A 57,351-nucleotide genomic window follows, 5' to 3' on the forward strand; every position below is an offset into this window, starting at 1 on the left:
CGAAGGTCGTGTTCGAGGCGGCTCAGGCGGATCCGACCGTGCTCGACGCCGCGTTCCTGCGCGAGTACACCAACGGGCTCGAGGACTACCGCGCGCTCGTCGAAGCGACGCCCTGGGCCGAGCTCGTGCGCCAGTCCGGCCTCAGCGAGGAGCGGATCCGCGAGGCGGCCGCCGTCTACCTCGGCTCGGAGCGCGCGATCATCAGCTGGTGCCTGGGTGTGAGCCAGCACGAGCACGGCGTGGACACGGTGCGCGAGATCGTGAACCTGCTGCTGCTGCGCGGCAACATCGGGCGCCCTGGCACAGGTCCGTCGCCCGTGCGCGGGCACAGCAACGTGCAGGGCAATCGCACCTGCGGCATCGACCACCGCCCGCCCGCGTGGACCGATCGGCTCGCCGAGGTCTGCCGCATCGACCCGCCGCGCCACCAGGGCCTGGACACCGTCAAGACGATCCGCGGCATGCACGACGGCACGGTCAAGGTGTTCGTCGGCATGGGCGGCAACTTCGTGCTCGCGGCGCCCGACACGTCGTACACGGCCGAGGGGCTGAGCCGCTGCGCGCTGACGGTGCAGGTGAGCACCAAGCTCAACCGCAGCCATCTCGTGCACGGGGAGAAGGCGCTGATCCTGCCCTGCCTCGGACGCACCGAGCGCGACCAGCAGGAAGGCGGCCCGCAGGGCGTCACCGTCGAGGACGCCATGAGCATGGTGCACCTCTCGGTGGGGCGCAAGCGCCCCGCGTCCGCGTATCTGCGCTCGGAGCCCGCGATCATCGCGGGGATCGCAAAGGCCACGCTCCCTGAGTCGCAGACGCCCTGGGATGCCTACGTCGCCGACTACGACCGGATCCGCGACGTCATGGCTCAGGTGCTGCCTGGCTTCGAGGGCTTCAACCAGAGGATCCAGAGCCGGCACGGCTTCCGGATCCCGCAGCCCGCCCGGGAGCGCGTGTTCGACACGGAATCCGGACTGGCGGAGTTCTCGCATGCTCCGCTGCCCGACGTGATCCCGGCCTCCGCGGAGACGCTGGTGCTGCAGACCATGCGCTCGCACGATCAGTGGAACACGACGATCTACTCGAACAACGATCGCTATCGCGGCGTGAAGAACCTGCGCGAGCTGGTCTTCCTGCACACCGACGACATGCGGGCGCGCGGCATCGCCGAGGGGGATCTGGTCGACATCCGCTCGACGTCGAAGGACGGATCCACCCGGACCGTGCACGGCTTCCGCGCGGTGCCGTACGACCTGCCTCAGGGCTGCGCCGCCGGCTACATGCCCGAGCTGAACGTGCTCATCGGACACGCCGACTTCAGCGCGCAGAGCGACCAGCCGCTGATGAAGAGCATCCATGTCACGGTGACCCGTTCCGCGGCCTGAACCCGTGTCCGGGGCTGTCTCGCTGTGACGCCGAGGGCGGCGCGAGACGAAACACGGCACCTCGCGAAAGCCCCTCGTCTCGTCTCGCTCGGCCTTCGGCCGTGCTCGCTCAACGACCCCGACGTGGAGTTTCCAAATGCCGGCTCAGAGGTCCCGGTCGAAGAGGTCGTCCCAGGTCTCCCGGCGGATCACCGCACGGGCCTGTCCGTCGTGCACGAAGACCACCGGCGGGCGACGGTAGCCGTTGTAGTTGTTGGCCATCGTGTGCGTGTACGCGCCCGTGGCGGGGACGGCGAGGAGGTCGCCCACGTGGACCTCGGGCAGCCGCAGCGGGTCGATGAGCACATCGCCCGACTCGCAGTGCCGCCCGACCACGACGACGTCCTCCACGGCCTCGTCATCGAGGCGGCCGGCGAGGGCGGCCTCGTAACGCTGCGCGAACAGTGCCACTTCGAGGTTGTCGCCCATCCCGCCGTCGACCGCGACGAACGTCCGTGCGTCCCGCTTCACGGTCGTGACCGTGTAGAGCGTCATCGCCGAGCCGTTGACCATGCTGCGGCCGGGCTCGATGATGAGCTCGGCGTCCGCCGGAAGATGCTCTCGGGCGGCGGCGAGCAGCGCTTCGACGTACTCGGCGACGCTCGCCGGATGCTCGTCGTAGGTGTAGCGCGCACCGAGCCCTCCGCCGAGGTCGTACACAGGGAAGGTGCCGAGCTCGGCGAGCGGGGCGACGGCGGCGGCGAGCTCGGACGGATCCATGATCTGCGAGCCGACGTGCGCGTGCACGCCGCGCATCGAGAGCTTCGGGCTGGCCTCGATCCGCGCGATGAGCTCCTTGGCGACCGGGATCGTGAGCCCGAACTTGGATCCCACCTGCCCGGTCTGCACGTGCGGGTGCGTGGAGGACTCGACCTCGGGGATGATCCGCACGAGCACGTCCTGCCGACGGCCCTCCGGCACGATCTGCTCGAGCCGGTCGACGTCGTCGGCGTTGTCGACCACGACCAGGCCGAGGCCCGCGTCCACCGCGATCTGCAGCTCTTCTGTCGACTTGGCGTTGCCGTGCAAGACGAGGAGGGCCGGATCCACCCCGGCTCGGAGGGCGCTGAGGATCTCGCCGCCGCCGGCGACGTCGAGCCCCAGGCCCTCCTCGACCATGACGCGCTGCACCGCGGTCGCCGGGAATGACTTCGACGCGAACACGACACGGGCCTTCGGCCAGCGCGAGGTCAGCTCGGTGCGGTACTCCCTGGCACGCGCCCGCAGTGCGGTCTCGTCGACCACGATCGCGGGCGTGCCGAACTCGCGCGCCAGGTCGTCGACCCGGCACCCCCCGAAGCGCAGGGTGCCGTCGGCATCGACGGTGGTCCCGGCGGGGAACAGGTCGAGGATCTGGTGCGGCATGTTCTGCGTCCTTCGCGTCGGTGCGGTGCGGTGCGGTGCGGTTCGGGGTGGCGGCGTCAGGCGGGATCCAGGGCGCGTCGCGGGACGACCACGACAGGCACGGGGGAGTGCCGCACGACCTTGGTCGCGTTGGATCCGAGGAAGACCCGGGCGATCGGCCCGAGACTGCTCGATCCTACGACCAGCACCTCGTCGGCGTCCCACTCCACGTCATCCACGGCGGACTCCCACGTGTCGCCCAGGCCGATCACGGTGCCGGCGAGTTCCGGCGCGTCCGGAAGGGCGGAGACCTCCGAGAGCAGCTGTGCGGTGTGGGCGTGGATGTCGTCGGCCCACTGCTCGGCGATGCTCCGCTCAGCGTCGAACCCCGCCCCGGCCGTGCCGGAGACGTTCGGCACGACGGCGAACGACGCGATCCGCAGGGCCGCACCGACCGACCCGGCCACGGTCGCCGCGCCGAAGACGAGATCCGCCGACGAGTCCGTGCCGCGGTAGGCCGCGGTGACGCGACCGACCCTGGCGTCCCCCTTGGTGCGGAAGCCGCGCGGCGCGATCGCCACCGGTACCGCGGAGGCGTGCAGCAGCGCGTCGCTCTCGGATCCCAGGGCGATCCGTCCCAGCGGAGCGGCGGACGAGGATCCGATCACGATCATGCCCGCGTCGCGGAGCTCGGCGAGCTCGAGCAAGCCGCGCCGGGCGGACGATGCCTCGTGCACGACGAACTGCGCAGGCACCGATCCGCCGAGCACCGCGGCGGCGTGGTCGAGCACGGCGTTCGCGGCGTCGCGGGTGAACGCGTGCCATTCCGCATCGTCGTGTCCCACGGAGCGCGGCCAGGTCTCCGGGATCACCGTGGTGACGATCAGGTCGGTGTCCGCCGACCGCGCCAGCATCGCGGCGAGGTGCAGCACCGACGCCGAGCGGCTCGCGGGGCTCAGGCCGACGAGCAGGCTCATCGGTCGCCGTCCGTCCGGCGTTCGGCGGCGGCCTGGCGCACGGCGTCCGTGCTCGGCTGGGCGACGGCGGTGGTGTACGGGACGTCCGGGGCGGCGACGACCGGATGGCCCACCCCGAGCGCCGAGTGCGTGCGCCCGTAGAACCAGTAGAAGACCAGGAACACTGCCGCCCAGATCACGAAGACCACGATCGTGATCACGCGCAGCTGGGTGATGATCGCGATGCAGCCGATGATCGACAGGATCGGGATCGTCCAGCCGAGCGGCAGGCGGAAGCCCCGCTCGAGCTCGGGTTCGCGCACGCGCAGGATGATCACGCCGATCGACACCACGAGGAAGGCGACGAGCGTGCCGATGCTGGTCATCTCGGCGAGGAAGTTGATCGGGACGACGGCCGCGAGGATGCTCGTCGCTATCACGACGATGATCGTGTTGTTCACGGGGGAGAGGGTGCGCGGGTCGACCTTCGCGAAGACCGGGGGGATCATGCCGTCGCGCGACATCGCGAACAGGATCCTCGTCTGGCCGTAGAGGCAGACCAGGGTGACCGAGAAGATCGAGATGATCGCGCCGATCGCCACGACCGTGCCGGGCCAGGTAGATCCGATGATGTTCTGCAGGATCGCGGACAGGCCTGCGTCCTGGTTCTCGAACTTCGCCGGGGCCTGGGCGCCGAGGGCGGCGAGGCAGGTGAGCACGTACAGCGTGATGATGATGCCGAGGGCGAACATGATCGCGAGCGGCAGGTTGCGCTTCGGGTTCTTCGCCTCGTCACCGGCGGTCGAGACGGCGTCCAGACCGACGAAGGAGAAGAAGATGATGCCGGCGCCGCCGACGATGCCGGCGAAGCCCGCCGGCGCGAAGTTGTGGAAATGGTCGGCGTTCCAGCCGGTGAAGGCGATCGCGCAGAAGAACAGCACGACCGCGATCTTGACGACCACCATGATGCTGTTGACGAGAGTCGACTCACGGGCGCCGCGCATCAGCAGCAGGCCGCACAGCACGATCACGATGACGGCGGGGACGTTGACGATGCCGCCCTGCTCGGGAGCCTGCGACAGCTGCACCGGGATCTGCCAGCCGAACAGATTCTGCAGGAGCTGGTTGACGTACTGGGACCAGCCGACCGCGACCGCCGCGGTCGAGACGCCGTATTCCAGCAGCAGACATGCGCCGACCGCCATCGCCGTGCCCTCGCCGAGAGTCGCGTAGGCGTAGGAGTAGGTGGATCCGGACACCGGCACGGCGCCGGCCATCTCGGCGTAGCAGAGCGCCGTGAGACCTGCCACCACGCCTCCGATCACGAATGACCAGATCACCGCCGGACCGGCGACGGGCACGGCCTGCGACAGGATGAAGAAGATCCCCGTGCCGAGGGTGCCGCCGACGCCGATCATGGTCAGCGAGAACAGCCCGATGCTGCGTTTCAGGTGGACTTCGCCGGCGCCGACCGGCGTGGTCGGCTTCCGGCGCAGCAGTTGCTGGGCGATGGTGGTCATTCCAGTCTCCTTTGATTGGATGTGTGAGCCTGCGCGATCCGGGTTCGGCAGGATCGGGGGTCAGTCTGCTCTCGTCACCCGGAACAGGGCCACGTCGGGATCGACCGCACCGCGGACGTATCCGCTGGGAGACGCGGCCACGGCCTGAAGGAAGGCCACGGTCTGCGCCGTGATCTCCTCGCCCGGGATGACGTTCGGGATCCCCGGAGGATAGGCGGCGAGGGTGTCGGCAGAAATGCGGCCGACCGCCTCCGCGGCGGGGACGAGTTCGGTGCCCGCGAAGTATGCGTCGCGGGGGAGCATGCGCAGCGCACCGGAGGGTGGCAGCGCCGGGAAGCCTGCGGTATCCGCCTGGGCGCGCTCCGCGTGCGCCTCGTCCGAATCGACCGCCGCGGAGAGCACGCGGAGCACGTGTTCGAGGTCGGGGGTCTTGCCGGCGCCGATCAGGGCCACGAGCGCGGTAGCCGTCGAGATCTCGAAGTAGATGCCCTCGACCTCCAGCAGGTGCTGGCGGAGCCAGTGGCCGCTCACGCCTGTGGCGGACACGTCGATCGGCACGCGGAGCGGGTCGGTCGCGACGATGTCGTCGAACGCGTCGAAGCCGTCGCTGACGACGGAGAAGCGCGGATCTTCGCGCAGCGCGGCGCGGAACGCGTTCGCCCCGGCGATCGACTGGCCGATCGTCTCCGTCTCGGTCATGAGCGCGTGCCGCGCGATGTCGAGGGAGGCCGTCAGGAGCGCCGAGGAGGAGGTCGATGACGTGGTGGAGACGGCGCGCTCGATGAGCGGCTCGAGGCGGTCCGCGAAGGGGCCGTCGCCGAGGTGCAGCATGGCGGACTGCGTGAGGGATCCGGCGAGCTTGTGCGTACTCGAGACGACGAGGTCGGCGCCGAGGCGGGTCGGCGACTCCGGGAGCTCGGGGTGGAATCCGAAGTGCGGCCCCCAGGCTCCGTCCACGATCAGCGGGGCGCCGTGCGCGTGCGCGACCTCGGCGAGACCGGCGATGTCGGCCACGGAGCCGAAATAACTGGGCGAGACGACGTAGACGGCGTTCGCCGGCTGACCGCGGTCGGCCGCGGCGGTCAGGGCGTCGTCGAGGGCGGCGGGGGAGACGCCGTGCGCGATCCCGTAGCGGGCATCGACCGAGGGGAGCACGAACGAGGGCGTGAGTCCGGCGGTGAGCACCCCGTCGCTGAAGCTCGAGTGCGCGCTGCGCTGGGAGAGGATGTTCGCGCCGAGGCCGCGCACCGCGAGCGCCGCGATCCGGTTGGCCTGCGAAGCGCCGCCGGCGAGGAACCAGGTGCGCCGCGCGCTCCAGGCATCGGCGGCGAGGTCGAGGGCCTGCGAGAGCGGGGAGTTCTCGCCGAGGTCGATGTCGTCGAGGAGCATCGGCACGTCGAGCTGCAGCACGCGCTCGCCGAAGTACTCCGCCAGGCGGGCGCTGATGCCGGTGCTGTTGCCGCTGTGGCCGGGGACCATCAGCTGGATCGGCGATCGGCTCGCGTGGCGCTCGAGCGCGTCGGCGTACGGAGTCTCGCGGTGGCGGGAATCCGCGATCGACGACGCCGACATCGCAGACGTGGACGGGTCGACGGTGAGCGAGGCGGAGGACGGCATTGGTCCATGGTGCGGAATTTCCGGCTCGCACGGAATCCCGGAAATTCTCCTGGGCCACATATCCTGTATGTGACTCAGCCGCAAGAGAGGCCTGATCCGACATAGGAGGTTGGTTTCGATGCTCGATCTGCGACAGCTGGAAGCACTCCGCGCCGTGCACGCCGAGGGGTCGGTGACCGCCGCCGCGCGACGGCTCGCCTGGGGGCAGCCGACGGTCGACTATCACCTCAAGAACCTCGAGCGCCTCGTCGGCTCGCCCGTGCTGATCCGCTCGTCGCGCGGCAGCAGGCTGACCCCGGTGGGCACGCTGCTGCTCGAACGGGCGCAGGAGATCCTCACCTTGGGCGAGCGCGCGATCCGGGACGCCAGAGAGCTGACGTCCATGGGGCGGGTGCGTCTGCGCTTCGGGACCTTTCCCACGGCGGGAGCGAAGATCCTGCCGTCGGTCGTGCCCCGGGTCGACGATCTCGGCATCGAGGTCGACGCGATGCTCGAGGAGGTGCCGACGCTCGTGGACCGGATCAACCGCGGAGGACTGGACGCCGCGCTCGTCTATACCGTGCCCGGATACGAGCTGCCGTTCCGGACGCATGTCGCGACTCGGGAGGTGCATCGCGACCCGCTGCTGCTGGCCTTGCCCGCCGGCCATCCGCTCGCGACCCCGAGGCCGATCGACGTGCCGACGCTGCTCACTCTGTGGCAGGAGCGGTGGCTCTTCGCCGCAGCGGGGAACGACCCGATGGACACGATCGTGATCGACGCGTTCGCCGCCCGGGGGCACACGCTCGACGTCGCGATCCGCACGGACGATTTCCAGGTCATGCTCGGGATGATCGCGGCCCGACTCGCCGTAGGGCTGCTGCCCAGTCTCGCCGTCGGCAGTTCGCATCCGGGGATCGTGCTGCGTCCGATCGAGGATCCGTCCTTCGTGCGTTCGGTCCTTGTGGCGACATCGGCGGAGGGATCGACGCGCGGCCCGTCCACCGCGGTCCGCCAGCTGGTGCTGGCGATCCGGGACGCCTTCAGCACGCTGCCGTCTGCGTGACCGTGGGCATGACACGCCCGGCGGCTCGCAGCGGCCCTCTCGATTGGCGCGGTGAGACAGCCATGTTGTAGGCTGAATGAGTTGTCGCGGGAAGCCGTGAACAGCGTCTGGGCCTGTGGCGCAGCTGGTAGCGCACCTGCATGGCATGCAGGGGGTCAGGGGTTCGAGTCCCCTCAGGTCCACCATTGAAAGCCCTCGGTTCGCCGGGGGCTTTCGTCGTCTGTCGGATCAGCGGGAGCGAGGGGGCGCGGTACGTGTCGGCGACTGTCGTTGGGGTGCGATCGTGACGGGATCCAGAGCAGAGGGCGCCTATCTGCGCGCGCTCGCGGCGTTCAAGACGCCGACGCTCGATCTGCTGCACGGCCGGTATGCGCCCTTCGTGGTCGCGGTGCTGAGCCAGATGTTCTCCGCCGATCGTCCGACCGTGGCCGTCGCCGACGCGCATGTCGAGGTCGGCGAGATGCTGGACCAACTGCGTGCAGCGGGCTACGAGGGCGACGACCGGCGGCTGCCCGCCACGTCGGGGCGAGAAGTCTGCCGGTACTGGGTCAAGGTCGGTTGGCTCGGTCAGCAGATCGACGGTGACAACGAGGTCTATCGGCTGACCGCGCATGCCGTGCGCGCACTCGAGATCGCCGATCTCACGGGCGGCGGCTCGCGCGTCTCCAACTCCCGCGTGCGGACCCTGCTCGAGGCCGTGGAGCGTCTCGCCGGAGACGCGGACGGCGACCCGGCGCGACGCCTCGCGCGGCTGCGTGCCGAGCGAGCGGAGCTCGACGCCCGGATCGGGGCGCTCGAGGACGGTTCGGCGGATCCCGTCCCCGACGATGAGCTGCTCGAAGAGGCCGAGAACGTGCTGCACCTCTCCCGGGGTCTGCCCGCGGACTTCACCCGCGTCGCGGAGTCGATCAAGGCCATGCAGCGCGATGTCATCCGCGATCTGCGCCGCGACGAGCGTCCGACCGGCGAGGTGCTGCGGGAATACCTGCTGCGTGGTCAGCAGGTCATGCAGTCCACGCGCGAGGGACAGGCGTTCGCCGGAGCGCTGCGCCTCATCGGCGATCCTGAGCGGATCGACGCGCTGGCCGATCAGCTGCACGGGCTGCTCGCGCGCCCGTTCGCCCAGCTGCTAGATGTCACCCAGCGAACGGAACTCGACATGATCGGGCGGCGCATGGAACTCGGCGTGCAGGAGGTCCTGACAGCCCAGCGCCGTGCCTCACACGTCATCGCCGGCCAGGTGCGCACGCATGATCCCGCCCGGGACCGCCAGGTCGACGAACTGCTGCGCGATGTGATCGCCGGCCTGCAGGCGTGGACGCAGACCCGCACCCCTGAGACGCCCGTGGATCCGCTGCGTCGCCTGCCCGTGACGAGCATCGGTCACCTGCGCCAGTCGCTCGGCGACATCCGCCCGCCAGGAGCGCCGGCGGCCCTGGCGACGCAGGGCCAGGAAGTCGAGTTCGTCGATGCCGACACCCGCGCCTGGGGCGGCCCGCACTATGCGGAGCTCGAGGAGTACGTCGCCGGGCTCGGCGACGCGTTCGATCTGGGGGAGGCGTTCCAGGCGATCGGCGAGGGTGCCCGCCGCCCGGTCGACCTGCTCGGCCTGCTCGAGATCGCCCACCGCAACGGACTCTCCGACGGGGAAGGTGTCTCGATCGTGGAAGCCGTGCGCCCCGACGGCACGGCACGGCGGTTCGCGTTCGGATCCGTGACCGTGCAGGCGAGGAAGGAAGAGCAATCATGACCGATGACCGGACCGGAGCCTCCGGGTTCATCGAGCCCGTCGCAATGGAGGAAGACCTCGCCGAGCTGTTCCCGGGCGACCGCGGAGTACTCGATCCCGAGGTGCGGCGCACTCTCGCGCTGATCCTGCATCGGCGCTTCCTGCTCGCCGACCGCAACCGCACCGAGTGGCGCACTCTTCTGGACCACCAGAGCGTGATCGAATCGCGTCTCAACGACATCTACATCCGGCTGGTCGTGGACCACGCACGCGGACTCGCTTACAAGCAACAGGTCCGCATCGACGAGCTCGACATCCCGATCCTGCTGCGGGACACGCCCTACACGCGCTCCGAGACCCTCGTGCTCGTGCACCTGCGCACCGTCTACGAGCGCGAGAACGCATCGGGCGAGGCGGCGCCCCGCCTCGACATCGAGGACGTCGAGGCGACGGTACTCAGCTACTTCACGGATGCGGACGGCGACATCTCGCGCCGTCAGAAAGCCGTGCGCGACGCGATGCGCAAACTCTCGAACGACGGGATCATCAGCGAGGAGACCACCGGCCGCTATCGGATCGGACCTCTCGTGGAGGTCGTGCTGAGCGCAGAGAAGCTCACTGAGCTGCGCGATTGGCTGCGCGAGACCGCCGCGGCGCGTGTGTCCGGCGCCGAGGGCGTCGCGTTCGACGTCGTCGCGGACGCCGAGGAAGCCCTGGAGGACGCCCTCTCATGACGATGATCGACACGCTCTTCGGACTGATCCCCACCGCCTCCCGCGGACAGCAGTGGGTCGCGGAGGATCTGCAGCTCGTGAACTGGGGCGGCTACGACGGCGGACCCCACCGCGTGCGGTTCTCGCCCGCGGCCACGCTGCTCTGCGGCGGATCCGGATCCGGCAAGTCGACGCTCATGGACGCGTACATCGCACTGATGATGCCGCACACCACCCCGTTCAACGGCGCGTCGAACGGCGGTGTCACCGGGCGCCCGCGCGGCGACGAGCAGCGCAACGTGCTGTCCTATGGTCGCGGCAAGCTCGACGAAACGCGCACCGAGGAGGGCACGAAGGTGCAGGTGCTCCGCGGCGACGGGGAGGACACCTGGACCGCGATCGCGATGACGTGGCTCGACCACGACGGCTCGCGCTTCACCGCGGTGCGCGCCTGGTACATCCCGGCCGGCGCACGCGTGCTCGAGGACACGGTGCGCGTGCGCGCCACCACGAACGCCGCGTTCGACCTGGCCGTGCTCGAGCGGGCCGCTGCGCAGCGCCTCACCGATGCCTCCGTGCGCGCCGCAGGCCTGGAGCCGGTGGGCACGGACCGCGAGTTCTCGGCGCGGCTGCACTCGGTGCTGGGCATCGGCGCTGCAGGGTCCGGATCGAATGCGATGAGCCTGCTCGCGCGTATTCAGGCGGGACAGCAGATCACCACGGTCGACGACCTGTACAAGCGACTGGTGCTCGAAGAGCCCGAGACCATGCGCACCGCGGACGCCGTGACGCAGCACTTCGACGAGCTGGAGAGCACGAAGCAGCGGATGCTCGTCGCACGGCAGCAGGTTGCCGCTCTCGAGCCGATCCGCGACCTGCGTCACCGCATCGATGCGGCAGCCGTGCGGATAGCGCTCATCGACGAGGTCGGCGTATTCGAGGATCCGGACTCGATCGCGTCCCTGTGGCGTGCCGAGCGGCGCATGGACCTGCTCCGCGATGTTGAGGACGAGCTGCGCGATCGCACGCGCACCCTCGATGTGCTCGTGCGCGAGAAGCGCGTGCAGGCGGAGGCGGCGGAGGCCGAGCACGACGGACTGCGCGACCTGCTGCGCGAACGCGGCGGTGACAGGCTCGAGACCGCCCAGCGCGAGCTCCGCGGCGTGGAACGTCGCCTCGACGAGGCGCGGACACTCCGTGCCAGGTTCGACGAGGACGCACGCGCACTCGGCGCCGAGGTGCACGGCCGGACGCAGTTCGAGAAGCTCGTGGCGCGCGCCCGTACGGTGCTCTCCGACGTGGGCGCGAAGGGCCGGGCTCGCGACGCCTGGGCCGATGCACGGCGCGCGCGGGACGCGCTGAAAGCCGAGTTCGTCCAGCGCGAGCGCGCGCTGGACGAGGCCTCGGGGTTCTCGGGAAACATCCCCGGTGACCTGTACCGCTCGCGCGAGCTGCTCGCCGCGGCTGCCGGGCTCGAGCCGCACCAGCTGCCGTTCGTGGGGGAGCTGATCGAGGTCCGCACGGAGTACGAGCCGTGGCGGGAGGCGTTCAACCTCGCCCTCGGAGGCTTCGCGACCACGGTGCTCCTCGACGTCGCCGACCTCGACCGGTTCCGCACCGCGATCGACGGCGTGCGCACACCGCGCCGGCTCACCTACCACGGCGTGCATACAGGCCTCCGCGCGAGCGGCGGGGGAGCGGACGACCGGCTGCCGGGCCGGCTCGATTACGCCGACACCCCGTTCACGGGCTGGCTGCAGGTGCGGCTCGCCGAGCGGTTCGGCTTCGTGTGCGTGCCCACCGCGGCAGATCTCGTACAGCATGAGCAGGCGCTCACCATCGCCGGCCAGATCTCCCGCGGCGATCAGGGTGCGCATGGCGGCCATGGCCGCACGAACGTGCTCGGATTCTCCAACCGCACGCGGCTGCGCGAACTGGAACACACGGTGAGCGAGCTGCGGCCGGCCCTCGATCGCGCCGAGGAGGCGGTCGCCGCGGCCGAGGCGGCACTGGACGGGTTCGATGCTGAGCGCGCTGCCTTCGCGCGCGTCGTGGACGTCATCTGGGATCGGGTCGATGTCGACGCACTGGTCGCCGAGCAGGAGCGCTGGCGCGGCGTGGAGGCCGAGGTCGCCGAGAAGAACCCGGACATCGCCGGGATCGGTGCGCAGATCGAGAAGGCCAAGCGGCTTGCCGGGCAGCTGCGGGAGGAGATCGGCGCAGCCGTCGCGGAACGTCAGCACGTCGAGCAGCGCTGGGGGGAGATCACCGACGATGTGGATGCCGGGCAGACCCTCATCGAGGCGGCGGCCGGATCCGGTCGTGCGGTCGACGCCGAGCAGGCGCAGTATCTCGATGCCCGTTTCGCCACGCCCGCATCGGCCAAGGCGGCCCCGTCGGTGCTGCTGGAGCGTTTCGACGGCGCCCTGCAGACCGCCGGCGCGCGGCTGACCGAGGACCGCACGGCGGCGTTCGAGGCCCATCACGAGCAGCGCGAGGCCATGCGCCGCCTGATGACCGGCTTCCTGGAGCGCTGGGAGAACCCGAACCTGCTCGCGGATCCGGATCTGTATGTCGACGACTTCGAGAGCATCCTCACCGCCCTCGAGACAAGCGGTCTGCATCAGCTCGAGAGCGAGTGGCGGGACAGCCTGGTGCACCTGTCCGGCAACGACCTGACGAACCTCGACTCCACGCTCGGACGGGCGCTGCGGGAGATCCGCGAGCGGATCGAGCCGATCAACCGGATCATGCAGGACCTGCCGTTCTACGACGATCACCACCGCCTGCAGATCACCACCCGCGAGAGTCAGTCCGAAGCGCGAAAGCGCTTCCGTCGTGATCTGCGCGAAGTGCGCGGGCTCATCGAAGCAGCCTCGACCGATCAGGAGCGAGAACACGCCTATCGCCGGATGTCTCGGCTCATCGGGCACCTGCGGCGCTCGGCGCCGGATTTCGCCGATCTCATCGACGTGCGCAATCACGTGCGGGTGAGCGCCGAGCGGGTCACCGCCGACACCAAGGCGCATGTCGCACTCTACGACCACATCGGCGAGAAGTCCGGTGGCGAGTCGCAGGAGCTCATCGCGTTCATCGTCGGCGCGGCTCTGCGGTATCAGCTCGGGGATGCCGGGGCTGAACGCCCGCGGTACGCCCCGGTGTTCATGGACGAGGCCCTCATCAAGGCGGACGCGCACTTCACCAAGCGCGCGATCGGCGCGTGGCGTGGGCTCGGGTTCCAGCTGGTCATCGGGGCACCGAACGACAAGTACAGCGCGATCGAGCCGCATGTCGACGTCGAATACGACATCCTGAAGGACACCCAGGGCCGCTCCTGGGCGAAGCTCAAGGTCGCGATGCCGGAGACTCGCTGAGCGATTCGCGCTCCGGGCAGACGGTGTCGGCCCAGGACCGCAGCGGCGTCACCAATCGCTGCGGTCCTGCGCGGCACGCAGGTCGTGCAGGGCGCGCTCGTCCTCGCGGGTCGGGGTTGCGCCGCGGCGAAGAACCGTGCGGGGCAGCCAGTCCGGCAGGGTGAGGCGCACACCACGGCGCGACGACGGTGCGGGGGGTCCCATCGCGGAGCGCGTCGAGCCGTCCGTGAGGGGCAGCGGGATCCGGAGAGTAGTGGGGGTTGCGCTGGTCTCGGTCATGGCTCTAAAGCTATGACCGCCCGAATCCTGCCACCAGATGGCGGAAAGACTTTCGCCATAAAGATCCAGCCAGTACAATCGCCCCATGCTGCACAGCGTCACTCTCCCCGTGATCGACGGCCTCGCCGTGTTCGAGTTCGGCCTCCTCACCGAGGTGTTCGGGCTCGACCGCAGCGTCTATTCGGACGTGCCGGCCTTCGACTTCCGCGTGTGCGGGCTCGAGGCCGGGCGGCCCGTGAGTACGCAGGTCGGCGCCCAGGTCATCCCGGAACACGGACTCGAGGCGATGGAGCACGCGGACGTGATCGCGGTGCCCGCGGTCCGGGTGCGCCCGGAGGAGGAGTATCCGGTCGAACTGCTCGACGCGCTCCGCCGGGCGTCGGCACGCGGCGCCATCCTGCTGAGCGCGTGCTCCGGGGCTTTCCTGCTGGGTGCCGCGGGGCTGCTCGACGGGCGGCCGTGCACGACGCACTGGCGATATGCGGAGGAGCTGCAGCGCCGCTATCCCAGTGCCCGCATCGATCCCGATGTGCTCTTCGTGGATGACGGCGATCTGATCACGAGCGCGGGCACTGCGGCGGGCATCGACGCGAGCCTGCACCTGGTGCGACGCGAGCTCGGCAGCGGGATCGCGAACGTGATCGCCCGCAACATGGTCGTGCCGCCGCAGCGCGACGGCGGGCAGCGGCAGTACATCAGCCGGCCGGTGCCGGAAGCGGAGTGCGGTGCACTGGTCGACGTCCTCGCCTTCATGAACGCCCGGCTCGCCGAGCAGCACTCTGTGGCGTCGCTCGCACAGCGCGCCCACATGTCCACCCGCACGTTCGCGCGGAGGTTCGTGGCAGAGACCGGCGTCACGCCCATGCAGTGGCTGATCTCTCAGCGCGTGCTGCACGCCCGGCTGGTCCTCGAGACGAGCGATGCGTCGATCGAGGAGATCGCCGCGAGCTGCGGGTTCGGCAGCGCGACGCTGTTCCGGCATCACTTCACGCGTGAGGTCGGGATCGCGCCGACGGCCTACCGCCGCACCTTCGCCTGCGATGCGCCCGATGCCGAGGCCGCCGGTGAGCGAGCCGGACGCGAATTGCTGTCCCTCGGCTAGAGTCGGCCCGCTGGTCCCGCCGGACAGCCGGCACGTCAACAGAGCGAGCCTGAGCGCGCCACGCGCACGAGCACCAAGACGAGGATCCGGCGACGGGATGACAGACTGAAGTCGGTCCGCACGTCTTCGGGAGGAACCCATGCACGAGGTTCGCAGCGATGCGGAGCTGCTTCGTGCGGTGCGGGACGGCGACGGCGGCGCTTACGAGGTGCTGTGGCAGCGGCATTTCGACGCGGCTCTGCGCTACGCCGGGCACCTGTATCCGTCCCGGGCGGAGGACCTCGTGTCGGAGTCCTTCCTCGCGATCTACCAGCAGGTGCGAACCAGTCAGAAGGGTCCGGAATTCGCGTTCCGGCTGTACCTGCGGTCGGTGATCCGCAACACGTCCATCCGGTGGCGCAGAGACGCCGCTCGCGTGCTCGACGCGGAGGACCTCGACGAGGCGGACCCGCGGGATGGTCTCCGCCACGTCGAGCGCGAGTCCGACTCCGCGGAAGTGCTCGCCGCGTTCGGCGCCCTTCCTGATCGCTGGCAGCGCGTGCTCTGGCTCTCCGAGGTCGACCGGGCGCGCCGCCCCGAGATCGCCCGCGCGCTGGGGATCAAACCGAACGCGGTGTCTGCGCTGCAGCGTCGCGCCCGCGCGGGGATGAAGCACCAATGGCTGCTGCAGCAGGTTCCGGTGTCGCTGCGCGGCGACGACGCGCACGTCGCCCGGCTGCTCCCGCGGCATGTGGCGCAGCCCCGGAACGCGGCCCTCGCCGCGGAGGTCGCCGCGCACCTGATCACCTGCGTCCTCTGCGAAGACCTGCTCGTCGGCATGCGCTCGTCCGTCGCGCGAGCGCAGGGCGGGGCGCTGGCCGCAGTCCTGGTGGGTGCAGCCGGCGCTGGACTGCCGATCACTGCGTCGCTCAGCGGCGGGACGGCCGCCTCGGCCGCCACCACGACGGCCGCCGGGGCGGGCCTGCTCGCATGGATCGTCGGCGGGGGCGTCAGCGCGGCCACCGTCGGGAGCCTCGTGCTGACGGCGCTCATCACTGCGGCGCCACCGGTCGCACCGCCGGTCGACGCCCAGAGCAGTCCCGAGCCCGCGCTCACGGCCTCGCCCGCACCACCCGCGCCTGCGCAGGCGATGCGCGCCGTCCCCGCCGTCGACACGCCCCCGGCTTCCGTCGACGTCCCGCAGGATCCCGGCCCGGGTCCGGCCCCCGCGCCGTCTCCGATCCCCGTACCGGTGACGCCGCCTGCAGCTGTGGCGCCGAGCCCCCCGATCGCGGAGCTGCCGGGCGCGGGGGTGCGGGTCGCCGGGACGGTGTCCGCCGAGGTGGCGCCGACGACGGTCGCGGCCGCCTGCGCCGTGGAGTTCTCGTCCGGAACGGACGAACCCGCCGTGACTGCGACGGCCGAGCCGGCCGCCGCAGCCGACATGTCCGCCGCGTTCGACGCGACTGCGACGACGGACGTGGCCACGACGTCCGACGCGACTGCCCCCACTGCGACGACCGCTGCGGTCGGGGTGGGCATCGTCGTGCTGCCGATCAGCGCGGGTGGTGGCGAGTTCTCGGCAACGGCAACGGCAACGGCAACGGCGTCGGCATCGGCGGACGCCTGGAGCGGGCTCTCGCTCGGACTGAGCGTGGTGCTTCCCTAGGCGCGGACCGAGCCGATCGCCCTGCGAGCCATCGTGTGGGGATGCTCGGCGGCGCGAGGGCCGCTCCTCGTGCAGGACGGCATCGGACTCGCTGCCGCAGCCTCGGCCATGTCGTCGGCAGCCGCGGCCGCCATGATGACGGCCAGATCCCACGCAGCGCCGAGTCGCACCGGCCTCTGGTCGATCGTCCGCTCGACCGGTTCGACCGATCCACCCGGTTCGACCGATCCATCCGGTTCCGGCTCGGATCCGTCAGCCGGCGTCTCGGGGTTGCGCATGTCATCCTCCCTCGTGGTCGGCCCGCGGGAGCCCACCTTCGGGCCCGAACGGGCCATCGACCAAGAGAGTCCGCCGCGCGCGGAAAGTGACGCGTCCCGGCGAGGATCCCGGTGAAGTCGGAGGATCGGCGCAGGGAACAGCGGAAGCGCTCAGGACGTTGCACACGCCGTGGACATCCTCGACAGCATCGTGATCGGCGCCGGTCAGGCCGGCCTGTCGAGCTCTCACCACCTGCGTCGGCTCGGCATCGAGCACGTGGTCCTGGACGCGGACGAGGCGGCGGGCGGGGCCTGGCAGCACCGCTGGGACGCTCTCACGATGCAGGACGTGCACGGCGTGGCCGAGCTTCCCGGATCCGTTCCGCCTCGGCGCACGAGCGAGCAGGCGAACCTCGCGGTACCTTCGTACTTCGCCGCGTACGAGCGCGCCCATGATCTGCCGGTGATCCGGCCGGTGCACGTCGAGCGCGTGACGGACGAGGACGGGATCCTCGTGGTGCACGCCGGCGACCGCGCCTGGCGCTCGCGCACCCTCGTCAACGCCACAGGCACCTGGACGCAGCCGTTCCTGCCGCACTACCCGGGCATGGAGACGTTCCTCGGCGAGCAGTTGCACACCGTCGACTACCCGGGGCCGGAGCATTTCCGCGGAAAGCGGGTACTCGTGGTCGGAGGCGGAGCCTCGGCCGTGCAGTTCCTGGGGGCCCTCGCCCCGATCACCGACGTGCTGTGGGCCACACGTCGCCCTCCGGTGTGGCGCACCGACGACTTCACTCCCGAGGCGGGAGCTGCCGCGGTGGCGCTCGTCGAGCAGCGTGTCGCGCAGGGGCTGGCTCCGCAGAGCGTGGTCAGCGTGACCGGCCTCATGCTGCGACCGCAGGAGCAGGCGGCGGCGCGGCTCGGCGTCTACGACGCGCGCCGGCCCATGTTCGAGCGCGTCGAGCCGGACGGCGTGCGCTGGGCGGACGGTTCGTTCGAACCTGTGGACGTGATCCTGTGGGCCACCGGGTTCCGGCCCGCGATCGGCCACCTCGTCCCGCTGCATCTGCGCAGCGAGCGCGGCGGTATTCAGCTCGATCGCAACGGGCGGGGCACGACAGCGGTGAAGGACTCGCGGATCCAGCTCGTGGGTTACGGACCCTCCGCCAGCACCATCGGCGCGAACCGCGCGGGCCGGACCGCGGCACGAGGCGTGCAGCGGTATCTCGCGCGAGCGCGAGCGGAGCAGGTCCCGGTTCCCTGACGCGTCGCGAATCCGGACGGGGATCCCGGATCCGCTCAGCGGTCGCGAATTGCGGCATAGAACCCGGCAGAACCGCACTTTGCGACCAGTGGGCCTCAAGGGAGCGACCAGTGAGCCTCGAGGCGATCAGCGGATAATGCGGATCGATCCGGTCATGGTGGTCGCGGAGACCGGGCGTGTGATCCGCAGCACGTCGGCGAGCAGCGCGCCGACCTTGGTCCCGATGCACAGGCTGATGAAGATCATCGGCGCGGCGGCGAGCGCCGCGGCATCGAACGATGCGAGGGCCACGAGCCCGACCGTGCCGGGGACCAGCAGCAGGAACGCCGGCTGGAACGAGACCGTCGCGGGAACCGCCAGCGTCATCCGCTCCAGCACGCGCGCGGCGAGGAACAGCAGCCCGGCGGTGATCCCCGTGGCGATCGTGCTTCCCGTGAACGGGCTCAGCAGCATGAGCGCTGCGTAGGTGCAGATCATCACGATCACGGTGGCGATCGTGAGGCGGAATCCAGATCCGAAGCTCAGCCCGATCCCGATCGCGAGCACCACCACGCCGACCCAGCTCCAGGCGAGCGGTGGGACGGCCTCCCAGCCTCCGTGCCCGGTGACCAGCGACGTCTCGCCGACGAGGGCGGCGGAGCGCGGGTCCACCCTGAGCCCGGTCGCCGCGGCGCCCGTGAAGATCCCTGCGGCCATGAACGTGAGCATGATCAGGCCGTACACCAGGCGGGATGCCCCGGTGACGATGTCCGCCGCGGTGAGCTCGAGCAGCGCGTTCGTGATGAGAGCGCCGGGCACGAGCAGGGCCACCGGCGCGCACACCGCGAACAGCGGCACCGCGCCGAAGTCGAGCCGATCGGCGACCACGCCGACGACGAGGGTGGAGATGAGCGAGGCGACGAAGGGCACCACGGCCGCCGCCGCCCGGATGCGCTCCGTCGCCATCACGATCGCCGCGACCAGCCCGCCGACGAGCAGGGCCAGCACGACCGCCCACCACGGGCAGCGGAACAGCACGGCGAGCCCCGCCGCCAGCAGCCCACCGCCGAGCGTCGTCTGCAGCACCGGGTGGCGGCGTTCCAGGCCGCGGATGTGCGCGATGTGCGCCGGCACCTGGTCCAGCGTGACGCGACCCGCCTCCAGCCGCCGCGCGAGGCGTGAGGCGTGCGCAGTCTGGCGGAACGTCAGCACGGGTCCTCCGCCGGCCGAGATCGTCGTGGCACCCGGAACTCCGGGGCGACTGACGAAGACATGCTCGGGGAGGACGGCGAATGCCAGGTCGGTACCGGGTGCGGTCGCGTCGCGGGCGCGTTCGAGCGTGCCGCGCACATCGGTCACGGACACGCCGGTGTCCAGCAGCAGCGCGCCGAGATCGCCGAGTGCGACGTCGGGGGAGATCGGGTCTGACATCACCTGAAATCGTAGGACCTGCGCCGCCCGCACGACGAAGGCGCTCAGAGGGGCGGCCTAGTCTGGAGGCATGCGGTTGTCCTCGACCCGAGCACACGAGCCGCACCCGGCCCGCCGACGCGGGGGTGTCGTGCTCCTGCTGCTCTCGACGCTGCTCGCCGGCGTGGCGTGCGCGCCCGGTGGCTCCTCGCACCGACCCGCCGCCCCGACCACCTCGGCCGCGTCGGCCGCGACTCCCGCACCGTCGTCCTCGGCTGACAATCGATCCCGAGCCCAGGAGATCCTGAGCCGGATGGATCTCGCTCAGCAGGCGGCCTGTGTGGTGATGGGGAACGTGCCGGGCACGGATCCGGCTCCGATGCGAGCGATGATGGGCGGCGGCTTCAGCGGGTTCATCCTGATGGGCTCCAACATGCCCGCCACTCCCGACGAGCTGCACGCGATGACCGCGGCGCTCACGGTCGATCCGGGGCTGCCGCCGTTGATCGCCACGGACGAGGAGGGCGGCGACGTCGTGCGGCTGCCCTGGGACGAACAGCCGGGCGCGGACGTGCTCAAGGCACAACCCGCGGACGCCACCAGGGTCGCCTTCGCCCAGCGCGGGACGCTGCTTGCGCAATCGGGGGTGACGGTCAACTTCGGCGTGGTCGCGGATGTTGCGCAGTCGCCGGAGTCGTTCATCTACGCCCGTTCGTTCGGGACGGACCCGGCCGCGGCCGCCGAACGGGTCGACGCCGCCGTGCGCGGGCAGGCGCCCTGGGTCTCGGCCACGCTCAAGCACTTCCCCGGGCACGGCGCCGCCGAAGGGGACTCGCACCACATGATCCCGAGCACCGGGATGGACCTGGCGACGTGGCGGGCACAGGTCGCGCCGCCGTTCCTCTCCGGAATCAGGGCCGGTGCGCCGATCGTCATGATGGGGCATCTCGCGTACACCGCCGTCGATGCACAGCCCGCATCCTTGTCGCCACGCTGGCATCAGATCCTGCGCGATGACCTCGGCTTCCGGGGTGTCATCGTCACCGACGACCTCGACATGCTGGTCGACTCCGGTGAGCCCGCCTATGCCGATGAGGTGGCCGACGCCGTGCAGTCGGTCGCGGCCGGGAGCGATCTCGTGCTGGCGCTCGACGGCGCGGGGCCGGACACCGCGCAGAAGATCGCAGACGGGCTGGTTGCGGCCGTGCGCAGCGGCGCACTCCCCACCGAGCGCCTCAGCGAGGCCGCCTCCCGGGTGGTCGCCCTCCGGCTCGACATCGCGGATCGCAGCAGGGGGCGTTGAGCGACGGCACGCCGGGGCCGAGTGCACCTCGCTCACTGGTCGCAGATTGCGGCTCAGCGTCGAGGAGAACGACAATTCGCGACAAGTGAGCAGGGGAGAAGACCGAGGGAGCACTCCTGCGGGGGTGCGGGTGAAGGAGCTGAGCGGGAAGGCGTCAGCCCAGCCAAGCCTCGAGGATCCGTGCGCGCAGAGTGTTGCCGCGCTCGGCGAACTCGCGCTGCCGGCGCACGTACTCGGCCTTGCCCTCCGCCGTCTCGATCCGCACCGGCTCGACGCCCCAGTCGCTCAGGTCGTACGGGGCGGCCTCCATGTCCAGGATCCGGATGTCGCGGGCCAGCTCGAACGCGTCCAGCAGGATCTCGCCCTCCACGAGCGGTCCGAGCTTCATGGCCCACTTGTAGACGTCCATGCCCGCATGAAGGCATCCGGGCTGCTCGAGGAGCGGCTGTGTCTCGCGGGTCGGGGCGAGCCGGTTGCGCGGCACCGCCCCCGGCGTGAAGAACCGGTACGCGTCGATGTGCGTGCAGCGCAGTTCGCCCTGCTCCACAACCGCATCGGTGCCGGCCTGGCCCAGACGCAGCGGCACCTCATGCCGGTGCTCCGGCGTGCGATAGACCATTGCCCATTCGTGCAGGCCGAAGCAGCCGAACTGGCCGGCACGGGCGGCGGTACGCGCGAGCATCGCGTGCACGAGACGCGCGAGCTCAGGCTTCTCCGCGGCGAAGGCCGCCGCGTCCGGCATGACCGCGGATCCGGGAACCGTCGCCGGTGCGGGGGAGTACCAGCGCCACTCCGCACGCTCGGAGGCATCCCCCAGCACGACGCCCGCCCCGGGGTGCCACCGGCGCAGCTGTCCCGGCTTGTAGCCGTAATACGTGAACAGGAAGTCATGGACCGGGTGCTTCTCGCGGCGCGCCTGGCGGGCGCGGTGCTCCGCCGTCAGCGCGTCGGCGCGCTCGGCATGGGCATCGGCGCGGGCGGACCAGGTCCCGCGGTCGAGACGGGCGCGCACGACCGTGGCGGCGATCGCGCTCTCCGAAGTCGGGGGAACCGAAGTCGGGGGAGCAAGGGCCGGTGTCCCGGCGGCGCGGCTCATGACTCGGAATGCACGACGCCGACGTCGATGAGCTCGTCGAGGATCCCGGCGCCGTCCTCCGCGCTCACCCAGGGGGCGAGGTCCTCGTCGCGCGCCTCGGCATCGGCCGCGTCACCGTCGGCGCGAGCCGCGGCGCGGCGGCCGGCGAGCACGCCTTCGGCCGGAAGCAGCCGACGGATCGCGACCGCGGCGACGTTCTCGGGGTGGTCGACGAGGAACTGCCCGTAGATCGCCTCGTCGTGCTGCCCGTCGTCGCCGATCAGCAGCCAGCGCATGTGCGGGAACTCCTCGGCGAGTCGCCCGAGGTTCTGCAGCTTGTGCTCGCGCCCGCTGCGGAACCAGCGCTCGTGGGTGGGGCCCCAGTCGGTGAGCAGCATGGATCCGGCCGGGAACAGATGCCGGGAGAGGAAGCGGTTCAGCGTCGGCGCCACGTTCCAGGCGCCCGTGGAGAGGTAGATCATCGGCGAGCCGGGGTTGTCCCGCATGAGCCGTTCGAGCAGCACCGCCATGCCGGGGACCGGGGTGCGGGCGTGCTCGTCGACCACGAAGGAGTTCCACGCCGCGATCAGCGGACGCGGCAGGGCGGTGACCATGACCGTGTCGTCGACGTCGGAAACCACGCCGAATCTCACGTCCTCTGCGACGACGAAGATCCGTGCGGGGGTCGCTTCCTGCCCTTCGACTGACATCGTCACCTGCTGCCACCCGCTGGGCAGGTCAGCCTCGATCCGGCAGTCGATGACCCCGCCGCGATCGGCCGCGACCTCGTGCGTGCGTCCCGCCACGGTGATCGTGACAGTGGCGAAGCTCACCGGAATGCCCACGAAGCTGCGCCAGCCGCGCACGCTCGCGTCCTTGCCGCGCCCACGCGTCTTCGGCAGGATCAGCACTCGGCCGACCACCCGGATCCAGCCGGGTCCGCCGTAGCCCGGGAACGGCACCACCGTGGCGGTGCGGCCGCGCTTGCGGGCGCGCCGTTCGCGCCACGCGTGGAAGCGGTGCTCCAGGCGGGCGAACCAGTGGATCCGCACCGGTCGTGATGAGGGCGAGGGCATAGCGCGTCTAGTCTTTCACGTCCGCACCGCGATGCACGCTCCGGGCGCGGAACGCCGCCCCTCACGGGCTGGGATAACCTGGAGGTTGCCCTGTTCGGGGCATTCTTTTCCCTGCCACAGAGAATGGTCGTCGCGTTGTCTGAGAACCCGTCCCACACCGCATCCCCGTCGAACGACGGCGAGCCGCTGTCGGCCGCGGAGCAGGCACACGCGCTTCAGGCCAAATGGCAGAAGTACTGGGCGGAGAACGAGACCTTCCAGGCCGGCGGGGCCGAAGACGTGCGCCCGCGCAAGTACGTGCTGGCGATGTTCCCGTATCCCTCGGGCGATCTGCACATGGGCCACGCCGAGAACTACCTCTACTCCGACATCGTGGCGCGCTTCTGGCGGCACCGCGGGCACAACGTGCTGAACCCGATCGGTTGGGACTCGTTCGGCCTGCCGGCCGAGAACGCGGCGATCCGTCGCGGAGCGGATCCGCGCGAGTGGACGTACCAGAACATCGCGCAGCAGAAGGCGGGCTTCCAGGCCTACGGGGTCTCGTTCGACTGGAGCCGTGTGCTGCACACCTCCGACGAGGAGTACTACCGCTGGAACCAGTGGCTGTTCCTGAAGCTCTACGAGCGGGGCCTGGCCTACCGCAAGAAGAGCCCGGTGAACTGGTGCCCGAACGACCAGACGGTGCTCGCGAACGAGCAGGTCGTCGACGGGCGCTGCGAGCGCTGCGGTGCGGAGGTCGTGAAGAAGAACCTCACGCAGTGGTACTTCAAGATCACCGACTACGCCGATCGTCTGCTCGACGACCTGAACCAGCTCGAGGGCTTCTGGCCGCACAAGGTGCTGCAGATGCAGCGCAACTGGATCGGCCGCTCCGTGGGCGCCGACGTCGACTTCGCGATCGAGGGGCGCGAGGGCGTCGTCACCGTGTTCTCCACGCGTCCTGACACCCTGCACGGCGCCACCTTCATGGTCGTCGCGCCCGACTCGGACCTGGCCGCGGAGCTGGCCGCCGGGTCGTCGGCGGAGGTGCAGAAGCGCTTCTCCGAGTACCTCGCGCAGGTGCAGAAGACCAGCGAGATCGACCGGCAGGCGACCGACCGGCCGAAGACCGGCGTGTTCCTCGACCGCTTCGCGATCAACCCCGTGAACGGCGAGCGGCTGCCGATCTGGGCCGCCGACTACGTGCTGGCCGACTACGGACACGGCGCGGTCATGGCTGTGCCCGCGCACGATCAGCGCGACCTCGACTTCGCCCGCGCCTTCGATCTGCCGGTGCGGGTCGTGGTCGACACGACCGCCCCGATCACCGGCGCGCTGCCCGTGATCGAGGTGGACGAGGACGGCGTGCCGATCGAGCCGCTGGAGTCGCTGGACGACCAGCACCCGGCGAAGACCGGCATCGCCCTGACCGGCGACGGCCGCATGATCAATTCCGGCGAGCTGAACGGCCTGTCCAAGCGCAACGCGATCGCCCGTGCGATCGAGCAGCTGGAGGCGGCGGGTCGAGGCCGCGCCGCCAAGAACTACCGCCTCCGCGACTGGCTGATCTCGCGTCAGCGGTTCTGGGGCACTCCGATCCCGATGCTGCACACGCAGGACGGCGAGATCGTGCCCGTGCCCGAGGAGCAGCTGCCGGTGCGCCTGCCCAGCGTCGAGGGGCTGGATCTGTCGCCGAAGGGATCCTCCCCGCTCGGAGCCGCGACCAGCTGGGTGCAGACGACCGTGCCCGGCACCGGGGAGCCGGCGCTGCGCGACCCGGACACCATGGACACCTTCGTGGACAGCTCCTGGTACTACCTGCGGTTCCTGTCGCCGCAGAGCGACACGGTCGCGTTCGACGTGGACGAGGCGCGCCGCTGGGCGCCCATCGACTCCTACGTCGGCGGCGTCGAGCACGCGATCCTGCACCTGCTGTACGCACGCTTCATCACCAAGGTCCTCTTCGACATGGGCCTGATCGACTTCACCGAGCCGTTCTCGAGCCTCATCAACCAGGGCATGGTGATCCTGGACGGCGCGAAGATGTCGAAGAGCAAGGGCAACCTGGTGCTCTTCCAGGAGGAGCTCGACGCCTACGGCGCCGACGCGCTGCGTGTGGCCCTGGCCTTCGCAGGGCCCGTGGAGGACGACAAGGACTGGAAGGACGTCTCGACCACCGGCGCCCAGAAGTTCCTGGCCCGCGCGCTGCGTGCGGCGCACGATGTCGCGAGCCCGGTCGATGTCGTCTTCGCCGGCGGCGATGCGGCGCTGCGCCGCGCCACCCACCATCTGCTGGCCGATGCGCCGGCGCTCGTGGAGCAGACCAAGTTCAACGTGCTGGTCGCACGCCTGATGGAGCTGGTGAACGCGGTCCGCAAGACGATCGACACCGGAGCCGGTCCCGCCGACCCCGCCGTGCGCGAGGCCGCCGAGACCGTCGCCGTCATGCTCGATCTGGTCGCTCCGCACACGGCCGAGGAGATGTGGGAGATCCTCGGGCACGAGCCGTCCGTGGGCCTCGTCACCTGGCGTCAGGCCGACCCGGTGCTGCTCGTCGAGGACACCGCCACCTGCGCCGTGCAGGTCAACGGCAAGGTCCGTGCGACGCTCGAGGTGCCGGCCAAGATCGGCGACGCGGACCTCGAGACGCTGGCCCGCGCCGACGAGAAGGTGCAGCGCGCCCTGGACGGCAAGGAGATCGTGCGGGTCATCGTGCGGGCGCCGAAGATCGTGAACTTCGCCGTCAAGGGCTGAGATCCATTGCGCTCCGGGGGGAAGGGAGCGCGCGCCCTCAGGGTGATGCGGCGCGTGCTCGGCACGGTGGCTCTGGTCGCTGTGCTCGCCGGTGCGGGCCTGCTGCTGGCGTGGCAGCTGCCGCGACCGGTGAGCGACACCAGCGCGATCGGCGTGCTCTGGCACCAGCACGACGCTGAGCTCGGCGCTGCATGGAACCGCGAGACGTGCACAGGCGGAGTGTGCCGGCAGGATTTCCGTGCGGGCACGATCTACGCGGCCGCGAACGGCTCTGCGCATGTCGTGCGTGCGAACGCGGTCGGCGGGGCCTTCGACGAGTTCGGCGGCATGGCGTCGCTCGGCCTGCCGATCGCGGAGCAGAGCGGATCCGCCGACCGGCCGTGGCAGGCTTTCCAACGGGCGGGGATCTTCGCGGACGGCGATGGCGATCCGATCCTGGTGCGCGGCGCGTTGTGGCGGTCGTGGTTGCGCTACTCGCAGGAACGCGGCGGACTCGGCTTCCCGAAGGGCGCCGAGCACGCGGATCGGCGGGGCACCGTCGTGCAGGAGTTCGTGAACGGCACGATCTATGTGCGCGACGGCAAGGCGGTGCCTACCGTCTCGGACATCGCAGAGGCCCATCGTCGCGCAGCGGGGGCCTTCGGACCGCTCGGGTACCCGAAGGGCATCCAGCGAGCGGTCGGCGATCGCCTGGTGCAGGAGTTCGACGGCGGCGAAGTGTGGTGGTCCGGCGGCACCGGGGCGGCATCGGTGCAGCCGCCGTTCCTCGCGGCGTACCACGATCGCGGCGGAGCGGGCGGCGCGCTCGGCCTGCCGACGGCCGAGGCGTCGAAGCTCGCGGGCGGCGCCATGCAGTCGTTCCAGGGCGGCGCCCTGTACCGCTCGGACAGCGATGGGGCGATCCTCGCGACCACGGCGGGCGACATCCAGAACCGGTACGAGGAGCTGGGCGGCCCCACGGGCGAGCTCGGCCTGCCGGCGGGAGAGAAGGTCGACGTCACGGGCGGTCGCTATCAGGCCTTCGCCGGTGGCGTGCTGCTGTGGCATGAGGGCGTCGGGGTATTCCGTCTCGATGCGGAGGACTTCGCGATCTGGGCGGCGGATCCGGCCCGTTTCGGCTGGCCGATCAAGGACTCCTGGACGGATGACCGCGGCGCGCATCAGGACTGGGAGAAGGCGCAGACGGTGCTGCGGGCGGGCCGTCTTCTCACCGTCCCTGGGACGCCGGTCGACGGATCCACGGCCGTGCTCATCTGCGACTCCCAATGCTCGGGCGACTCATGGATCGACCAGGGGGCGCGGGGCGCAGGCTTCTCGAACATCGCGAAGTTCGGGTATCCGGGATCCGGATACCTGGCTCCGATCGGGGGCAGTACGGCGGGGGTCGTGGAGAGCGTGGCCCGCAACCGCGTGCTGCTGCCCGAAGGGGACCCGGGGGTGGTGATCGTCACCCTGGGCGGCAACGACACCGCGCAGAAGCGCCCCACGGCAGAGGTCACCGCTGCGGAGGGCCAGCTGATCGGCCTGCTGCGGCAGGCGTACCCGAACACTCCGATCGTCGTGAACGGCGTGATGAGTCGCAGTGACGCGGCGCACGCGGCACGACGGGCGATGGATGCGGCGGTCACCGAGGAAGCGCGGACCCAGGGCGTCTCGGCGATCTCGGTCGCGGGCTGGGTCAGTGACTACTCGGCGCCGCAGGCGGACGCGGTGCACCTGACACCCGTGGGGCATGCGAAGATCGCGCCGCACTACGCGGAGGCCCTGCGCGCGGTGCTCGGGCGCTGACCGACTGCGGGTCAGATCCGCTCGAGCGGGTTGTCGGCGAGCTTGCCCAGCAGCCCGCCGTCGACGAGGCGGCGCGCGTGGCTGTGCGGCTTGCGCGCCGACTGCTGCTGCACGCAGTCGCCGAACTCCGCGGCGAGGCTGAGTCGGGGGTAGGCGGCGAGCACCTCGCGGCGGAACTCGAGGGGGATCTCCTCGTCGCGGCGCCCAGAGATGTCGAGGCCGGTCGAGGTCTCCAACAGGTACCCCTCGACGTCGTCGGCCGGATCCACGGACGGCCAGTTGTGTCGCACGATGATCTCGTTGACGCGGCGCTGACGGCCGGCGGACCATCCGGCGCCCGCCGTCAACGCCTCGCCGACGAAGCCGCCCGCCTCCTCATAGCCGAGGACGTGATTGTCGTACGCAGGAGCGAGTCCGATGTCGTGCAGCACGGCGCCTGTGTAGAGCAGCTCGTGGTCGATGCCGCGGTGCCCCTCCACGAGCGCGAACGCCTCCGCCCACAACCAGCTGCGCAGCACGTGGTTGAGCAGCGCGGGGGACTGGAACCGCGTGACGATCTCGCGCGCTCCGCGGGCTGCGGCGGTGTCGGGCGGGAGGAAGTCGTGCAGGCGCATGGCGGCTCCGGGTCGTTCGGACGGTGGGATCAGCGTATCGGTCGGGGCGGCTCGAGGTCGCCGCGTTGCGGTCGTCCTTGTCCTCCACAGCGTCGGGGCGCCCCGGGTTGTGCACGGATTGCGCGGACCCGGATCTGCGCGTCCGCCTGTGCGCCTAGCGTCGGCGTGTGAGCGAGCAAGCGGAGTCGGAGGGCGCGGTGCCGACTGTCGTCGTGCGTGCGCCCCGACGGCTCCGCCTCGGACTCGGCGCGGCCGTGGTGGTGGCGCTCGTCGCCGTCTCGGTCACCGTCGGCATCGGCCTGCTGAACCGGTCCACGGCGCCGGAGAGCATCTCCGTGACGCCGCAGCCCAGCGCGAGCGGATCCGCGATCTCCGCGGGGTCGGTCTACGTTCACGTGCTGGGCGAAGTGGCGAGGCCGGGCCTGTACGTGCTCGACGACGGCGCGAGGGTCGCCGAAGGGCTCGCCGCGGCCGGCGGCACGCTGCCGACCGCGGATCTGACCGCGGTGAACCTCGCCCGGCCGGTCGCCGACGGGGAGCAGATCCTGGTCCCCGCCGTCGGTGCCGCAGCCACCGCCCCCGGCGCGGCTGCCGGCGGATCCGGTCCGGCGGGCGGGGGCGCCGCGGGCCAGGGACCCGGAGGCCTCATCGACCTCAACACCGCGGATGCCACCGCGCTCGAGGAGCTGCCGCGGGTGGGTCCGGCGCTCGCGCAGCGCATCATCGAATGGCGTACGACCAACGGGCGGTTCACGAGCGTGGACGACCTCCTCGGTGTCTCCGGCATCGGCGAGAAGATGCTGGCCGGGATCCGCGACCTGGTGCGGGTATGAGCCCGCCCGAGCACGGCACTCCGGCAGCGGCCCGGAGCGGCGTCGTTCCTCCGGAGACCCGCTCGGCGGACGCTGCTGCGCCGATCCGGCGTCGGCTCAAGGACGTGCGCATGGTGCCGGTCGCCGTCACCGCCTGGGCGATCGCGCTGGCGGTCTCGTTCCTGCCCGGAGTCGCCGGAATCGTGATCGCTGCGGCCGCGACCGGCATCGTGACCCTGCTCCTCGTCCGTCACTCGTCGGCTGCCGTGCCCGCCTCCGCAGCGCCGAGTGGTGCGCTGTCGCGTGGCGTGATGTCGCGCCGAGCGAGGACGCGTGGCGCCGCAGCCCGAGCGGCGCCCCTCGCGATCGTGTGCCTCGCGGTCGCGGCCGCGATCGGCGGCGCTGCAGCGGCGACGGCACCGGCCCGCGACCAGGCTGCGGCGCTGGCCGGACATGCGGTGACCGCGGAGGTGAGCGTGCGGTCGCTGCCCTCGCTCGGCGCGGACGGTCGGCTCTGGGCCGATGCAGACACGTCCCGGCTCGGGCCGGGCGACAATCCCCGGCCGCTGCAGGTGCCGGTGCGGATCGGGATCCCTCCCGATGCGCACGCCGCCACGCTCGGCCCCGGGACCGTGCTTCGGCTCACGGCAGAGGCGAAGGGCACCGACCCCGGGGAGCGTGCCGCCCTCGTGCTGTTCGCGAAGGGCGCTGCCGAGCAGCTGTCGCGCGGCGGCCCGGTCGAGCGTCTCGCGGGGGACGTGCGGGCGGCCTTCATCGAGCGCACTCAGCGCCTGCCCGAGCCCGGTTCCGAGCTGCTCCCGGGACTCGCTGTGGGAGACGTGCGCGCGGTGAGCGACGACCTCGACACGGCAATGAAGGCCAGCGGGCTCTCGCATCTGACGGCCGTGTCCGGCAGCAACCTCGCCCTCGTGGCCGCGGCTGCCTTCGGGATCGTCGCGCTCTGCGGCGGTGGCAGAGTGTTCCGCATCACGGTCGCGGTGCTCGCTCTCGCCGGGTTCGTGGTGCTGGTGACACCACAGCCGAGCGTCATCAGGGCCGCGGCGATGGCCGGGGTGGCCATGGCGGCACTGCTGCTCGGGCGCCCGCGCGCCGGCCTCTCGGTGCTGCTGCTCGCGATCACGGTGCTGCTGCTCGCGGATCCGCGTCTCGCCGCGGCCCCCGGCTTCGCACTGTCGGCCGCCGCCACAGCGGGCCTCATCGTGCTCGCTCCGCCGCTGGCAGCCGGGCTCGGACGCCGGCTTCCGAGGCCGGTGGCGTTGGCGATCGCGGTCCCGCTATCGGCGCAGCTCGCCTGCGGGCCGATCATCGCCCTGTTCGCGACACGGCAGTCGCTGGTCTCCGTGGTCGCGAATCTCCTGGCCGAGCCCGCCTCGCCGATAGCGACGATCCTGGGCCTGCTCGCGTGCCTGGCCATGCCTGTCCCCGCGCTCGCCGACCTGTTCGCCGCCGCGGCCTGGCTGCCCTCCGCGTGGATCGCGCAGACCGCCGTGACCACGGCCGCACTGCCGCTGGCCACGATCGAGACCCCGGCCGGCATCGGCTCGGCCCTCGCCGTGGCGGCGCTCAGCGCGTGCGCCTTCTGGGTGATCGCGCCGCATCGCCCGCTGCGCGCTGGGTGGCGGGCGATCGTGGGGGGTCTTGGGGCGGTCGTGATCGGCACGGCGGCGGGCTGGGGCATCGTCACCGGACCGGTCTCCCTGCTGCAGCGCCCCGCGGACTGGGGGATCGCGATGTGCGACATCGGACAGGGCGATGCGGTGCTGGTGCGTTCCTCCGGGCACACCATGCTCATCGACACCGGGCCGGATCCGGATCCGCTGCGGCGCTGTCTCGACGACCTCGGCATCACGCGACTCGATCTGCTGGTGCTCACCCATTTCGATCACGACCACGCCGGCGCATCCGACGCGCTCGTGGGCCGAGCGGACGCCGTGCTGCACGGACCCGTGGACACGGCGGCACACCAGCACCAGCTCGATCGACTCGAGCGCGGAGGTGCGCAGATCATGGATGCCGCTGCGGGCATGACCGGACGGCTGGGTGGGGCGGACTGGCGCGTGCTCTGGCCTCGCCGCGATGAGAAGGTCTTCCCACCGGGCAACGACGCCGGGGTGATCCTGCAGGTCACCGGCGGCGGCGTGCCGCGGAGCCTGTTCCTGGCCGATCTGTCGGCCGAGTCGCAGGGCATGCTACGACGGCTCGCGCACCCGCACGACGAGACCGTCGTCAAGGTCGCGCATCACGGCAGTGCCGATCAGGATCCGCAGCTCTACGCCGATCTGGATCCGGCGCTGGCCCTGATCTCGGTGGGCGAGGGGAACGACTACGGGCATCCGCGTGTGCAGACTCTGGACATGCTGCAGGCCCTGCGCACGCCGATCTTGCGGACCGACCAGCGTGGCACCATCCTCGTGTCCGAGGGGGAGGAGGGGCTGCGCGTCTGGACCGAGCGCCCGGCCCCGGCAGGCGACGGGCGGTCGACACCGCACCCCCTGCCGACGTCGACGGCACGGGCGCCGTGAACGTCCGCACCCGCCGGTACGCTGGTGGTATGCCCGCACCGCGCTCCACCTCCGCCGCACGACGTGGAGGGAAGGCGACGAACATCCCGCAGGTGTCCTGGCGCGAGCCGCGGCCGGCGCCGATCGTGCTGGTGTCCGGGCCCGAGGAGATCTGCGCGGAGCGTGCGATCGCGGGAGTGCGCGCCTACCTGCGGGCGGAGGATCCGGCGCTCGAGGTCAGCGACCTGCGCGCCGATGACTACGAGTCGGGCAGCCTGCTCGGCCTGGCCTCGCCGTCGCTGTTCGGCGAGCCGCGCCTGCTGCGTATTTCGGGCGTCGAGCGCTGCACGGACGCGTTCCTCGCCGAAGCCGTCGCGTACCTCGAGCATCCACAGGAAGGCGCGACCGTCGTGCTCCGCCACACCGGTGCGACCGTGCGCGGCAAGAAGCTGCTCGACGCGATCCGCGCCGGCACCGGCGGGGGGATCGAGATCGCCTGCCCGGCCATCAAGCGCGACGACGAGAAGGCCGACTTCGCCGCGGGGGAGTTCCGTGCCGCCGGTCGGCGTATCCAGCCGCAGGCGTTGCGCGCACTGGTCTCCGCCTTCTCCGACGACATCACCGAACTCGCCGCCGCCTGTCAACAGCTCATCAACGACGTGCAGGGCGATGTCACGCCTGACCTCGTCGAGCGCTACTACGGCGGGCGCGTCGAGGTCTCCGCGTTCGTCGTCGCCGACACCGCGATCGCCGGGCGTCTGGGCGAGGCGCTCATCGCGCTCCGGCACGCCCTGTCCTCCGGGGCCGACCCGGTGCCCATGGTCGCAGCGTTCGCGATGAAGCTGCGGTCGATGGCGCGCGTCGCCGGCTCCCGGGAGTCGAATGCGGCACTCGCCGCCCGCCTGGGCATGAAGGACTGGCAGGTGGACCGGGCACGCCGCGATCTGAGCGGCTGGAACGAGCGCACCTTGGGGCTCGCGATTCAGGCGACGGCGCGCGCGGACGCTGACGTCAAGGGCGCGGCCCGCGATCCGATTTTCGCGCTCGAGCGCATGATCACGGTGATCGCCACACGCGCGCCCTACGGCGAAGCAGTCCGCTGAGCGAGCACGCCACCCGGGGTGGTCACCTCCGTGGACGTTGAGCGAGGACGGCGAAGCCGACCGAGACGAAACGCGGTGCTCTCGTGAGTGACGGCGTTTCGTCTCGCGCCTCGCTGCGCTCGGTGCTCGCTCAACGACCCCGGGGGTGCGACCATCCGGACACGACGAAGGCCCGCCCCGGATCGGGACGGGCCTTCGGAAGTTCCGGCTCAGAGAGCGGAGACCTGCTTCGCGATCGACGACTTGCGGTTCGCGGCCTGGTTCGAGTGGATGACGCCCTTGCTGACGGCCTTGTCGAGCTTCTTCGACGCCGTCTTCAGCGCGGCCTCGGCGGCAGCCTTGTCGCCACCGGCGATGGCCTTGCGGGTGTTGCGGACGGCGGTCTTCAGCTCGCTCTTGACGGCCTTGTTGCGCTCGTGCGCCTTCTCGTTGGTCTTGTTGCGCTTGATCTGCGACTTGATGTTCGCCACGGATGGAACCTTCGTTCGAGTGATGGATGGTTATGCCGGCCTGGCGGTAGAGGGGCGCCTCCGGCAGCGTGCAGGGGTGGGACCTGACACGCAAGCCAATCACCGATCTTATCAGGGATCCGGTCTGATGCCGAACCGGTGGATCGGGTCCCGGCGGTTTCGGCATCATCGTGGGACGCGGTCTCGTTCCTCATGACACGCCGTCGCGTTCGGGGCGAGGCGTCGGTGTAGGGTGTGCACGCTGGCGAAGGACCCGAAGGAGTCGTCCATGCCCGAATCCGTCATCGCTGACGTGCCTGCGCTCGAGCGTGGGCTGCTGCGCCGGCTGCGCTTCTCCGCCGCGACGGCGGCCTTCCAGATCGAGGGGGCGAGAGCCGAGGACGGACGCGCCAGATCCATCTGGGACGACTTCGTGGACACCCCCGGCCGGGTGCGCGATGCCAGCACGGCGGATTCAGGACCGGACAGCTACCACCGTGTCGCCGAGGATGTCGCGCTGCTGGCACGACTCGGCGTCGACGAGTACCGGTTCTCGATCTCCTGGGTGCGCGTGCTCCCCGACGGACGGCCGAGTCCGCAGGGGCTCGCCTACTACGACCGGCTCGTCGATCGCCTGCTCGACGCCGGGATCGCGCCGACGCCGACCCTGTACCACTGGGATCTGCCCTCCGCGCTGGAGGAGGACGGTGGCTGGCTGAGCCGCTCCACCGCCGAGCGGTTCGCGCAGTACGCGGAGGTGGTCGCGGACGCGGTCGGCGACAGGGTGCGGCAGTGGTACACGATCAACGAGCCCGTTTCCACGACTCTGCAGGGCTATGCGATCGGAGAACTCGCGCCGGGTCGCACGTTGCTCTTCGACGCGCTGCCGACGGTGCATCATCAGCTCCTCGCGCACGGATACGCGGCGCGGATCCTGCACGCGCGCGGTGCGACCAGCGTCGGCATAGTCAACAACCACACGCAGGTGCTGCCCGCAACGGACTCGGAGGCCGACCAGCGGGCCGCGTACCTGTACGACCTCATCCACAACCGGATGTACGCGGATCCGGTGCTGCTCGGGCGTTACCCCGACCTCGAGCCGCTCGGCGTGACGCTCCCGGTGCAGGACGGCGATCTCGCGCTGATCAGCGCCCCCTGCGAGGTCTACGGCGTGAACTACTACAACCCGACGACCGTCGCGACATCGGCGGGACCGATTCCGTTCGAGGTGGTACCGACCCCCGGCGCCCCGGTCACCGGTTTCGGGCCGTTGTGGCCGATCGTGCCCGAGGCGCTGACCACCTTCCTCATCGATGCGAAGGAGCGCTACGGTCTCGCGCTGCCGCCCGTCGTCATCGCGGAGAACGGCGCGTCGTTCCCCGAGCCGGACCATGTCGACCAGCGGATCGAGGACGCCGCGCGCGTCTCCTATCTGCGCGGCCACCTTGCCGCGGTGCTCTCCGCGATGCGCGCCGGGGTGCGCGTCGATGCCTACACGGTGTGGTCGCTGCTGGACAACTTCGAATGGGCCGACGGGTACACGCAGCGGTTCGGGCTCGTGCACGTCGACATGGACACGGGGCAGCGCACCCCGAAGGCCTCGTACGCCTGGTACCGCGCGCTCATCGAGGAGGCACGCTCATGACCGATCACTCCGACGCTGCCGCTCCGAGTGCGCGGAAAAGGGTCGGCCCGCTCTGGATGACGCTGTTCACGCTCGCCTGGCTGGCGATCTGGACGGTCCAGTTGACCCCCATCCAGCTCCTGCTGCCGCTGCAGCTCGACACCGGCGCCCCGGGCGAGAACTGGATCGCCGGCGTCGTGTGGGCGGGCGTGGTGCTGTCAGTGGGCGGGCTCGTCGGCATCATCGCCGCGCCCGTCTCCGGTCGCTGGTCGGATCGCACCCGCTCGCGGTGGGGACGCCGCCGGCCATGGGCGATCGGCGGATCCTTGCTCGCCGCGGTCGGGCTGGTGCTGACCGGCATCGTGGCCGGTCCCGTCGCCGTCGGCGGTGCGTGGATCGTCGTCTCGGTGGGCGTGTCGGTCGCCTCGGCGGCTCTCACGGCGATGATCGCGGACCAGCTCACCACTCAGCGCGGCGCGGCCTCGGCCGCGGCGAGCTCGGCCCAGGCGGTCGGCATCGTCGTCGGCGTGGGGGCCGTCGTGCTCATCGGGCTGAACGTGCAGCAGTCCTACTATCTGATGGCCGCGATCATCGCCGTGATCGGATCCGGCACGGCCCTGCTGCTGCCGGACGCGCCGGCGCACGAGCTCGCCCTTCCCGCTCCGCGCACCGTCGCCCGCACGGCGTCGTGGCGCGACCGGGACTTCCTGTGGCTGCTCGTCAGCCGCTTCGTCGTGAACATCGGCAATGCCTTCGGCACCTCGCTGCTGCTGTTCTTCCTGCTCTACGGCGTCCGCGTCCCTTCGCCGCAGGCGCAGGACGATCTGCTGATCCTGATCGTGATCTACACGGTGTTCGTCGTGATCGCATCGATCGTCGCCGGCATACTCTCCGACCGCGCCTCGGCGAACCCGCTGCGGGTGCGCCGGACGATCACCGCGGTCTCCGCGGTCGTGCAGGCGGTCTCCGGCGTGGTGATCCTGATCAGTCCCTCGTTCGAGATGACCGCGGTCGCCGCCGGGATCATGGGAGCGGGGTACGGTGCGTACATGGCGGTGAGCCTCGCGTTCGCGACGGATCTGCTGAAGGATCCGGACGACCACGCGCGCGACCTCGGGCTCGTGAACGTCTCGGCGCAACTGGGGCAGCTACTGGGGCCGTTGCTCGGTGCGGGCCTCGTCGCCCTGGTGGGCGGGTTCGGGCTGCTGTTCGGCGCCGCGGCCGTGCTGTCGCTCGTGGGGGCGGCGATGACCTATGCGGTCAGGGCGCCGTCTCCAGCGTCGCCAGTGCCAGCTGCAGCACCGCGTTGAACACTCGCGGCCTCATCGCGGTCACCAAGTGCGTCGTGCGCGGCACGATGATGAACTCCGCGTCGGGCGCGAGCCGGCGGTACAGCGTCTCGTGGGTGCGGAGCTGGTCGAACTGCCCATTCACGAACCAGGTGGGCACCGGGATGCGGGGCACGGCGGCGACGAGATCCAACTCGACGAGCGAGCGCAGCGCCTCGTCCTGCGTGGCCATGGCGTAGCCGCCGGCGCCGAAGTCCTCGCGCGTCGAGGCGGGCAGCGTCGCGTCCAGCACCTGACGGCTCAGCCACATGCCGCGATCCGGCATGGCGTTCAGCGCGCCCGCCAGCACGCGATAGGCGGCGAGCCCCGCGCCGCGGGGGAGCGCGGTGCACGAGGCCCCGACGAAGCCGGCGATCGGCGGCGTCGGATCCGCCCCGGCATACGCGGTCGAAAGCAGCCCTCCCATCGAGTGCCCGACCAGCAGCACGGATCCGTCGGCGTCGCGCACCGCGGCGTCGACCGTGCGCATCGCCTCCTCGAGGGCGAACGGCTCGTCCATGCGGGTGCCGTGGCCGGGCAGATCCACGGCGACCGCCGGGTTGCCGCGTTCGGCCAGGAACTCCTCCTGCGCGCGCCACATCGTCGACGAGGTGCGGATCCCGTGCACGAGGACCACGGACACGGGGGAGCGGCTCATGGCCGCCAGTCTAAAAGGTGCGACCGCCCGGGCCGCGCGTGTGCAGCAGGCGCAGAACGACGAAGCGGGGTCGGTGGCGAACCACCGACCCCGCTCCAGAATTGCGGCGGGTGCTTACTTCTCCCAGCCGACGTTCTCGACGGGACCGACCCGGTAGAGGTCGAGGCCCACGTAGGTCTCGGGGGTCAGGTTCGCGAGACCCTTCTTTGCGACCTGGATCGAGGGACCGTTGTAGAGCGGGATGACGCCCCAGGTCTCCTTGATGATCTCCGGCTCGAGCTTCATCGCAGCCTTGGTCCACGACTCGGTGGTGGTCTGCGACTCGACGTCGCCCTTGATCTTCTTGTCGATCTCAGCCGTGCCGGTGCTCGACAGGTTCAGGTTGCTGTCAGAGCAGTACATCTGGCAGAACCAGGCCGGGCCGAACGGGTCGGAGTCGGTGAACCGGAGGCCGAGGGCGTCCCAGTTCTTCGTGGCGACGTCGTTCGAGAAGTTCGACGGCGCACGCGTGTCGATCTTCAGGTCGATGCCGACAGCCTTCTCCTGCTGCTGCAGCGCCTTGGCGAGAGCGGCCTGGACGGGGCTGTCGCTGAACACCGGGTAGGTGACGGTCAGCTTGACGCCGTCCTTCTCCCGCACGCCGTCCGAACCGGCCTTCCAGCCGGCGTCGTCGAGCAGCTTCTTAGCGGCGGCCGTGTCGAACTTCAGGCCGGCAGCCTTGAACGAGTCGTCGTAGCCCTTCTGGAAGGGGTAGAGGATCAGCGAGCCGGCTGTCGGCTCGGTGTAGTCCAGACCGTTCCAGGCGATCTTCTTCTGCTGGTCGATGTTGATCGCCATGAAGAAGGCCTGACGTACCTTCGGGTCCTTCAGCTGCGGCTTGGATCCGTCGAGCTGGATCACCGTCTTGGCCGTCTGCTGGGCGCGGTAGATGACGGCGTCCTTGACGTCCTTCACCTGCTTGATCGCGTCTGCCGAGGCGGTCTCGACCTGGTCGATCTCGCCGTTCTTGAAGGCGTTCAGCGAGGCAGCGCGGTCCATGCCCGAGAAGGTGACCTTGTCGAGCATGGGCTTGTCACCCCACCACTTGTCGTTCGGCTCGAGGGTGACCTTCTGGCCGTTCACGTCGAAGTTGGTGATCTTGTACGGGCCGGCGCCCCACTCGGGGTGCGCGTTGCCGTTGTACGCGTCGTTGTACAGCTCCGGCGTGTTCACCTTGGGGTTCAGGATGCCGGTGAGGAACGGCATGGCCGGCCAGGCGAACTCGCGATTGAACGTCACGATGACGTCCTTGTCGGTGTCGCCCTTCGTGACGGACTCGATGTCCTTGTAGCCGTCGGTGGCGCTCGCCTTGAAGTCGGGGTTCGACCCGTTGTTGTCCTTCCACGTCGTCTCGAAGGCGGTCCAGTCGATCGGAGAGCCGTCGTTCCAGACCGCCTTCTCGTTGATCTTCATGGTGACGACCGTCTTGCCGTCCTTGACGGACGTGTCCCACTTGTCGAGGTAGGCGGGGTTGGCCTTGACGGTGCCGTCCGGATCCATCAGGAACACCTGCGGGGTGTACCAGGCAGCCAGGCGCGAGGTGTCGGCCGTGCCGTCACCGTTCATGAAGTTCATCTGCGCCGGAACTTCGCTGATCCAGAAGTGCGCCTCTCCACCCTGCTTGAGGTTCTCGCGCGGCTGCGGGTTGTAGTCCGCGGTCTTGGTCTCGGCGGGCTTGTCGGTGCTTCCGCCGGTGGATCCTCCGGTCGCCGAGCAACCGCTGATGGCGATTGCCAGCGCCCCGCTGAGGGCGACGACGCCCCACAGCTTGTGCTGCCTTTTCATGGTTCTCCTTCGATGCCTTTCGGCTATTTGGGGACAAGGGACAGTTAACCGGCGTGAACCGAAGCTCCCCGGTATATCGAGACAAACCGTTACCGTTTCGAGTTCAACGGCTGCCGTTCGGTCACCGCCAGTGGCAGGCGTTCACGTGCGACTCCGGACCGTGCAGCTCGGGGACCACGGTCTCGCACCGGGTGCGCTGATTCTCCGGGAGCATCTTGTACAGCGGGCAGCGCGAGGTGAAGGAGCAGCCGTCGCGGCGGTCCGCCGGACTCGGCAGATCGCCCTGCAGGACGATGCGCTCGCGGGTGCGCTCAATGTCGGGATCGGGGACGGGGATGGCCGACAGCAGCGCCTGGGTGTACGGGTGCTGTGGATCGTCGAAGATCTCGTCCACGTCGCCGTGCTCGACGAACTCGCCGAGGTACATGACTCCGACGCGGTCGGCGATGTGCCGCACCACAGAGAGGTCATGCGCAACGAAGAGGTAGGAGAGCCCCAGCTTGACCTTGAGCTCGTCGAGCAGGTTGATCACACCGGCCTGGATCGAGACGTCCAGCGCCGAGACGGGCTCGTCGAGGACGACGATCTTGGGGTTGGTCGCGAGCGCGCGGGCGATGCCGATGCGCTGACGCTGACCACCGGAGAACGCGCCGGGGAACCGGCTCGCGTGCGCCGGGTCGAGGCCCACGAGGTCCATGAGCTCGTCCACCCTGAGGTCGGCTTCGGCTCGTGGCACGCCGATCGCGCGCAGTGGCTCGGCGATCACGTCCGCGACGGTGAGGCGCGGGTCGAGCGCTCCCATCGGATCCTGGAAGACGATCTGCAGATCGCGTCGGATGGTCCGCTCCGCCTTGCCGCCGTGCAGCTCCGACACCTTGGTGCCGGCGATCGTGATCTCGCCATCGGTCTGCTTCACCAGGTCCATGATCTGGAGCAGGGTCGTGGTCTTGCCGCAGCCGGACTCGCCGACGATCGCCATCGTCTCGCCCTCGCGGATGTCGAAGGTCAGTCCCTTGACGGCGTGGACCTCGCCGACCTTGCGCTTGAGGAAGGCGCCCCGGGTGAGCGGGAACGTCTTCTGCATGTTGCGGACGTCGAGGGTGACCGGTCGCTCTTCTCGCGGGATGCGATCGAGGGCGCTGGTGGGGAGCTCCGGGACCGGATACACCGGCACCCCGCCGATGAGGCCGTTCTCGATCTCGTCGGCGCGCACGCATGCGACCCGGTGTTCGCCGCCTTCGCTCGTCTTGATCGCCCGCAGCTCGGGTTCCCTGGTGCGGCAGGCCTCGGTGGCTATGGGGCAGCGCGCCACGAACGGGCACTCGTCGGGGAGGTTGATCAGTAGCGGCGGGTTGCCCTTGATCGGCACCAGCGGCTGCTTCTGGGCCTTGTCCACGCGCGGGATCGCGCCGAGCAGGCCGATCGAGTACGGCATCCGGGTTTCGTGGAACAGCTCGCGCACAGGAGCCTGCTCCACGGGCTTGCCGGCGTACATCACCAGCACGTCGTCGGCGGTCTTGGCGACCACGCCCATGTCGTGCGTGATCATGATGACCGCGGCCCCGGTCTCGCGCTGCGCCGTGGCGATCAGGTCGAGGATCTGGGCCTGGATCGTCACGTCGAGGGCCGTGGTGGGCTCGTCGGCGATGATCAGCTTCGGGTTGTTGGCCATCGCGATCGCGATCACCACGCGCTGGCGCATGCCGCCGGAGAACTCGTGCGGGAACGACTTCAGTCGCCGTTCCGGGCTCGGAATGCCGACGAGCCGGAGCAGCTCGACCGCTCGCGCGGTCGCGTCCGCGTGCGACATGCTGCGGTGCACGGTGAGTGCCTCGATGAGCTGGTCGCCGACGGTGAACACCGGGGTGAGCGAGGTGAGCGGATCCTGGAAGATCATCGCGATGCCGTTGCCGCGCAGTGCCGAGAGTTCCTTGTCGCTCTTTCCGACGAGCTCGATGCCGTCGAACATGATCGACCCGCCGACCTTCGCGTTCTCATCGAGCAGACCCATGATCGCGAGCGAGGTGACCGACTTGCCGGAGCCGGACTCGCCCACGATGCTGAGCGTCCGCCCCGGCTCGAGGTCGAACGAGACACCGCGGACGGCGTCGACACGGCCGGATTCGGAGGCGAAGCTGACGTTCAGATCGCGGACGGAGAGAAGAGGAGCGGTCATGCGCGGCCTCCCGCCGCCGAGGTGGGGTCGAGGGCGTCGCGGAGGCCGTCGGCGACGAGCGCCATGGAGACGGTCAGCAGCGTCAGCGCGAGGGCGGGGAAGTAGAACGTCCACGGGGCGCTGGCGAGGGAGTTCGCTCCGATGCCGATGAGGGATCCGAGCGAGACGTCGGGGATCTTGACGCCGAAGCCGATGAAGGACAGGCCGGTCTCAGTGATGACCGCGCCGACGACGCCGAGCGTGAAGTTGATCACCAGGAGCGAGCCGATGTTCGGCAGCAGGTGGCGCAGCACGATCTTCATGCCGGGGACGCCCATGTAGCGCGCGGCGTGCACGTACTCGCGCTCACGCAGTGACAGCGCCATCGTCCAGATCACGCGGGCGGGGAAGAACCAGCTGATGAAGATCATCGCGGCCGAGATCACGCGCCAGTCCCCGCCGGCGTTCGAGGAGACCAGGGCCAGGATGAGGAACGTCGGCACGACCATGAGGAAGTGGATGATCAGCAGGATGATGCGCTCGGTCGTGCCGCCGAAGTAGGCGGCTGCCGTGCCGACGATCGCGGAGATCACCGTGGTACCGATCGAGACCGTGAGTGCGATCATCAGCGACCGCTGCAGGCCCACGGCGGTCTGCGCGAACAGGTCCCCGCCGTCCGCGGCGGTGCCGAACCAGTGCGTGCCGTCCGGCGGAGTGCCGAGCGCCAGGAAGTCGAGTTCGCTGAAGCTGAAGTGCGCGATCAGAGGGCCGAACACCGCGAACAACGCGAGGAAGGCGAAGATGAACACGCCCGCGACCGCGGGACGGTTTCGCACGAAGCGGCGGTAGTAGAGCCGGAAGGTGCCGATGCGCTTGCGCGGGATCCGCGCGGCGGTGGTGTCGGGCCCGACGGGGGGCTGGACGGTCTGGGAAGTCATGTCAGCTCACCCTCACTCGCGGATCGAGGACCACCACGGCGATGTCGGCGAGGATGGCGCCGATCGCCGTGAGCACGGCGCTGAAGGCGGCGATCGCCACCACGCCGTGGACATCGTTGGTGCCGATGGTCTGCACGAAGTACCGGCCCATGCCGTTCCACGCGAAGATCGTCTCGGTCAGCACCGCACCGGTGAACACGGTGGGGATGCTGAAGGCCAGCTGGGTCGCGACGGGGATCAGCGACGTGCGCAGCGCGTGCTTGCGGATCGCTTGCGGCTTCGTCAGGCCCTTTGCCCGCGCGGTGCGCACGTAGTCGGCTTTGATGTTGTCCAGCAGCAGGGAGCGCTGCAGGAAGTGGTAGCTGGAGTAGCCGATGAACACCAGCGCGATGGTCGGAAGGATCAGATGCTGCAGGGTGTCGATCAGCACCGGGAAGAACCCCGTCACCCCGTCGCTGCGCGCCCCCGTGACGTAGAACAACCGGAAGCCGAGCGCGTCGTTGATCGCGATCGCGATGATCACGATTCCGAGCGCCGCGACGATGATCGGGATGTTCATGGTGACGATGGAGATGCCCTGCCAGACACGGTCCGCGACCTTGTACTGCCGAGAGGCGGTGTACACGCCGATGGCGATGCCGAGCACCGCCGTGATGATCGTCGCGCCGAGCACCAGTTCGCCGGAGACCCACATGCGATACGCGATCTGGTCGTTCACGGACTGTCCGACCGGGCTCACTCCCCAGTTCCAGTGCAGGACGATGTCGGTGAACCAGTGCCACCAGCGCTCCAGCAGCGGCACGGTGTCGCTGAGGTTGCGAGGTTCGAGGAGGCGGTTGATCTGGTCTTCGCTCAGCGGAGGGCGACGACCGACGTAGTTGCTGCGCGGATCGAGGAAGGCCCACGCGAGGAAGTACGTGACATTGGTCGCCACCACGATCATGAGGAGCCAGCCGAGAGCCCGGCGCAGCAAGTACTTGATCAAGATGGTTTCTCTCTCTGGTCACAGGCGCAGCGCGGGATCTCCGACGCAGCGCTGGGTCGATGCCATATCAACACGACCCGAAACCGGTGACGCGGTGCTCCGGCACGCGCAGCGCGAGACGGAGTGTTGCTGCCGCTGACACCCGGTTCCGGGGAGCGGCAACTTCGCGAGACTATCATCGGCCGGGCGTGATGCCGTATATCGGGCTCGCCTGCCGCGGAACCCGCCCGCGGGGAGCGGCCGCCTCCGCGGGCATCCGGCACTCCCGTAGAATCGTAGGGATACCCGTTTCGCCCGGGTCAGCCCGATCCGCCCGCCGGACCCCGCATCGTTCAGGACCCCATGTCACCTCGCGCACTCACTCCGCTGCAGCCGGCCGCCACGCCCCCGCAGCAGATCCGCAACTTCTGCATCATCGCCCACATCGATCACGGCAAGTCGACGCTGGCCGACCGGATGCTCCAGATCACCGGCGTGGTCTCCGACCGCGACATGCGCGCGCAGTATCTGGACCGCATGGACATCGAGCGCGAGCGCGGAATCACCATCAAGAGTCAGGCCGTGCGCATGCCCTGGCAGGTCGACGGCGAGACGGTCGCGCTGAACATGATCGACACCCCGGGTCACGTCGACTTCACCTACGAGGTGTCGCGCTCGCTCGCTGCCTGCGAGGGTGCGATCCTGCTCGTCGACGCCGCGCAGGGCATCGAGGCCCAGACTCTCGCGAACCTGTACCTCGCGCTCGAGAACGATCTCACGATCATCCCGGTGCTGAACAAGATCGATCTGCCCGCCGCCGAGCCCGAGAAGTATGCCAAGGAGCTCGCCGATCTCATCGGCGGCCGCCCCGAGGATGTGCTGAGGGTCTCCGGCAAGACCGGCGTCGGCGTGGAGGAGCTCCTCGACCGTCTCGTGCAGCAGATCCCGGCGCCGTCCGGCGATGCGGACGCCCCGGCGCGCGCGATGATCTTCGACTCGGTCTACGACTCCTACCGCGGCGTGGTCACCTACGTGCGGATGGTGGACGGCAAGCTGTCGCCGCGCGAGCGGATCCAGATGATGTCCACGGGAGCCAATCACGAGCTCCTGGAGATCGGCGTCTCCAGCCCCGAGCCGGTGCCCTCCAAGGGCCTCGGCGTCGGCGAGGTGGGCTACCTGATCACCGGTGTGAAAGATGTGCGCCAGTCGAAGGTCGGCGACACGATCACCAACGCTCGCAAGCCCGCGACCGAGGCCCTGGCCGGATACACCGACCCGAAGCCCATGGTCTTCAGCGGCATCTACCCGATCGACGGCAGCGACTACGCGGAGCTTCGTGAGGCCCTCGACAAGCTCAAGCTCTCCGACGCGTCGCTGCAGTACGAGCCGGAGACCTCGGTCGCACTCGGCTTCGGGTTCCGCTGCGGCTTCCTCGGCCTGCTGCATCTGGAGATCATCACGGAGCGGCTGTCCCGCGAGTTCGGCCTCGACCTCATCACGACCGCACCGAGCGTGATCTACGAGGTGCTCACCTCCGACACCGGCGAGACGGTCACCGTCACCAACCCCAGCGAGTACCCCGACGGGCGGATCGGATCCGTCTCCGAGCCGATGGTGAAGACGGCCATCCTGCTGCCCAAGGATTACGTCGGCACCGTGATGGAACTCTGCCAGTCCCGCCGCGGCACCCTGCTGGGCATGGAGTACTTCTCCGAGGAGCGCGTCGAGCTGCGCTACAACATGCCGCTCGGCGAGATCGTGTTCGACTTCTTCGACCAGCTGAAGTCCAAGACGCAGGGCTACGCCTCGCTCGACTACGAGCCCTCGGGATCCCAGGAGTCCGACCTGGTCAAGGTCGACATCCTGCTGCAGGGCGAGAAGGTCGATGCGTTCAGCTCGATCGTGCACCGCGACAAGGCCTACGCCTACGGGACGATGATGGCCGAGCGGTTGCGCAAACTGATCCCGCGTCAGCAGTTCGAGGTGCCGATCCAGGCTGCGATCGGCGCACGCATCATCGCCCGCGAGACCATCCGCGCCATCCGCAAGGACGTGCTCGCCAAGTGCTACGGCGGTGACATCACCCGTAAGCGCAAGCTCCTCGAGAAGCAGAAGGAGGGCAAGAAGCGGATGAAGATGGTCGGCCGCGTCGAAGTCCCCCAGGAGGCGTTCATCGCCGCCCTGTCGGGAGATGTCGAGGGCAAGGACAAGAAGTAGGCTGCGCGCGAAGCACCCCACCCTTGGGAGAACCTGGGCGGGGCGCCGGGGCCAGCAAGTAGGGTGGTTGTCATGCGTCGCGGGACATTCCGAGAAGGAACGGTGGACTATGCCGCCGTGGGGGCAACCCACGCGCCCGACCTGATGCAGTATCCGCCGGAGCGGAGCATTCCCGCCGAGGAGTCGTGGCGGCTGGGCAGTGGCGAAGAGCGGTTCCGCACCGCCGGCGACGCCCTGCTGTCGTGGACGGCGCAGCGTGCGGCGGGTCTTCAGCTCACGGATGTGCGCCCAGCATCGAGCCCCGGGTACGCCGGGGTCAGCTTCGACGCCGAGGGCGCTCCGATCGCGCCGAGCCGCACCGAGGTGGAGCCGCGCTACGACGAGGACGGCACGCCGTGGGTGGGCCCCGGCATGACGCTGAAGCTGCACGGACGGGTGTCGGGCATGCGTGCGGACGCCGAGCTGCGAGTGATCTCCGTGACGGAGCAGACGCACCGTATCGGGTTCGTACTGGGCACTGTCGCCGGATCCGTGGTCAGCGGTGAGGAGTCGTTCGACATCGAGTGGAACGACGCCGACGAGGTGTGGTTCACGGTGCGCGCCTTCGACCGCCCGAACAGCTTCCTGTACCGCAGCTTCCCGTATCTGGTGAAGCGCCGCCGTCGCGAGCTGTTCGCTCGGTACCTGCGGGCGATCTCCCCGCTGTACGCGACGCCCCTCTGATGGGGTCTCTGCTGACGGGGAGGACGGCCTGATGGCCGGCCCCCTGCCGCTCGGGGATCCGGCTCCCGCGGATGGCCGCCTGCCGGATGATCTGCCGATCGATCCTGACGCGCCGTTCTCTGCGTATCTGCACGTGCCGTTCTGCCGGGTGCGCTGCGGCTACTGCGACTTCAACACGTACACGGCGTCCGAGCTGCGCGGTGCGCGGCAGGACACGTACGCCGAAACCCTGATCCAGGAGATCGCCCTCGCCCGCGACGTGCTGGCCGAGCGTGGTCCGCTCCGCCCGCTGAGCACGGTGTTCTTCGGCGGCGGGACGCCCACGCTGCTGCCGGCGGGCGACCTCGGCCGCATGCTCGGCGCCGTGGTCGGCGCGTTCGGCATCGCCGCCGATGCCGAAGTGACCGTGGAGGCCAACCCCGACACGGTGACCCCTGAGGTGGCCGAGGAGCTCGCGGCCGCCGGTGTCACCCGGATGTCGATCGGGATGCAGTCCGCCGTGCCGCACGTGCTCGCGGCGCTCGACCGCACGCACCGGCCGGAGAACGTGCGCACCGCGGTCGACGCGGCCCGCGCCGCAGGGCTCGCGGTCAGCGTGGACCTCATCTACGGCGCACCGGGGGAGTCGCTGGAGGATTGGCGTTCCTCGCTGACGACCGCAATCGCCCTGGATCCGGATCACATCTCCGCGTACGCGCTGATCATCGAGGACGGCACGAAACTCGCCCGTCAGATCCGGCGCGGCGAGGTTCCCGCTCCCGACGACGACCTGCAGGCCGACATGTACGAGCTCGCCGACAGCCTGTTGAGCGAGGCCGGGTTCGACTGGTACGAGGTGAGCAACTGGGCCCGTCGGCCTTCGACCGAGGTCGGTCGCAGTGCCGCGGATCAGCGCTCCCGGCACAACATGGCGTACTGGCGCGGCACGGACTGGTGGGGCTTCGGGCCCGGGGCGCACAGCTACGTCGCCGGCCTGCGGTGGTGGAACGTGAAGCACCCTGCCGCATACGCGCAGCGGCTCGCGGTGGGGGAGTCACCGGCAGCGGGCACGGAGCGGCCCGATGCAGAAGCCGCCCTGCTGGAGCGGATCCTGCTGCGCTCGCGCATGGCGGAGGGCATGCCGCTGGACGCCATCGCGGCCGACGCCCGCACCAGGGTCGCGGGGCTCATCGCCGACGGCCTCGTCGAAGCCGGTCCCGCACTGCGCGGCACCCTCGTGCTCACGCTGCGCGGACGGCTGCTCGCCGACGCCGTGGTGCGCGCGCTGACGGATTGATCCGGCGCAGGCCGTTCACTGGTCGCGAAATGCGCTCATTCGCCGCAGCGAACCGCAATTCGCGACCAGTGAGCGGAGGCGGACGACGCTCAGCCCCTGGGTGCCGGCAGCAGATCCAGCACCGTCTGCCTTCGCTGCGGGCCGATGACGGGCCCTTCGCCTGCGCCATCGAACAGCGCCGCGGTGCGCTGCATGTCGAACGCCGGCCATCCCGGATCGCCGTCGCGGATGAAGCGCACCCAGGCGTCGTGCATCGCGCTGGCCAGGGCCTGCGGGGGCGCGGTGCCCGCGATCTTGGCGCTCTCGGGATCGCGGAGCCGGTCGAACACGAACCCGATCTCCAGGGCATGCGCGGCGCGCAGGTCACGCACCGGACTCGGCCACGAGAACTCGTACACGAACGTCTGCGCGGTGCGGGCGCGCGCGACCCGGGCGGCCGGCGCGCGCAGCAACAGGTCTGTGGCGAGCTGGCCGAACACCTCCCCGGTGCTACCTCCAGGATGGTCGGCACGTACGGCCCTGGCGGCTGCGGCCGGGATCCGCAGGGCGAGCCGCGCGAGCAGGAGCTTCGACGGCCGGATTGCGGCCAGCGCCTCCGGCGGGAACCACAGACGGTACTCGTCGGTGTTGGTGCCGATCAACAGCGGCACATCGACGTCGGCGAGCGCCTCGTGCGGTGATCGCGGCAGCGAATCGGGATCCAGCACGAGCTGGAAGCCGGGGGCACCGCCGAGCGGGGAGGATCCGGCGGACTGCGCGCGCCGTGCCTCGAGCAGGGCATCCGGAGTGAGAGACGTGAATGCCTCGCGCGTCGCCGCGACGCCGAGGCGCTTCGCGAGCTGCTGGGTCACGCGTCCGCCGCGCTCCGGCGTCTGCGCCTCCAGCGGTCCGGACTGCACGATCGCGCCGCGCACCAACGCGCGGGTGTCGGGCCGGGAGAGCAACGCTGCCACGAGCGCGCCGCCCGCGGATTCGCCCATGAGCGTGATCCGATTCGGGTCGCCGCCGAACGCCGCGATCTCGTCGCGCACCCAGTGCAGGGCCGCCGCAACGTCCTGCAGCCCCAGGTTGCGGGGCGCCCCCTCGAGCACCGAGAAGCCCTCGGACCCCAGCCGGTAGCCGACGCTGACGAACACCACCCCGTCGCGGGCGAACGCCGTGCCGTCGTACATCGACAGTGCCGCCGTGCCGCGCTCGAGTGCGCCGCCGTGGATCCACAGCACGACAGGGGCCGAGTTCGCGTCGGCCGGAGCCCAGACGTTCGCCGTGAGGATGCCGTCGCCGTCGATGCGGACGCTGCCGAGGATCTCCGCGGTCGCCCCTGCATACGGCAGTTGCGGGGCCGTCGGACCGAATGTCTCGGCGTCGCGAGGTGCAGACCAGGGTTCCACCGGTTGCGGGGTCCGGAAGCGGAGTTCGCCGAAAGGGGGCGCCGCGTACGGCACGCCGAGGTAGCGATCGATACCGACGTCACGTCGGCCGAGCAGGTCGCCGGAGGAGATCCTGGTGCGCACGACGTCCTGACCCATGGCCACATCCTAAGAGTGTCGTATCCTCGGTCCGCTCCCGGCCCGGCAGGATAGGATTGGCACTCAGGTCGCACGAGTGCCAACGGTGAGGAGGAGTGATGGTCTCAGAACGCGGACTCCAGGTGCTCCGTGCCATCGTCGAGGACTACGTGGAGACGAACGAGCCGGTCGGCAGCAAGTCGATCGTGGAGCGGCACGCGTTCGGCGTGTCCGCGGCCACGATCCGCAACGACATGGCCCAGCTCGAGGACGAGGACCTCATCGCGGCGCCGCACACCTCTTCCGGGCGCGTGCCGACCGACAAGGGATACCGTGTCTTCGTCGACCACCTCGCGCAGGTGCGACCGCTCTCTTCGGCACAGCGCAACGCGATCACGGCCTTCCTCGCGGATCCTGCCGACCTCGATGACCTCATGGTGCGCACGGTGCGCGTGCTCACACGCCTCACCGGCCAGGTCGCGCTGGCGCAGTATCCGTCTTTCGCTCGTGCGCACGTCACGCACGTCGAGCTCGTCGCCCTCGGCCCCAGCCGGCTGCTGATCGTGCTGGTCACCGACGCCGGCGGTGTGTCGCAGCGGATCGTGCCGCTGCCGGTCGAGCTCGACGAGCCAGAGCTCGGCGTGCTCCGCGCGGTCATCACCGAGCTGTTGACCGGCCGTTCGGTGCGCCGCGGTGCCGAGCGCGTGGAGGCGGCGGCGGAGACCTCGTACGGCCCTCGGATCGACGCGGCCCTCGGTGCGCTGCTGCGCGCCGTTGCCGAGGAGCTCGCGGAGTTCCGGCAGGAGCGCCTGGTCATGGCGGGGGCGGCGACCCTGGCCCGCCGGGAGCACGACTTCCGCGGCAGCATCCATCCGCTCCTCGAGGCCATCGAGGAGCAGGTGACGCTGCTGCGCCTCATGAGCGAGATGCACGTCGACGAGCACGGACTCGCGGCGAGCATCGGCACGGAGAACGCCGCGTTCGGCCTCGGCGAGGCCTCGATCGTGGCGAGCGATTACCTGACGCATGGCGGTACCGCGCGCGTGGGCGTGATGGGGCCGACCCGCATGGACTATCCGAGCAACCTCGCGGCGGCGCGGGCCGTGGCCCGCTACCTGTCGCAGCTGCTCGAAGAGGATGAGACCGGCCGTTGATCGGCCGCACGAACACGCATGCCGCCGACGGCGGCCCGGAAAGGCGATGGTGACGGATCACTACGAGGTTCTCGGCGTCTCGCGCGATGCGAGCGAGGACGAGATCAAGAAGGCGTATCGACGGCTCGCGCGTCAGCTGCACCCCGACGTGAACCCCAGTGAGGATGCGGCGGAGCGGTTCAAGCTCGTCACGCACGCCTATGACGTGCTGAGCGACGCCGACTCGCGGCGCCGCTACGACATGGGCGGCGACCAGAACGGCAACGGCGGTTTCGGTGGGTTCGGTGGCTTCGGCGACATCTTCGAGACCTTCTTCGGGGGCGGAGGGGCGCGCGCGGCCCGGCCGCGTTCGCGCCGGGAGCGGGGCCAGGACGCGCTGGTGCGGGTCACGCTCGAGCTCGGCGACGTCGTGTTCGGTGTGCACCGCGACATCGACGTGGACACCGCCGTGCTGTGCGAGACGTGCCAGGGCTCCTGCTGCCAGGAGGGCACCTCACCGGTCACCTGCGACATCTGCGGCGGATCCGGACACGTGCAGCAGCAGGTGCGCAGCCTGCTCGGCAACGTCATCACGACCGCGCCGTGCGGCTCCTGCGAGGGCTTCGGCACGACGATCCCGTTCCCGTGCCAGACCTGCAACGGTCAGGGACGGGTGCGTTCGCGCCGTACCGTTGGCCTCGACATCCCCGCCGGCGTCGAGACCGGCCTGCGCCTGCAGCTGCCCGGATCCGGCGAGGTCGGCCGCGCGGGCGGCCCGAACGGCGACCTGTACGTCGAGGTCACGGTCTCCCCGCACGCCCGCTTCAGCCGCGACGGCGATGACCTCCTCGCCACGCTCGAGGTGGCCATGAGCGACGCGATCCTCGGGACCACCACGACCATCGAGTCGCTGGACGGACCCGTGGATCTGGAGATCCGCCAGGGTCTGCAGTCGGGGGACGTCCTGACGATCAAGGGCCGCGGCGTCACGCCGCTGCGCGGAACCCAGCGCGGCGACCTGCGCGTCGGCGTACAGGTGCTGACCCCGACCAAGCTCGACCATAAGGAGCGCCAGCTCATCGAGGACTTCGCCAAGCGCACCAAGGCACCGGCGCCGAAGCTGGCCGAGTTCCACCAGGGGCTGTTCTCCAAACTGCGCGACCGCTTCCGGGGCTGACCCGCGATGGCCCTGCACTTCGTGACGCCCGACGCGACGGCGGCCGCGGCCGGTTCGGTCCTCGCCCTCACCGGCGCCGAGGCCAAGCACGCCGCTGTCGTGCGCAGGGTGCGGATCGGGGAGCCGATCACGCTGGGAGACGGGGCGGGCGTCTGGCTCGAGGGCGAGGTCGCGTCCTCGGCCCCCGGCCTGGTGGAGGTGCGCATTCTGTCGCGCAGGGAGGATCCGAGACCGGATCCGCGGATCCTGCTCGTGCAGGCGCTGGCGAAGGGCGACCGCGACGAGCTCGCCGTGCAGGCCGCGTGCGAGCTCGGCGTCGACGAGATCGTTCCGTGGCAGGCGGCGCGCAGCGTCTCCCGGTGGGAGGGGGCCAAGGCGGTGAAGGGCCGGGAACGCTGGGCCACGATCGTGCGCGAGGCCGCCAAACAGGCCCACCGATCCTGGATCCCGGAGGTCGCATCCGTCGAAGCGACAGCCGACTTGGCACGCCGTGCGGCGACGCAGCGGGTGCTGATCCTGGACCCGACGGCGCCTGCGGCGCTGTCCGCACTCGTCCCGGACGAGCGCGACATCGTCCTGGTCGTCGGCCCCGAGGGCGGGATCGCCCCCGAGGAGATCGAGCGCCTCGTCGGCGCCGGTGCGGAACGCGTGCTGCTGGGCGACACCGTGCTGCGCACCTCGACCGCGGGCCCTGCCGCCATCGCGGTGCTGAACGTGGCGCGCGGGCGCTGGTAGCCCACGCTCGCCGGCACCGCGCGGATAGACTGATTCCATGAGCGAACCCTCGATCTTCACGCGCATCCTGAACGGGCAGATCCCCGGCGAGATCCTGCTGGAGACCGAGGATGTCTTCGCAATCCGCGACATCAACCCGCAGGCGCCTCTGCATGTGCTCGTGATCCCCAAGTCCGAGCAGTTCCGCGACGTCACCGAGCTCGCCGCAGGCGACCCCGGACTCATGGCGAAGATGGTCGCTGCGGCGAAGGAGATCGCCGACGAGCACGCGAACGGCGAGTACCGCCTGATCTTCAACAACGGCGCGAGTGTCGCGCAGTCCGTCTTCCACGTGCACGCCCACGTGCTCGGCAATCTCGAGGAGAACAAGCTCGTTGGCTTCTGACGACACGGCCGAGGGCGTCGCGCCCTCCCAGTCCGTGACCTCCGCCCGCATCGAGGTGGACGGGGTCGCGATGGTGCAGCTGCTCGGACCACAGGACCGGCTGCTGCGCATGCTCGAGAAGGAGCATCCGGCTGTCGACGTGCTGGTGCGCGGCAACGAGGTCACCCTGACCGGTGAGCCCGCCGCGGTGCGCTCGGCGCAGAAGCTCGTCGATGAGCTCATCGAACTGACGCGGTCCGGGCATGCACTCGCCCCCAGCGACATCGCGCAGTCGGCGCGCATGCTGGAGCGCGAGGGCGTGCGCCCGAGCGAGGTCCTCGGCGAGGCGATCCTGTCCACGCGCGGACGCGTGATCCGGCCGAAGACTCTCGGTCAGAAGGAGTACGTCGACGCGATCGATCAGAACACGATCGTGTTCGGCATCGGCCCCGCCGGCACCGGCAAGACCTACCTCGCGATGGCGAAGGCGGTGCAGGCGCTGCAGCGCAAGGAGGTCGAGCGGATCATCCTCACCCGCCCGGCCGTCGAGGCCGGGGAGCGGCTCGGATTCCTGCCGGGCACCCTCACCGACAAGATCGATCCGTACCTGCGCCCGCTCTACGACGCGCTGAACGAGATGATGGATCCCGAGATCGTCCCCAAGCTCATGGCGAGCGGCACGATCGAGGTGGCGCCTCTGGCGTACATGCGCGGGCGTACTCTGAACGACTCGTTCGTCGTGCTGGACGAGGCGCAGAACACCACGCCCGAGCAGATGAAGATGTTCCTCACCCGGCTCGGGTTCGGCACGCGCATGGTCGTCACAGGCGACATCACCCAGATCGATCTTCCTCAGGGCGCCTCCGGACTGCGCGTCGTGACCCGGGTGCTGAAGGACATCGACGACATCCACTTCTCCCGGCTCACGAGTGACGACGTCGTGCGCCACTCGCTGGTGGGCCGCATCGTGGATGCGTACACCGAATACGACGAGCAGCGCACCGCGGCCCGCACCGAGCGCGAGCAGGCGGCGGAGTTCGCCAACCGCGCCGAGCGCCGTGCGGGGCAGCAGCGCCCGGGACCCCGAGACCGCATGCCGAAACGAGGCCTGAAATGATCGAGATCAACAACGAATCGGCCATCGCGATCGACGAGACGGTGCTCCTGCGCCTCACCGAACGCAACCTGGGCCAGCTGAACGTGAGCGCGGATGCGGACGTCGCCATCGTCCTCGTCGACGAGGGCGCCATGGAAGCGCTGCACGTGCAGTGGATGGACGAGCCAGGGCCGACCGACGTGCTGAGCTTCCCGATGGACGAGCTGCGTCCCGGCACCATCGACCGGCCGACACCGCCCGGCCTGCTCGGCGACATCGTGCTGTGCCCCCAGGTCGCGGAGACCCAGGCGGCCGCAGCCAAGCACACGCTCATGGACGAGCTGATCCTGCTCACCACGCACGGTCTGCTGCACCTTCTCGGATTCGACCACGCCGAACCCGAGGACGAGAAGGAGATGTTCGGCCTGCAGCGCGAGCTCATCGCCGGTTTCGCCGCCGATGAGCGCTCCCACGGTCGATGACGCCATTCCTGCTGCTCGCCGCCGCGATCCTGCTCGTCGCGTTCGGCGGCCTGATGGCGGCGATCGACGCGGCGCTGTCCGTGACCTCGCGGGCGGATCTGGAGGAGATGGGATCCGAGGGGCGCAATGCGCCGGCCCTCGCCAGGATCGCCGCGGATCCGGAACCGCACGCGAATGCGGTCGCCTTCATGCGTGTGTTCGTGGAGACGGCGGCCGCGGTACTCGTCACGGTCGCCCTGGTGCTGCTGTTCGACGATCAGATCTGGTGGGCGATGCTCGCCGCCGCGGTGATCATGACCGGCATCACCTTCGTCCTCGTCGGGGCGAGCCCGCGATCCTTCGGTCGCCAGCACGCCGACGCGATGCTGAGGGTGTGCGCTCCCACGGTCCGCGCCGTCCGGGTCATCCTCGGCCCGGTCGCGCAGGGGCTCGCGGTCTTCGGCAGCCGGGTCACCCCGGGGGCGGGGCGGAGCACGTTCGCGACCGAGACGCAGCTGCTCAGCATGGTCGACGAGGCGGCCTCGCACGACCTCATCGAGGCGGACGACCGCGAGCTGATCCACTCCGTCTTCGACTTCACCGACCAGTTCGTGCGCGCGGTCATGGTGCCGCGCACCGACATGGTCACCGTCGACGCCGCTGCGACCACATCCGAGGCGATGGATCTCTTCCTGAACCGCGGCGTCTCGCGTTTGCCCGTCGTCGATGACGAGGCCGATGATGTCGTCGGCGTGCTCTACCTCAAGGATCTGGTGCAGTTCGCCTACCGGGACGACCGCAGCTGGCGGGCCGCCTCGGTGCGCCGGCTCGCCCGGCCCGCCGTGTTCGTGCCGGAGTCCATGCGTGCGGAGACGCTCCTGCAGCAGATGAAGCGCGAGGCCGTGCACGTGTGCATCGTGATCGACGAGCACGGCGGGATCGCCGGGCTCGTCACGATGGAGGACCTCATCGAGGAGCTCGTCGGGGAGATCTCCGACGAGTACGATCGGCCCGGCTCCGAGGTCGTCGAGCTCGAGCCGGGGCACTATCGGGTGAGCGGGCGGATGAGCCTCGAGGACGTCGGCGAGTTGTTCGGCGTCGAGCTCGAGGACGACGACGTGGACTCCATCGGCGGCCTGCTGGGCAAGGAGCTCGGCCGCATTCCGACTCCCGGCGCGACGGCCGTCGTGCGCGGGCTTCTCCTCACCGGCGGGGCCTCACGGGGTCGCGGCCGCGGCATCGAACATGTCTTCGTGGAGCGGGCCGAGGAGCCGCTCGCGGGGGATCAGAACAAGGAGAACCACGATGAGCGATGAGCGCGACACCGAGACCCCGACCCCGCACCGCAGCGGGTTCGTGACGTTCGTGGGTCGGCCGAACGTCGGCAAGTCCACGCTGACGAACGCGCTGGTCGGCGAGAAGATCGCGATCACCAGTGAGAAGCCGCAGACCACGCGGCGCGCGATCCGCGGCATCGTGAACCGCCCCGACGGACAGCTCGTGATCGTGGACACCCCGGGCATCCACCGCCCCCGGACCCTTCTGGGCGAGCGCTTGAACGACCTCGTCGGGCAGGTGCTCGGTGACGTCGACGTGATCGGCTTCTGCGTGCCGGCGACCGAGAAGGTCGGCCCCGGTGACAAGCGCATCGCGGCGTCGCTGGACGGCTATCCGCGGGCGAAGAAGGTCGCGATCGTGACCAAGGTCGACATCGCGGAGCGCGACGAGATCACGGAGCGGCTCATGGAGGTCGACTCCCTGCGCGAGGACTGGGCGGCCGTGATCCCGCTCTCCGCACTCACTCGGGTGCAGCTGGACGTGCTGGCGGACGAGGTGCTCTCGCTCATGCCGGAGGGCCCGTCCCTGTACGAGGACGACATCGTCACGGACGAGTCCACCGAGGACCGCATCGCCGAGATGATCCGCGAGGCGGCCCTCGAGGGCGTCCGCGACGAGCTGCCGCACTCGATCGCCGTCGTGGTCGACGACATCTCACCGCGCGAGGATTCCGACCTGACCGATGTGCACGCCTCGATCGTCGTGGAGCGAGACAGCCAGAAGGCGATCATCATCGGACGCAAGGGCACTCGGCTCCGCGATGTCGGCGCGACCGCCCGTGCGGGCATCGAGGAACTGCTCGGCACCCGGGTGTTCCTGGGTCTGCACGTGAAGGTCGCCAAGGAATGGCAGCGCGACCCGAAGCAGCTCGGGCGGCTGGGGTTCTGACATGAGCGTCGCCGCGCGGCAGTGGATCGCTCCGGAATGGGGCGGTCCGGAGCGGTGGCGGCTGGCCGACACGACGGCACCGGATCCGCAACAGGGCGAGGTGACGATCCGCGTGCACGCGGCGGGGATGAACCCTGCGGACCGCAAGCACGTCGCCGTGCCGAGGCCGGGCGTCGAGCTGCCGGTGCCGATCGGCTATGAGGTCTCGGGCGAGATCCTCGCGATCGGACCGGGCACGCGGATCGGATCGGGGGAGGCGCGAGTCGGCGACGAGGTCGTGGCCTTCCGGGTCCAGGGCGGGTATGCGAGCGCGCTCACGATCCCCGCGGAGAAGGCCTTCCGCAAACCCGCACGCCTGTCGCACGCCGAGGCGGCGAACCTGCTGCTCGCCGGCACCACGGCCGCGGAGATGCTCGAGCGCGTGCACGCTGAGGAGGGTGAGACCATCCTGCTCCACGGCGCCTCGGGCGCGGTCGGGGTCATGGTGCTGCAGCTGGCCGCACTGCGCGGCATCCGCGTGATCGGCACCACGAGCGAGGCCGGCGCCGAGCGCGTGCGTCGGTTCGGCGGCACCCCCGTGGCTTATGGCGAGGGTCTTCTGGACCGGGTCCGCGCCACCGGCCTGGCCGTGGACGCGGCGCTGGATGCGGTCGGCACGGACGAAGCCGTCGACGTCTCCCTCGCTCTCGTCGGGGACCGTTCCCGGATCGTCACGATCGCGGCACCCGGTCGCGCGGCGGAGCACGGCTTCCGCGCCATCGCGGGATCCCAGCCCGGCAGTGCAGCGTTCCGCGACGGGATCCGTGGCGAACTGGTGCGTCTCGCGGACGAAGGACGGCTGGTGGTGCCGCTCGCGCGCACCTATCCGCTCGCCGAGGCCGTCGACGCCACTCGTTTCCTCGCCGAGGAGCATCCGGGCGGCAAGCTCGCGCTGATCCCCTGACGGACAGCGGCGATCTCGAGCGCGGTCTCCGCAGACTCCGCGCATCGGGAGGGCGCCGGTATCACCAGCCGCCGGAGGATCCGCCTCCTCCGCCACCGCCGGAGAACCCGCCGCCGAAGGAGCCGCTGGAACTCGACGACGAGCTCGGCGTGGGGGTCGGGCTGAGCGAGCTGTTCATGCCGCTGAGCGAGCCGGCGAAATTCGCGCCGGTGTAGCCGTAGTACCAGCCGGGCGTGATGCCGTCGTGCTCGTACTGCACGGCAAGCACCTGCCCCCACTCGCGTTCCATGCCGAAGAGCATCGCGTAGGGGAGCAGCCGCTCGTACAGCACGATGACGTCCACCGTGCCGTCCGCGCGGCGTTCCGCGCCCCGGTACGACTGCAGCATGCGGATCCGGTCCGCCTCGGCCAGCCGGATGTACTCGCGCACCCCGAGCAGGTACTCGCGCGCCTCAGCGCCCTGCGGCGTGAGGACGGCGCGGCGCGGCAGCGACACGAGGATGGCGACGATCGCGACCGCCGATGCGACGATCGCGACGACGAAGGTCGCGATGGCGGCAGGACGGCCCACCGCCATGCCGGGCGCGGCCAGCACGATCGCGCCGAGGCCCGCCGCGAGTGCGATGACGCTCAGGACCACCGCGAGCACCGAGCGCCGCCGGGTGAGCAGACCACGCTCGAACGCGGCGACATGGGCGGACCCGGCGAGGGCCTTGAGCCGGGCGACCAACGGATCGTTCGGCACCTCGAGATGCAGCGTCGTGCCGACAGGATCTCCGGGGAACAGCGCATGCAGAGCCTCCGCGTCGAGCGCATCGGGGGAGCTCGACGGGTCGAGGAGCTCGAGCACGGGCTTGCTCTCGCCGTC

General features: G+C 70.2%; 46 protein-coding genes and 1 tRNA gene (2 of these 47 running past the window's edge). 29 read left to right on the top strand and 18 right to left on the bottom strand.

Features of this window, described 5'->3' with window-relative positions:
• Window positions 1-1,382 carry the 3' portion of an FdhF/YdeP family oxidoreductase gene (locus tag AC1DCT_RS01085; protein WP_477427033.1) on the top strand. Its footprint begins 964 nt before the window's first position, so 1,382 of the gene's 2,346 nt are visible here — the last part of the coding sequence; the start codon falls outside the window, past its left edge; it ends in the stop codon at window positions 1,380-1,382.
• Window positions 1,383-1,526: 144 nt separating this feature from the next.
• On the opposite strand, the gene lysA is transcribed toward AC1DCT_RS01085, so the two are convergent.
• The 4 genes from lysA to AC1DCT_RS01105 are packed head-to-tail and all read right to left on the bottom strand — an operon-like array spanning window position 1,527 to window position 6,858.
• Window positions 1,527-2,786, bottom strand: coding sequence for a diaminopimelate decarboxylase (gene lysA, locus AC1DCT_RS01090; RefSeq protein WP_440731547.1), 1,260 nt, complete (start codon window positions 2,784-2,786; stop codon window positions 1,527-1,529).
• Window positions 2,787-2,842: 56 nt separating this feature from the next.
• Entirely contained in the window at window positions 2,843-3,742 is a 900-nt protein-coding gene (locus tag AC1DCT_RS01095) for a universal stress protein (RefSeq protein WP_440731548.1), read from the bottom strand.
• Window positions 3,739-5,241, bottom strand: a complete 1,503-nt coding sequence (locus tag AC1DCT_RS01100) for an amino acid permease (RefSeq protein WP_440731549.1) — start codon at window positions 5,239-5,241, stop codon at window positions 3,739-3,741. Before AC1DCT_RS01100 ends, AC1DCT_RS01095 begins: the two co-directional genes overlap by 4 nt.
• Window positions 5,242-5,301: 60 nt before the next feature.
• Window positions 5,302-6,858, bottom strand: coding sequence for an aminotransferase class I/II-fold pyridoxal phosphate-dependent enzyme (locus AC1DCT_RS01105; protein ID WP_477427035.1), 1,557 nt, complete (start codon window positions 6,856-6,858; stop codon window positions 5,302-5,304).
• 118 nt (window positions 6,859-6,976) lie between these two features.
• On the opposite strand from AC1DCT_RS01105, the gene AC1DCT_RS01110 reads away from it, so the two are divergent.
• The 5 genes from AC1DCT_RS01110 to AC1DCT_RS01130 all read left to right on the top strand — a co-directional run bounded on the left by AC1DCT_RS01110 (window position 6,977) and on the right by AC1DCT_RS01130 (window position 13,719).
• Complete coding sequence (locus AC1DCT_RS01110) at window positions 6,977-7,903, top strand: LysR family transcriptional regulator (RefSeq protein WP_477427037.1); 927 nt, start codon at window positions 6,977-6,979, stop codon at window positions 7,901-7,903.
• Window positions 7,904-8,012: 109 nt separating this feature from the next.
• Window positions 8,013-8,088: transfer RNA gene (locus AC1DCT_RS01115), tRNA-Ala, on the top strand.
• Window positions 8,089-8,186: 98 nt separating this feature from the next.
• Window positions 8,187-9,653 (top strand): DUF3375 domain-containing protein, encoded by a 1,467-nt coding sequence (locus AC1DCT_RS01120; RefSeq protein ID WP_477427039.1) that lies wholly within the window; start codon window positions 8,187-8,189, stop codon window positions 9,651-9,653.
• Window positions 9,650-10,366, top strand: coding sequence for a DUF4194 domain-containing protein (locus AC1DCT_RS01125; protein ID WP_477427041.1), 717 nt, complete (start codon window positions 9,650-9,652; stop codon window positions 10,364-10,366). The genes AC1DCT_RS01120 and AC1DCT_RS01125 overlap by 4 nt, the downstream gene beginning before the upstream one ends.
• Entirely contained in the window at window positions 10,363-13,719 is a 3,357-nt protein-coding gene (locus AC1DCT_RS01130; protein ID WP_477427043.1) for an ATP-binding protein, read from the top strand. Before AC1DCT_RS01125 ends, AC1DCT_RS01130 begins: the two co-directional genes overlap by 4 nt.
• Window positions 13,720-13,767: 48 nt before the next feature.
• Here AC1DCT_RS01130 and AC1DCT_RS01135 read toward each other — a convergent pair whose 3' ends face one another.
• Window positions 13,768-13,998, bottom strand: a complete 231-nt coding sequence (locus AC1DCT_RS01135) for a hypothetical protein (protein ID WP_477229216.1) — start codon at window positions 13,996-13,998, stop codon at window positions 13,768-13,770.
• A gap of 85 nt (window positions 13,999-14,083) precedes the next feature.
• Between AC1DCT_RS01135 and AC1DCT_RS01140 the strand changes: the two genes are divergently transcribed.
• Both AC1DCT_RS01140 and AC1DCT_RS01145 read left to right on the top strand, forming a co-directional pair.
• Entirely contained in the window at window positions 14,084-15,100 is a 1,017-nt protein-coding gene (locus AC1DCT_RS01140; RefSeq protein ID WP_477427045.1) for a helix-turn-helix domain-containing protein, read from the top strand.
• Between the two features lie 139 nt (window positions 15,101-15,239).
• A complete protein-coding gene (locus AC1DCT_RS01145) occupies window positions 15,240-16,748 on the top strand; it encodes an RNA polymerase sigma factor (protein WP_477427047.1) in 1,509 nt (502 codons plus the stop codon).
• Here AC1DCT_RS01145 and AC1DCT_RS01150 read toward each other — a convergent pair.
• Window positions 16,745-17,026: a hypothetical protein gene (locus tag AC1DCT_RS01150; protein WP_477427049.1), complete on the bottom strand. Its 282-nt coding sequence runs from the start codon at window positions 17,024-17,026 to the stop codon at window positions 16,745-16,747. The genes AC1DCT_RS01145 and AC1DCT_RS01150 overlap by 4 nt on opposite strands.
• 169 nt (window positions 17,027-17,195) lie before the next feature.
• Between AC1DCT_RS01150 and AC1DCT_RS01155 the strand changes: the two genes are divergently transcribed.
• Window positions 17,196-18,269 carry an NAD(P)-binding domain-containing protein gene (locus tag AC1DCT_RS01155; protein WP_477427051.1) on the top strand — a complete coding sequence of 358 codons (1,074 nt, stop codon included), beginning with the start codon at window positions 17,196-17,198 and terminating at the stop codon, window positions 18,267-18,269.
• 126 nt (window positions 18,270-18,395) lie between these two features.
• Here AC1DCT_RS01155 and AC1DCT_RS01160 read toward each other — a convergent pair whose 3' ends face one another.
• The gene (locus AC1DCT_RS01160) at window positions 18,396-19,679 is read right to left on the bottom strand and encodes a threonine/serine exporter family protein (protein ID WP_477427053.1); all 1,284 of its coding nucleotides are present in this window, start codon (window positions 19,677-19,679) and stop codon (window positions 18,396-18,398) included.
• A 70-nt stretch (window positions 19,680-19,749) separates the two neighbouring features.
• Between AC1DCT_RS01160 and AC1DCT_RS01165 the strand changes: the two genes are divergently transcribed.
• Window positions 19,750-20,961: a glycoside hydrolase family 3 N-terminal domain-containing protein gene (locus AC1DCT_RS01165; protein ID WP_477427055.1), complete on the top strand. Its 1,212-nt coding sequence runs from the start codon at window positions 19,750-19,752 to the stop codon at window positions 20,959-20,961.
• A gap of 154 nt (window positions 20,962-21,115) precedes the next feature.
• Here the strand turns inward: AC1DCT_RS01165 and AC1DCT_RS01170 are convergent, their stop codons facing one another.
• On the bottom strand, window positions 21,116-22,057 hold the full coding sequence (locus tag AC1DCT_RS01170; RefSeq protein WP_477427057.1) for a 3-methyladenine DNA glycosylase: 942 nt from the start codon (window positions 22,055-22,057) through the stop codon (window positions 21,116-21,118).
• On the bottom strand, window positions 22,054-23,112 hold the full coding sequence (locus AC1DCT_RS01175) for an App1 family protein (RefSeq protein WP_477427059.1): 1,059 nt from the start codon (window positions 23,110-23,112) through the stop codon (window positions 22,054-22,056). Before AC1DCT_RS01175 ends, AC1DCT_RS01170 begins: the two co-directional genes overlap by 4 nt.
• Window positions 23,113-23,235: 123 nt before the next feature.
• On the opposite strand from AC1DCT_RS01175, the gene leuS reads away from it, so the two are divergent.
• Together leuS and AC1DCT_RS01185 are read left to right on the top strand one after the other, a co-directional pair.
• Complete coding sequence (gene leuS, locus AC1DCT_RS01180) at window positions 23,236-25,845, top strand: leucine--tRNA ligase (protein ID WP_440731564.1); 2,610 nt, start codon at window positions 23,236-23,238, stop codon at window positions 25,843-25,845.
• A gap of 45 nt (window positions 25,846-25,890) precedes the next feature.
• A complete protein-coding gene (locus AC1DCT_RS01185; protein ID WP_477427061.1) occupies window positions 25,891-27,633 on the top strand; it encodes an SGNH/GDSL hydrolase family protein in 1,743 nt (580 codons plus the stop codon).
• 11 nt (window positions 27,634-27,644) lie between these two features.
• On the opposite strand, the gene AC1DCT_RS01190 is transcribed toward AC1DCT_RS01185, so the two are convergent.
• Window positions 27,645-28,247, bottom strand: a complete 603-nt coding sequence (locus tag AC1DCT_RS01190; RefSeq protein ID WP_477427063.1) for an HD domain-containing protein — start codon at window positions 28,245-28,247, stop codon at window positions 27,645-27,647.
• A gap of 167 nt (window positions 28,248-28,414) precedes the next feature.
• Here AC1DCT_RS01190 and AC1DCT_RS01195 point away from each other — a divergent pair, with 167 nt between their 5' ends.
• The 3 genes from AC1DCT_RS01195 to holA are packed head-to-tail and all read left to right on the top strand — an operon-like array spanning window position 28,415 to window position 32,684.
• Window positions 28,415-29,080, top strand: a complete 666-nt coding sequence (locus tag AC1DCT_RS01195; RefSeq protein ID WP_477427065.1) for a ComEA family DNA-binding protein — start codon at window positions 28,415-28,417, stop codon at window positions 29,078-29,080.
• Window positions 29,077-31,602: a ComEC/Rec2 family competence protein gene (locus AC1DCT_RS01200; protein WP_477427067.1), complete on the top strand. Its 2,526-nt coding sequence runs from the start codon at window positions 29,077-29,079 to the stop codon at window positions 31,600-31,602. The genes AC1DCT_RS01195 and AC1DCT_RS01200 overlap by 4 nt, the downstream gene beginning before the upstream one ends.
• 29 nt (window positions 31,603-31,631) lie before the next feature.
• Entirely contained in the window at window positions 31,632-32,684 is a 1,053-nt protein-coding gene (gene holA / locus AC1DCT_RS01205) for a DNA polymerase III subunit delta (RefSeq protein WP_440731568.1), read from the top strand.
• Window positions 32,685-32,893: 209 nt separating this feature from the next.
• On the opposite strand, the gene rpsT is transcribed toward holA, so the two are convergent.
• On the bottom strand, window positions 32,894-33,154 hold the full coding sequence (rpsT, locus tag AC1DCT_RS01210; protein ID WP_045270507.1) for a 30S ribosomal protein S20: 261 nt from the start codon (window positions 33,152-33,154) through the stop codon (window positions 32,894-32,896).
• Between the two features lie 268 nt (window positions 33,155-33,422).
• Here rpsT and AC1DCT_RS01215 point away from each other — a divergent pair, with 268 nt between their 5' ends.
• Together AC1DCT_RS01215 and AC1DCT_RS01220 are read left to right on the top strand one after the other, a co-directional pair.
• A complete protein-coding gene (locus tag AC1DCT_RS01215; RefSeq protein WP_477427069.1) occupies window positions 33,423-34,778 on the top strand; it encodes a GH1 family beta-glucosidase in 1,356 nt (451 codons plus the stop codon).
• Window positions 34,775-36,067, top strand: a complete 1,293-nt coding sequence (locus AC1DCT_RS01220; protein ID WP_477427071.1) for an MFS transporter — start codon at window positions 34,775-34,777, stop codon at window positions 36,065-36,067. Before AC1DCT_RS01215 ends, AC1DCT_RS01220 begins: the two co-directional genes overlap by 4 nt.
• Here AC1DCT_RS01220 and AC1DCT_RS01225 read toward each other — a convergent pair.
• The 5 genes from AC1DCT_RS01225 to AC1DCT_RS01245 form a co-directional block, all read right to left on the bottom strand.
• Window positions 36,018-36,743, bottom strand: coding sequence for an alpha/beta fold hydrolase (locus tag AC1DCT_RS01225; RefSeq protein WP_440731571.1), 726 nt, complete (start codon window positions 36,741-36,743; stop codon window positions 36,018-36,020). The genes AC1DCT_RS01220 and AC1DCT_RS01225 overlap by 50 nt on opposite strands.
• A 114-nt stretch (window positions 36,744-36,857) precedes the next feature.
• Window positions 36,858-38,567 (bottom strand): ABC transporter family substrate-binding protein, encoded by a 1,710-nt coding sequence (locus tag AC1DCT_RS01230; RefSeq protein WP_477427073.1) that lies wholly within the window; start codon window positions 38,565-38,567, stop codon window positions 36,858-36,860.
• Between the two features lie 121 nt (window positions 38,568-38,688).
• Window positions 38,689-40,743: an ABC transporter ATP-binding protein gene (locus AC1DCT_RS01235; RefSeq protein ID WP_477229199.1), complete on the bottom strand. Its 2,055-nt coding sequence runs from the start codon at window positions 40,741-40,743 to the stop codon at window positions 38,689-38,691.
• Window positions 40,740-41,660: an ABC transporter permease gene (locus AC1DCT_RS01240; RefSeq protein WP_477229198.1), complete on the bottom strand. Its 921-nt coding sequence runs from the start codon at window positions 41,658-41,660 to the stop codon at window positions 40,740-40,742. The genes AC1DCT_RS01235 and AC1DCT_RS01240 overlap by 4 nt, the downstream gene beginning before the upstream one ends.
• 1 nt (window position 41,661) lies before the next feature.
• Window positions 41,662-42,645, bottom strand: a complete 984-nt coding sequence (locus AC1DCT_RS01245; RefSeq protein WP_440731575.1) for an ABC transporter permease — start codon at window positions 42,643-42,645, stop codon at window positions 41,662-41,664.
• Window positions 42,646-42,987: 342 nt separating this feature from the next.
• Between AC1DCT_RS01245 and lepA the strand changes: the two genes are divergently transcribed.
• The 3 genes from lepA to hemW all read left to right on the top strand — a co-directional run bounded on the left by lepA (window position 42,988) and on the right by hemW (window position 46,840).
• On the top strand, window positions 42,988-44,841 hold the full coding sequence (lepA, locus tag AC1DCT_RS01250; protein ID WP_440731576.1) for a translation elongation factor 4: 1,854 nt from the start codon (window positions 42,988-42,990) through the stop codon (window positions 44,839-44,841).
• Window positions 44,842-44,913: 72 nt separating this feature from the next.
• A complete protein-coding gene (locus AC1DCT_RS01255; RefSeq protein ID WP_440731577.1) occupies window positions 44,914-45,564 on the top strand; it encodes a DUF1990 family protein in 651 nt (216 codons plus the stop codon).
• Between the two features lie 31 nt (window positions 45,565-45,595).
• Entirely contained in the window at window positions 45,596-46,840 is a 1,245-nt protein-coding gene (gene hemW, locus AC1DCT_RS01260) for a radical SAM family heme chaperone HemW (RefSeq protein ID WP_477427075.1), read from the top strand.
• Window positions 46,841-46,929: 89 nt separating this feature from the next.
• Here the strand turns inward: hemW and AC1DCT_RS01265 are convergent, their stop codons facing one another.
• Window positions 46,930-48,369, bottom strand: coding sequence for a carboxylesterase/lipase family protein (locus AC1DCT_RS01265; RefSeq protein ID WP_477229196.1), 1,440 nt, complete (start codon window positions 48,367-48,369; stop codon window positions 46,930-46,932).
• A 98-nt stretch (window positions 48,370-48,467) separates the two neighbouring features.
• On the opposite strand from AC1DCT_RS01265, the gene hrcA reads away from it, so the two are divergent.
• The 9 genes from hrcA (at window position 48,468) to AC1DCT_RS01310 (ending at window position 56,483) form a co-directional block, all read left to right on the top strand.
• Window positions 48,468-49,502, top strand: coding sequence for a heat-inducible transcriptional repressor HrcA (gene hrcA, locus AC1DCT_RS01270; protein WP_441975771.1), 1,035 nt, complete (start codon window positions 48,468-48,470; stop codon window positions 49,500-49,502).
• 49 nt (window positions 49,503-49,551) lie between these two features.
• Complete coding sequence (gene dnaJ / locus AC1DCT_RS01275) at window positions 49,552-50,658, top strand: molecular chaperone DnaJ (RefSeq protein ID WP_477229338.1); 1,107 nt, start codon at window positions 49,552-49,554, stop codon at window positions 50,656-50,658.
• Between the two features lie 6 nt (window positions 50,659-50,664).
• Window positions 50,665-51,393 carry a 16S rRNA (uracil(1498)-N(3))-methyltransferase gene (locus tag AC1DCT_RS01280; RefSeq protein ID WP_477427077.1) on the top strand — a complete coding sequence of 243 codons (729 nt, stop codon included), beginning with the start codon at window positions 50,665-50,667 and terminating at the stop codon, window positions 51,391-51,393.
• A gap of 37 nt (window positions 51,394-51,430) precedes the next feature.
• The gene (locus AC1DCT_RS01285) at window positions 51,431-51,778 is read left to right on the top strand and encodes an HIT domain-containing protein (RefSeq protein WP_477427079.1); all 348 of its coding nucleotides are present in this window, start codon (window positions 51,431-51,433) and stop codon (window positions 51,776-51,778) included.
• Window positions 51,779-51,848: 70 nt separating this feature from the next.
• Entirely contained in the window at window positions 51,849-52,874 is a 1,026-nt protein-coding gene (locus tag AC1DCT_RS01290; protein ID WP_477427738.1) for a PhoH family protein, read from the top strand.
• Window positions 52,871-53,335, top strand: coding sequence for an rRNA maturation RNase YbeY (ybeY, locus tag AC1DCT_RS01295; protein WP_045270489.1), 465 nt, complete (start codon window positions 52,871-52,873; stop codon window positions 53,333-53,335). The genes AC1DCT_RS01290 and ybeY overlap by 4 nt, the downstream gene beginning before the upstream one ends.
• A complete protein-coding gene (locus AC1DCT_RS01300; RefSeq protein ID WP_477427081.1) occupies window positions 53,332-54,630 on the top strand; it encodes a hemolysin family protein in 1,299 nt (432 codons plus the stop codon). The genes ybeY and AC1DCT_RS01300 overlap by 4 nt, the downstream gene beginning before the upstream one ends.
• Window positions 54,620-55,540: a GTPase Era gene (gene era / locus AC1DCT_RS01305; protein ID WP_477427082.1), complete on the top strand. Its 921-nt coding sequence runs from the start codon at window positions 54,620-54,622 to the stop codon at window positions 55,538-55,540. The genes AC1DCT_RS01300 and era overlap by 11 nt, the downstream gene beginning before the upstream one ends.
• A gap of 1 nt (window position 55,541) precedes the next feature.
• A complete protein-coding gene (locus tag AC1DCT_RS01310) occupies window positions 55,542-56,483 on the top strand; it encodes an NADP-dependent oxidoreductase (RefSeq protein ID WP_477229195.1) in 942 nt (313 codons plus the stop codon).
• A gap of 61 nt (window positions 56,484-56,544) precedes the next feature.
• Here AC1DCT_RS01310 and AC1DCT_RS01315 read toward each other — a convergent pair whose 3' ends face one another.
• Window positions 56,545-57,351: the end of a DUF2207 family protein gene (locus AC1DCT_RS01315; protein WP_477427084.1), read on the bottom strand. Its footprint extends 981 nt past the window's final position; 807 of the gene's 1,788 nt are visible here — the last part of the coding sequence; its start codon lies off the right edge, out of view; the stop codon is at window positions 56,545-56,547.

The sequence above is a fragment of the Microbacterium sp. 10L49 genome (genome assembly GCF_056395125.1).

What these genes read in the sequence shown, in the direction of transcription:
- AC1DCT_RS01300 (WP_477427081.1), top strand. Translation starts at nt 53,332, where the DNA reads ATGACGCCATTCCTGCTGCTCGCCGCCGCGATCCTGCTCGTCGCGTTC.
- leuS (WP_440731564.1), top strand. Translation starts at nt 23,236, where the DNA reads ATGGTCGTCGCGTTGTCTGAGAACCCGTCCCACACCGCATCCCCGTCG.
- AC1DCT_RS01225 (WP_440731571.1), bottom strand. Translation starts at nt 36,743, where the DNA reads ATGAGCCGCTCCCCCGTGTCCGTGGTCCTCGTGCACGGGATCCGCACC.
- AC1DCT_RS01125 (WP_477427041.1), top strand. Translation starts at nt 9,650, where the DNA reads ATGACCGATGACCGGACCGGAGCCTCCGGGTTCATCGAGCCCGTCGCA.
- AC1DCT_RS01200 (WP_477427067.1), top strand. Translation starts at nt 29,077, where the DNA reads ATGAGCCCGCCCGAGCACGGCACTCCGGCAGCGGCCCGGAGCGGCGTC.
- AC1DCT_RS01110 (WP_477427037.1), top strand. Translation starts at nt 6,977, where the DNA reads ATGCTCGATCTGCGACAGCTGGAAGCACTCCGCGCCGTGCACGCCGAG.
- AC1DCT_RS01100 (WP_440731549.1), bottom strand. Translation starts at nt 5,241, where the DNA reads ATGACCACCATCGCCCAGCAACTGCTGCGCCGGAAGCCGACCACGCCG.
- AC1DCT_RS01310 (WP_477229195.1), top strand. Translation starts at nt 55,542, where the DNA reads ATGAGCGTCGCCGCGCGGCAGTGGATCGCTCCGGAATGGGGCGGTCCG.
- AC1DCT_RS01130 (WP_477427043.1), top strand. Translation starts at nt 10,363, where the DNA reads ATGACGATGATCGACACGCTCTTCGGACTGATCCCCACCGCCTCCCGC.
- AC1DCT_RS01290 (WP_477427738.1), top strand. Translation starts at nt 51,849, where the DNA reads ATGGTGCAGCTGCTCGGACCACAGGACCGGCTGCTGCGCATGCTCGAG.
- AC1DCT_RS01265 (WP_477229196.1), bottom strand. Translation starts at nt 48,369, where the DNA reads ATGGGTCAGGACGTCGTGCGCACCAGGATCTCCTCCGGCGACCTGCTC.
- AC1DCT_RS01175 (WP_477427059.1), bottom strand. Translation starts at nt 23,112, where the DNA reads ATGCCCTCGCCCTCATCACGACCGGTGCGGATCCACTGGTTCGCCCGC.
- AC1DCT_RS01135 (WP_477229216.1), bottom strand. Translation starts at nt 13,998, where the DNA reads ATGACCGAGACCAGCGCAACCCCCACTACTCTCCGGATCCCGCTGCCC.
- AC1DCT_RS01240 (WP_477229198.1), bottom strand. Translation starts at nt 41,660, where the DNA reads ATGACTTCCCAGACCGTCCAGCCCCCCGTCGGGCCCGACACCACCGCC.
- AC1DCT_RS01140 (WP_477427045.1), top strand. Translation starts at nt 14,084, where the DNA reads ATGCTGCACAGCGTCACTCTCCCCGTGATCGACGGCCTCGCCGTGTTC.
- ybeY (WP_045270489.1), top strand. Translation starts at nt 52,871, where the DNA reads ATGATCGAGATCAACAACGAATCGGCCATCGCGATCGACGAGACGGTG.
- AC1DCT_RS01230 (WP_477427073.1), bottom strand. Translation starts at nt 38,567, where the DNA reads ATGAAAAGGCAGCACAAGCTGTGGGGCGTCGTCGCCCTCAGCGGGGCG.
- holA (WP_440731568.1), top strand. Translation starts at nt 31,632, where the DNA reads ATGCCCGCACCGCGCTCCACCTCCGCCGCACGACGTGGAGGGAAGGCG.
- AC1DCT_RS01150 (WP_477427049.1), bottom strand. Translation starts at nt 17,026, where the DNA reads ATGCGCAACCCCGAGACGCCGGCTGACGGATCCGAGCCGGAACCGGAT.
- AC1DCT_RS01285 (WP_477427079.1), top strand. Translation starts at nt 51,431, where the DNA reads ATGAGCGAACCCTCGATCTTCACGCGCATCCTGAACGGGCAGATCCCC.
- AC1DCT_RS01235 (WP_477229199.1), bottom strand. Translation starts at nt 40,743, where the DNA reads ATGACCGCTCCTCTTCTCTCCGTCCGCGATCTGAACGTCAGCTTCGCC.
- AC1DCT_RS01185 (WP_477427061.1), top strand. Translation starts at nt 25,891, where the DNA reads ATGCGGCGCGTGCTCGGCACGGTGGCTCTGGTCGCTGTGCTCGCCGGT.
- AC1DCT_RS01105 (WP_477427035.1), bottom strand. Translation starts at nt 6,858, where the DNA reads ATGCCGTCCTCCGCCTCGCTCACCGTCGACCCGTCCACGTCTGCGATG.
- AC1DCT_RS01145 (WP_477427047.1), top strand. Translation starts at nt 15,240, where the DNA reads ATGCACGAGGTTCGCAGCGATGCGGAGCTGCTTCGTGCGGTGCGGGAC.
- AC1DCT_RS01220 (WP_477427071.1), top strand. Translation starts at nt 34,775, where the DNA reads ATGACCGATCACTCCGACGCTGCCGCTCCGAGTGCGCGGAAAAGGGTC.
- hrcA (WP_441975771.1), top strand. Translation starts at nt 48,468, where the DNA reads ATGGTCTCAGAACGCGGACTCCAGGTGCTCCGTGCCATCGTCGAGGAC.
- AC1DCT_RS01190 (WP_477427063.1), bottom strand. Translation starts at nt 28,247, where the DNA reads ATGCGCCTGCACGACTTCCTCCCGCCCGACACCGCCGCAGCCCGCGGA.
- AC1DCT_RS01255 (WP_440731577.1), top strand. Translation starts at nt 44,914, where the DNA reads ATGCGTCGCGGGACATTCCGAGAAGGAACGGTGGACTATGCCGCCGTG.
- AC1DCT_RS01095 (WP_440731548.1), bottom strand. Translation starts at nt 3,742, where the DNA reads ATGAGCCTGCTCGTCGGCCTGAGCCCCGCGAGCCGCTCGGCGTCGGTG.
- AC1DCT_RS01280 (WP_477427077.1), top strand. Translation starts at nt 50,665, where the DNA reads ATGGCCCTGCACTTCGTGACGCCCGACGCGACGGCGGCCGCGGCCGGT.
- hemW (WP_477427075.1), top strand. Translation starts at nt 45,596, where the DNA reads ATGGCCGGCCCCCTGCCGCTCGGGGATCCGGCTCCCGCGGATGGCCGC.
- AC1DCT_RS01160 (WP_477427053.1), bottom strand. Translation starts at nt 19,679, where the DNA reads ATGTCAGACCCGATCTCCCCCGACGTCGCACTCGGCGATCTCGGCGCG.
- AC1DCT_RS01170 (WP_477427057.1), bottom strand. Translation starts at nt 22,057, where the DNA reads ATGAGCCGCGCCGCCGGGACACCGGCCCTTGCTCCCCCGACTTCGGTT.
- era (WP_477427082.1), top strand. Translation starts at nt 54,620, where the DNA reads ATGAGCGATGAGCGCGACACCGAGACCCCGACCCCGCACCGCAGCGGG.
- lysA (WP_440731547.1), bottom strand. Translation starts at nt 2,786, where the DNA reads ATGCCGCACCAGATCCTCGACCTGTTCCCCGCCGGGACCACCGTCGAT.
- AC1DCT_RS01165 (WP_477427055.1), top strand. Translation starts at nt 19,750, where the DNA reads ATGCGGTTGTCCTCGACCCGAGCACACGAGCCGCACCCGGCCCGCCGA.
- lepA (WP_440731576.1), top strand. Translation starts at nt 42,988, where the DNA reads ATGTCACCTCGCGCACTCACTCCGCTGCAGCCGGCCGCCACGCCCCCG.
- AC1DCT_RS01215 (WP_477427069.1), top strand. Translation starts at nt 33,423, where the DNA reads ATGCCCGAATCCGTCATCGCTGACGTGCCTGCGCTCGAGCGTGGGCTG.